This is a genomic window from Paraburkholderia sp. CNPSo 3272, from assembly GCF_024206495.1.
Classification (GTDB): domain Bacteria; phylum Pseudomonadota; class Gammaproteobacteria; order Burkholderiales; family Burkholderiaceae; genus Paraburkholderia.
The window spans coordinates 1-57671 of sequence record NZ_JAMBPQ010000041.1; the positions used below are offsets into that span (position 1 = coordinate 1).

A 57671-nucleotide genomic window follows, 5' to 3' on the forward strand; every position below is an offset into this window, starting at 1 on the left:
CCTTCACCGCACACCTGCCAGATCTACCTCCCCGGTCTTTGATGGTTGTGGACTTCGCGATCATTTGCTCGCTCGTCCGACCTGGTGGGCCTCATATCTGGTTTCTGTTCGTCAGGTCGCGGCTTTGCTACACGCTTCCTTCAGACCCCGCCTCGCGACGACGCCCTTGCGTTTCACTAGCCCTTCGCCCCATCTGGCTGGGCAGGGGACTCTCACCCCCAAGCTGTTGCGCATGCTCGGCGCACAAAAGGAGCCCGCCAAGGCGGGCCCAATCCAGGAACCAGCGGGGAGATGCCCTCCCCGCCGTTCATCGGTGTGACTCCCTTCCCCTTCCTGCGGCCAGGGCCTGCACACCTCCCAACATCAGCTATCCCGCCATCCGCGCCGGGCATCCGGCCGGAGCGCCAGACGAAGATCGTGACAAGCGCGCTGCCGCCTTATTCCTTACCTGCCGCTTTGGCGTTGCCGGCCGACTCGGCAAACTTCGAGAGCTTCATATCGGTAGCCTTTTCTTCCTCAAGCGTTTCCTTGAGCAGCTCCACCGCCTCGCTGTGACCGAGAAGCTTGCCCAGCGCACAGAGGCTGCCGTACGCCGCTATCTCATAGTGCTCCACCTTCTGTGCCGCCGCGATGAGGCCGGCGTCGAGTACAGGGCCCTTTTCGATTTCCTCGATCAGTTCGTCCGCTTCTTCAATCAGACCTTCCATCGCGACGCATTTCATGCGCTTCAGGCGTAGTCCTGTGGCTTCGACCGCCTTGTCGATCCGCTCGATCTGCCCCTGCGTTTCCTCCAGATGCGTCTTGAACGCTCCTGAAAGCTCGGGGTCGCTGACCGTACGCGAGAGCTTGCCGAGCGCGCGGGTCAGCTGTTTTTCTGCGCTGTAGATGTCCGACAGCATATGAACGAACAGGTCGTCTACCGTCTTTCTCTGGCTCATGATCACCTCCGTGGTTTGGGTGATGCGCCTCACGCAACGGCCGTTCCTGGGATGACCGTCCGCTCGTTCGATATCCTCAATAATGTGGAGCGCGCAATGGGCCCATGGAGCCGCACAACCGAAGGCCCTGCCATGAAAACGGATGTCGATGCGCTGGAGACGATTACGGTTGGCTGCGCTATGTCCACACGAAGGCTGTGCCTGTCCGCAAATACCGTTCCGCTCGCGTCGGTCCGCGGCGTACGGAATAAACGGGTTCCGGACATGCGGCGGCTCGGGGCGAACGTTTCCCACTGTAGACAGCGTTGTTCGTCATGAAACGGAAACACCCAACAGAGCCACTTGTGAACCGCAGCAAACGCTGCGCCCACGTCATGTGAAGTGACCGAAAACGGGTGACAAACCGGCGCCGGCGACGAGAGTGAGGGGGTGTCCTTCGAACCACGCGCTGGCGACGGCGGTTAGCGGAAGCGCCAGCAGAAAGGGTCTATATGCGTCATGACGTCAGTACCGGATGCTTTCCCGACAAGTTCGCGCTGCACAGCCGTCGAGATTTCATGCGCCTCGACCAGCGACAATGCGGCATCCACTTCGAGGAGAATCATGTCGCCCATCCTGCGCGTCCGAGCGTCGTGGAAGCGCGCGACGCCGGACATTGCAGCTAGCGTCTGCCGGCACGTCATTGGCTGCGCAACACGTTACTGAGGCAGTATTTCCCATAGACGAGGCAGTGGGACGTCTCACCATTCGGCGATCCGTTTCCGGAAAAAGCATCCGCAGTGGCCCGCGTCGCTTCTGTTAGGCCTAACGTACAGCCCTGTTCGACGGTCAGCAGAACGCCGACGAGCACGAGGGCTGAAACCAGCAATATCATGAGGATGCGCTTTTTCATCTGACTCCGCGCATGCTGCGAGCAACATGACGCCAGGCGGAACGCACGCCAACGCGGCACCTAAATGGCGCTAATAATCAGGGGGCACGGGAGGGATTACCACGACGCGCACCGCCTGCCCGACGGCAGGACGGTGGCCAAAAAATGGGCGCAGACGCCTTGCAGACTCAGGCAGGAAATCCGTTCAGAGATCGACAACTACTGGTGTCCAAGGCATCAGCCCCTTTTGTGAAGACTCCTATAGTCCAGATCCTGGATACAGGTCGTCAACGTGATTCGCTCAGCACGACGAACCTGTTTCCCGGAACTCTCCAGCAGCCCGGAGCCCGCGCTCGCGCAAAAACGCGCAGTACGCGTTGGCAAAATCGGGCAGGCACACGCCTGCCCGATCCGCCTTAGTGAATGGCCATCTGCACGACCTTCACGATGACGAGACCCACTGCGACGACGAGGTAGGTGCGCAGCACGCCCATCCACACGCGCGTCGACAGCGTCAGGTGCTGCGGCGCCGGCAGGTCTTCGAGCGGCGGCATGCGCCACGTGTTGCGCAACTCCCTGAGGGCTGGCCTGTTGAGCGGCAACGTACCATGGGTGCCATCCGCGCCGCGCGACTTGCGCGAGAATTCCACCGCGGCATACACGGCCACGGCAACTCCGCATCCGCCCACGAGAATCTTGACGATCGCCGCGCCGCTGATGTCCGGAAACACGGTGGCCGCCGTCAGGATGATCGACAGCACGACGAGCACGGCAATCACCGCACCCGTGAACACGTTCAGCTTCTTCGAATTCACCCACGGGCCAAGCACGGCCTTGTCATTGCACAACAGCAGCAGGAACACGGTTGCGCTCGGCAGCAGCACGCCCGCGAGCGTTTGAACAGCCTCCGTCAGCAGGCCAAGCGGGCTGCCCGGCATCAGCACGAGGCCAGCAGCGAGCGCAATAATGCCGAAGTAGACCAGATAGAAACCCTTCGCATCGAGCACGCTACGGTGCAGCGAGTGTTTGACCTTGAACACGTCGCCGATCGCGTAGGCGGTCGAGAGCGAAACAGCGGCGGCACCGATGATCGACGCGTCGAGGAGTGCAACGGCGAAGATCGTGGCCGACGTCTGGCCGACGTACTTGTGCAGACCCGCAATCACACCGCCCGCGTCGGTGAAGTTGCCGAATTCGGGCTTGCCGTCAAAGAGCGCGGCGGTGAAGGCCATCATCGCCACGGCGCCGACGATCACGAACGCGATGCCGATCCAGAGGTCCGCCTTTTCGTACTTCATGAAGCGCGGCGTGATGCGCTTGTCGATCACGTAGCTTTGCTGGAAGAACAACTGCCACGGCGCGACGGTCGTGCCGACAATGCCGATCACGAGCAACATCACGTCGGAGAGCCTGGAATTCGCCGGCCATGTCGGCACGAAGAAGTCGCGCGCGACAACGCCCATAGGCGGGTGAATCGAGACGAGCACGGGGATCAGCAGCAGACTCAACAGGCACAGCACGATCGCGAAGCGTTCGAAACGACGGAAATCGCCTGTACTGACCGCGGCCATCGTCAGGACTGCCGCGATGCATACGCCGAGCACCTTCGAGACGCCGAGAAAGTCGAGCGCAAACGTAATGCCGATGAACTCGGTGACGATCGTTAATGCATTGAGCAGGAAAAGATCGATGGCGCTGAAGGCGCCCCAGAACTTTCCGAAGCGTTCGAAGATAAGGCGTGCGTGACCGACACCGGTCACGGCGCCCAGGCGCAGGACCATTTCCTGGTTGACGTAAAGGACCGGGATCAGAAGGGCAAGCGTCCAAAGCAGCGACGTGCCGTAATTCTGGCCGGCCTGGGTGTACGTGCCGAACGCGCCGGCGTCATTATCGCCGACCATGACGATGAGGCCGGGGCCGAGGATGGCGAGCAGTGTGCGCAGACGCGCCATCCAGTTGCTGCGCGGAGCGGTGTCGTGGCGGGCGATCGTGCCGAAGGCGCCCTTGATATCGCCGACGTGCGCGTCGTCGAGCACGGCGCTCCGACGTTGCGTGAGGTTTGCGGGAGTGGTAGACATTTCTGGTTATTCCTTGGCAGTGCTGCTTGAAATCGATGATTGAGGCGTGCCACTGCCTGCCGCCTGCCGGTATTGATGCAGTGGGCAGACAGTCGGCCACGCCGGGCCGTGTCAGCGAGCGAGCTGTTTGAGCGCCGTCCAGATGGCAGCGACTACGCCGGTCGATGCGTGCGAACCGGCGTCGAGCGAGAGCATGTCGTTGTAGTGCGTGCGAGCTTCTTCGACGCGCGGGAGCTGCGAAACGAGGAGTGCGAAGTGCATGGTGATTCCTCCAATAGCTTGAAACGTGGCGCCATCGATCAGGGCTTGCCTTCGTTTCGCTTCACGCGGGGCGAAATGCCCGGGCGTGGGGGAGGAACGTGTGCGGCCAGATGTCAGGCGAAGCGGCCTGCGTTCTGCAAGAACGCAAGGCGAGTTGTGCAGGGTCCAGGCTCAGGGTCAGGCATCGTGAGTTCCTCTTTTCATTTAGGTCCGTTCATGTTCGACGGACGTGTTTAACCGCACGGTGGATCCGGCACGGCTTTGCGTACGCGAAAACAGCGTGAACAAGCGGCGTCACGAGCCAATGGCTCGGCGAGCCGAATCGTCTGGACGAACGTGCGTGACAACACACGCGTCAAAGACGGCGGCCAATCGAATAGATGCGCGGAAAGAAACTGCGGAAGCTACTGCGGCGCGCACCGTCTGCCTTCTGGCAGGACGGCGGCTAGGGAAGAATCCAGGCGGGCGTCGTGCCGGTCAGGCAGAAAAACTTTTCGAAGGTCGACTACTGCTACTGTCCAAGGCATATGCCCCTTTCGTGGAAACAGGCGAATTCTAGTGACGACGCGCGAGCCGAGTCAACGATTTTCTTGGACATTTTTCTTTCGATTGCGTTACCTGAAGTGGATGCGAATCGTTTTGCTCTCCTCTTCGTATTGCATCTGCGCAGCGATGACTACAGCGCTTGCGATGTGGCACGCGGGCAACGCAGAAAACACCCCCTGCAGTACGCACGAACGCTTTGGACGCGGCCTGGTCTGTGCGTCCGATGTCGCATTTTTGAAGCGATTAACCGCTGCGGGCCAATTTTTGCTTGTGCGTTTGCAAACGACGCGCATAGAATCCGCCCTGTCTTAGAAACAGGAGAGTCCTTCGTGGACGCAAGCCCTGGTAGTCGATCTTGTACGCCGGCCTTTGCCGGCACCCAGACTGCAATCGCGCGTTAGCGACGCCGGACGTTCCTTCCTGCCGCTGACTCCGATTGTCGGGTCAGCGCGCTTCTTCTGGACCGCCTGCGCGGTCTAACTGTAGCTCGCTCCCTTTTTTGCTTGCGAACATCGGCTGCGCTTGCTAGTGGCACTGGCCGCCGGCACAACCGATCCGGCTTACGCACAGTCGGAGTCTGCCGCGCCGGTTGCGGCAGACCACGACGCTGCCGCAGCCACGAACACCGACGCAAGCGCGGCACCGGCCAGGGCCGCCGCCGCGCCACCGCCGTCAGGCATGGCGACCACGTAGACTATCTGCACGATGGCCATTTGCATCATCCGCACGGCGACCACTGCGATGACCACGATGCGATGGAACTCGCCTGAGCGCTATTGAAGAAGCGCGACGGGACCCGGTTTCCTGTCCTGTCATCCGCCCGTTGGAGACGTATGTCCCAGCACGGCCGCGAACACGAGAACGGCCAGCATGACAAGCGCTTCAACAGTCAGCCAGGCGTCGAATCGGCCCAGCGCGGCCATGAAAACAGGGCCGTCCTGCTGAGCGTTGGCACACAAACCAGGCAGGATCATCCACCGGTTCCAGCCGCCCAATGCCACTGCGGCGGCGACGCACGCGAGCTTCGCAGAGAGGACCCGGCCCCAGGCCGTACCGAAGAACGGCACGCCCGCCTGCGCGGTGTCCTGCATCACGTTGTAGAGGCCGGTGATCAGCACGACGAGGAGCGCGGCAGTCGCCAGATGCGACAGCCCGAGGCGGAACGCCGCCCTTTGCCCAGCCGATGCGTCAGCGACAGGCGCCGCCCGGCGCGGCATCACTGACGCGACGATCACGCTGCCGGCCCATAGCGCTGTCGCACACAAATGCACGAGATGAATGGCCTCGCGCACCGAGAAGTCGCCGGCGTCCGCCGCGTGGCTGGCCGCGGCCTTGCCCGCCGCCCAAAGGACGAGGCCCGCGGCGAACAGCGGCAGGCCGCGACGATTGGCGATACGACTCAGCGTGGCCAACAGCGCGCCGATGAATCCGACTGACCACGCGATGCCATAGTGTGACTGCGTGAGCACGGCGGCGACCGCGTCGCCGGCGCCGGCAAGCCGCGAGCCACTCATGACGGCGGCCTGCAGCCAGAGGTAAGCGAGAGCCGTGAGCGCCAGCGCGATCACGAGGCCGGCCTGCCACCCGCGCAGCGTGGCCGGCGCGCCCATGCCGCTATGCCTGATCAGCACGGCGCACGCAAGCGAGCCGGCTGCCGTCGCGAACAGCACGTCCTGCACTGCGGCAAGGGCGATCTGCCCGGCGACGAGCGGCTCCATGATCACTTCACCGTGAACGTGTAGTGCCCCTGCGTGCGATGCCCGTCCGCCGCGACAGCGACCCACGCGACCGCGTAGACACCCGGCGTCTGCGGGTTCAGCGCGACCGACATGTGCTTGCTGTTCGACGGGTCGACAACGGCCTTCCCGCTCGTCACGACCTTGCCCTGTGCGTCCGTGACGGTGATCGAGCTGAATGCGGGCTCGAGGCCATCGTCGAAGTCGATTGCGACTTCCTTCTGCGAGGCGGGCACGATCGAACCAGCCCCCGGCACCTGATGGGTCGGGTAGGCGTGCGCTTGCGCGAGCTGACAGACGGCGATCAATAGTGCTGCAACGGCGCCGCGTGCGCTTGTAAGCGGTTTCACGAAGGTCTCCTCCTCGGTCAGAACAGCGGCTTGCCAATCGAGTTCGGGAAAATGTCGTCGAAATAGATATGGGCTTGTACCAGTATCCCTGTGTGCGTGCCGGTCGCGCGATTGACGGGAATCTGTGCTTCGATGCCGAACTGCCCGTAGCGATTGATCCAGATGACGCCGGGGTTGATTGTGCCCGTTGTCTGTCCTGAGCACGCGCCAGCCGTGCAGGTGCTCATGGGGAATTCGACGACGGGAATCAGGTTGCTGAACGGCTGGGGCAGCCCGAGATCCTTCACCTGCTGCTGCAGGTACGGAATGCTGTACTGCAGCGTCAGGCCCCAGCCGAGCGAGTTCGGCCCCTGGTCCGATGACGCGGTCGTCAGGTTCGGGCCGATCGTGCCGGTGATGGCGAGCGGCCGCAGGTAGCCGAGCGACGCGGGCAGGTCGCCGAAGCCCTTGCCGAAATAGACGGTCGGGGTGAAGGTCGAAAACGAGTTCGCGACCGATTTGGCGCCGGTGCCGCCGAGCGTGGCAAGCAGCCCGACCGACGCCATGAACTCGTGCTGCGGGTTCGCATAGACGAGATATTTGACGCCGAGCGTGAAATTGTCCCAGCCCTTCGCGTTGCCGTCCGGCGAGTTCAGGCTCGCGTAGTTGCTCGCGACGCTGAGCGCGAGATTCTTCGTGATCAGCTTGTCCCACTCGTACGACACCGTGTTGACGTTCATGTCGTTGCCGTTGCTGTCGGGCGTCTTGATGTGGCCGTACTCCAGGTTGAATTCATCGCCGACGCCGGGGTCGTCGACCGCCATCGTGGCCGGAAAGACACGGTCGCCGACCACCGCGTGGGCCGACGCATCGACTGAAACCAGGCACGGCGCAAGCGCGCACAGCGCTGCGGCACCCCGTTGGAGATTGGTTCGCATGTCCAGATCCTGATCGAATTGTGGTGAAGACGCCCTCGCGCCGTGGCAGGCTGGCGCAAAGCAGGCGCGCGCCAGCGCAGCGATGCCGTTCACCGGCATCGCCACATTGGCTGGAAACGTCTGCGAGGATCAGGACGAGGCGGGCGGAGCGCGCGGCTGAGCCGGCGTCATCACCGTGTACGGGCGGAACGCAGCTGTGACGAGGGGGACAGGAAAGAAGGGGCGCTGCGGCGCGACGCTCGATGTGACGGCCAAGCCAGGCAAGGCTGGCGAGTGAGCGAACAGTGCGCAATACGGGCACGCGTCGCACAGCGACGATGAATCGGAGCCATGGAGGTGCCCGGCATGGGCATCGCACGCAACCTCAACAGCCAGTTGAGGGTGATGGGCATGATGGGCGTGATGCTCGACGCCGCCATGCGCGCGGCGCAGCACCTGGGACACCGTAGGGGCGACCACGCTCAGCAGGATGGCAAGCATCCCGAGCCAGGCACCCATCTTCCGACGGTGGCGGTTGAGCATGGCGAATCGACGACGTAAAAATGTGCAGAGGAACGGCTGAACCGACGCTGCTCGTCAGCGGCGGCGAGTCATCGCGCGGCCAGTTTGCAGCAGGCAGCGCGATGACTAGGTGGCCGAGCGTACCAAATCTCTCGCCTGGCGGGAGATTCCCCATCGCATAGCGGCAATTTTGCGCTACCGGTCAGTTGAGGTATGGCGAGACGCCGCTCGCCGAACCTTGGCAAGTGCGGCATCTCCTCCGCCGTCACGGTCAAGTCACGTCCCCATGTTTCCATCTATTTCGGTTTCCTATCGGTCGCCTCGGAAACGATGGCGGCCCGACTCCAGGACCTGATCGAGCGATCCACGAAAGCGGGCGCAACGGTGGTCAATCAAAAGTGAGCACGCCCTTCCCTCCGCTCGGATGGCGCCACACGGGGATTGTCAATCCATTGTGTTACGTTATAACATTGCAGCGGTGGCGCGCCATTGCTCGATAGATCGACGGCGCGTCGTTGCCTGACAAAAGGCGCGTCCACACGAAATCACAACAAGACAATGAACCGCTCGCTGATATCGCAGGCCGGTATGATGCTGCTCGCCTGTACGTTTTGCACCCGCTCGATCGCTGCCAGTGGCGATGCCGCGCTTGCCGGCACGGTGGCCGACGCTCAGGGCCACGCGCCCGCCCATGTCCAGATCTCGCTCCAGGATGCCAGCGGCACAATAGTCGCCAAGACGACGGCTGACGCCAGCGGCCACTTCCGGCTCGCGGACATCGCGCCCGGCACCTACGCCGTCAACGTGGAGGCGACGGGCTACGGCACCGTCACACGCGTCGCGACGGTGACACAGGGACAGGCGCCCGAGCCGGTCGCTGTCGTGCTCCAGAAAGACTCCACACTCGACATCACCGTCAACGCGCAGCGCCTTGACCGCGCCCGCAACGGTCTCCTGCCCGAAGTGGGTGCGAGCGTCTACCGGATCACGCAGGCCGACATCGACTCGTCGCCGCAAGGCGCGAACACGCCGCTCAACCAGGTTCTGCTGCAGGCGCCCGGCGTCGCCAACGATTCCTACGGTCAACTCCACGTGCGCGGCGATCACGCGAACCTACAGTACCGCCTCAACGGCATCATCATTCCCGAGCCGATCAGCGGCTTCGGGCAATCGCTCGATACTCGGATCATCGACCAGGTGAATCTCGTGACGGGTGCGCTGCCGGCTCAGTACGGCTATCGCACGGCGGGCATCGTCGACATCCGCACCAAGTCCGGCGACAGCGGCAACGGCGGCACGATTGACGTGTACGGCGGCAGTCACCAGACAATCCAGACGAGCGCCGATGTGTTCGGCTCCAGCGGCCCGTTCAGCTATTACTTCGCCGGTTCGCTCGGCCAGAACAATCTCGGCATCGAGGCGCCCACCTCGGACGGCAGCCCCCTGCACGACCACACGCGCCAGGGCAACGGTTTCGGCTACATGTCGTACCTGCTCAACCCGCTCACGCGCGTGAGTGTGATGTTCGGCACCGCAAGCAACCAGTTCCAGATTCCGAATACGCCGGGGCTCGCCCCCGTCTACACGCTGAACGGCCAGTCCACGTTCGACTCGGCGAACCTCAACGAGACCCAGTCGGAGCTGAACAACTTCGCGGTGGTGGCGCTGCAGGGCACCAACGGAGGTGCGCTCGACTACCAGGTGGCGCTCTTTACGCGCTACACGCGCACCAAGTTCAATCCGGACCCAGTCGGCGACCTCATTTTCAATGGCGTCGCATCTGAGGACTTCCACAGCAACCAGGCGAATGGCGTTCAGGCCGATTTCACCTACCGGCTCAATGATCAGCACACGCTGCGCGCGGGTCTCATGTTCCAGCAGGAGCATGCCGTGTTCGACAACACCGTGTCCGTGTTTCCCGTCGACGCGAACGGCAATCAGACCTCCGACCAGCCACTCACGATTCAGGATGCCAACAGCAAAACAGGCTCTCTGTATAGCCTCTACGTGCAGGATGAGTGGAAGATCACGCCGAAGCTGACACTCAACTATGGTCTGCGTTACGACCGCATGGACGAGTATGTGCAGGCCGGACAACTGAGCCCGCGCGTCGGACTCGTGTATCAGCCGTCCAACGCGACGACCCTGCACGCCGGTTACGCGCGCTACTTCACGCCACCCGCGTTCGAACTCGTGTCCGACTCCACGGTCAGCAAGTTCAACGGCACGACGAACCAGAGCCCGACCTCGCAGAACGATCCCGTGAAGCCCGAGCGCGCCGATTACTTTGACATCGGCATTACGCAGCGCCTCACCTCTAGCCTGACCGTTGGACTCGACGCGTACTACAAGCGCGCCAGCGATCTGCTCGACGAGGGGCAATTCGGCACCGCGCTTATCTTCACGCCATTCAATTACCAGTACGGTCGCGTCTACGGCGTGGAGTTCACGTCGAGCTACCACCAGGACAATGTGACGGCCTATCTGAATGTCGCATTCAGCCGCGCGCAGGGCAAGAACATCGAATCGGCGCAGTTCAATTTTGGCGCCGACGAACTGGCTTACATTGCAAACCATTGGGTCTACCTCGATCACGATCAGCGCGTTACCGCCTCGTTCGGCGGCACCTACTCCCTGGGCCAGACGACTCTCACCACAGATGCGATCGTTGGCAGCGGCCTGCGCAGCGGTTTTGCGAATACCGGGCGTCTGCCCTGGTATGCGCAGGTCAACGTCGGTGTGATCCAGCATTTCAGCGAACCGCTGGTCGGCAGCTTCGACGCGCGGCTCGTGCTGCTCAATGCCTTCGGCCGCGTCTACCAACTGCGTGACGGATCCGGCATCGGCGTGGGTGCGCCGCAGTATGGCCCGCAGCGAGCGATCTACGCCGGCATTACCAAGCACTTCTGATCATTTCATGCGTAAAGGAGTCCTATCATGAACGAATGGAACGGTATTGTCGAAACGCTGCGGCTCGGCGGCTGGGTCATTTACCCGTTGAGCCTGCTGGCGATCTTCGCACTCGCCATCACGTTCGACCGGATGTACGTCTGGTGGCGCTACGCCCGAATGCCGCGTGATGGCGCCGTACGCGCACTGCCGGACGAACATGTGCTGCGGCGCGTGGACATGCTGTTCGACGACAGCAGCATGCCCATCTGGCGTATCGAGGGGCAGGTCGAAACGGCCGCTTCGCAGATCGAGCGCGAGATGGGCCGCGGTCTGTGGCTGCTCGAAACGATCGTGACCGCTGCGCCGCTGCTGGGATTGCTTGGCACGATCGTCGGCATGATGCATTCGTTCCGACTGATCGGCGGCGATGGCCTCGTCAGCCCTTCGGGCGTGTCGGGGGGTGTGGCCCAGGCCCTGGTTGCCACCGCCATCGGTCTCGTGATCGCACTGATCGCACTCTTTGCGTTCAACTATTTTTCGCGTCGCGTCGACCGGCTCATGGATGAAGTCGAGACTTTCGCGAACGGCCGCATCGGCGACCTGCGCCTCGCCCGCGAACGCTCCGGTGCGGCGTCATGAAGCTCAGACGTTCACGCACGTCGAGACGTGGCCGCATCGAGATCATCCCGATGATCGATGTGATGTTCTTTCTGCTCGCCACGTTCATGCTGACGACACTGGCGATGCAGCGGCTCGACGCGGTCCATATCGATCTGCCCCGAGGACAAGCGCAGCCGATGCAGATTGACCGGCCGCTCACCATCTCCGTGAATCGCGCCGACCAGATCTTCGTGAACCAGCAGCCCGTTCGCCTCGATGAAGTGCGCGCGGTGGTGACGAACCTGCTCCGAAAGGACGGGAGTATTGTCGTAGCCGCAGACGACGGCGCTTCGCATGGTGTGGTCGTGGGAGCAATACTCGAAGCGCGCAAGGCGGGCGCCGAACATTTTCTCGTTGCCGTGCATCGTGAGTAGCGAATCGCTGTTATGCCGCAACCACAACGTGCGTCGCTTTATCGTTGCCGCGTTGGTGGCAGCGATAGCGTGGTTGTTCTTCCTTGCGCATCTGCGCTTGCTCATGGGCTCCGGGCGGCCCGCAGCGCCCCCGCAGGCGATTGAACTGCAGGTCGTGGAACTCCCGTACGCGCCACGTGCAAGCGAAACGCCACCCCGCAACGTCCGGCTCGATGCGCCCACCGCGCCTCACGGCGCGCCCCGCGTGCAACGGCAGCCGCAGGTGGCGCGCAGCAGCGCGGCGCATCATGCCCGCGAGCTTCCGCCGCGACGCCCGGCGCCCGAGGCTCCGCAAGGCGCGACAGCCACGCAGCAAGATTCACCCGCAACGCCCGCGTCAAAATCCGCATCTGCCCAGGGCGCTGACACGCGGCAGTCCGGCACCCAATCGAACGCCGGCGGTCCAAGCGGGCCCGTCAGCCAGCAGGCCCGGCTGCTCTCGCAACCCTTGCCCGAAGTCCCCGACGATCTTCGAGACCAGGCCTTTCAGGCCGTCGCCGTTGTACGCTTCGCCGTCCATGCGGACGGTACGTTCGATATCGAACTGGTGAAGCCCACGCAAAATCCGCGGCTGAATCAGATTCTGCTTGCCACGCTGCGGCAGTGGCGCTTTTTCCCGGCAATTGAGAACGGTCGGCCCGTCGAGAGCCATCAGGACGTTCGCGTCCACTTCAACGTGAATTGATGCGCCGGAACGCGTCCGCACGATACCAGCCCAGCCGGCAACCCATTGCCAGACATTGCCCCCCATGTCGTAGAGAACGTCGAACAGATTCATGTCATAGAGACCCGCGTTGTAGCCACAGGTAGAGTCCGGCCGCGTCTGCGCACGCAGGAACGCCACGGACATGTTCAGACGGAATATATTTTTTGGATAACCCAACTTTCTGGACTCCAAATCGTTATCTAACGAATCACGCGAGGCCAGTTTGGTCAGTCAAACGTGCTTTTTATAGGATTGCTATTCTGTTTATCGCTTCTGAATATGCCGATTGGATTATTTTAAAGTGTCTACAGCGCAGGAGATTGGCGTCGCAAATCGCTCGCCGGTACTTTCAGGACGCGCATAAAGCGAACTGTTCGACCAAAAAATGCGTCGCGGGAAATTGCAGTGAAGCGTCTTCCCATTAGTAATGATTTGTAGTATTTGGTCTATAGCTTTCGCTGCAGTTGTTCGGCACCGAAGAATTGTGGTCGCCGGAACGTGGAGACAGGGTTTGAGGCCTGAAAATCCGCTTTTTTAGTGCTCCTCATTCATGCCCTTCCGCGCTACCGGTATTTGCCGCGGCGTCCTTTGGAGTGCGAGATGTATAAAAAGGGGCACTACAGCAACAAGCGGTGCAGGTATCGTTCCGGAATGCATCATGTTTCACGCCTTCACGAGAGGCGTCTGCGCGTCATCCCCGCGTCCGTCAGCGCATGGCTCGCGCTGTGCGCCGCGACGTCGGTCCACGCGCAAGACCAGATCATTATTGGCCCCGGCAACTACGGCTATTCCCAGAAGTTCAATAACATAAGTGGCCTGATCGTTGGCTCAACGACGATCGACCCTCGACCGCCGTATCCCGCGCAGTTGGGCGGCGCTGGCGTGACTGTCGAACCGAAGGGCTCTGCCGTCATCGACCCTGATGCCGGTTCGCAGCCCGGCAATGTCACGATCTATTCGCATTATGTGAGCGGTGCGCCGAACGATGGCCTGTACGTCTCGGGCGGCACGCTGACAATCAATGGCAGCAGCCACGGCTACGGCACCTACGTCTCGACCGACGGGCAACAGGTGCACGGCATATACGCGCCGTATTCCGGCTCCGCGACGATTCCGACCACGCTTGACGCCACCAATCTCTATATCACGACGGCGGGCAATTCAGCCGACGGCATTCGAGCCTACGGCACCACTTTTGGCGCACCAGTGATCACGCTGCGCGATTCCTCGATCACCACGTCAAGCGGTTTCACGAGTGCCTATGGCGTGCGGGCCTATCCGTATTCCGGCACTGTCGGCCCGACGATCAATCTCATCAACACCAAAGTAAGCGCGCTGGGTACGTCGACGTATGGCATCGCCTCTTCGGCGTCCACTATCAATCTCACCAACGGCTCGGTGTCGACCGTCGCGCCCAGCGCCTACACCACCTACATCTACAACGCCTCGACGCTCACCGCAAATGGCACGCTTTTCGCCTCAAGCGGCGCATCGGGTATCGGGCTCTACGAGAGCGGCGCCTCGACGGCAGCACTGATGAACGCGCAGTTCTCGACCACGGGCGACAATGCGCACGGCATCTATGACACGGCGTCCACGCTCGCCGCGCAGGGTGGCTCGATCAAGACCACGGGCTCGGGTGCGCTCGGAATCTGGCTAACAAACGGCGCAACGGCGACACTCAACGGCACGGGAATCTCAACGGGCGGTGCGACTGCTTACGGCATCTACCTGGGCAACAGCGCCAGTCTCGACATGCAGGGCGGCGGCGTGACGACCGCGGGCGGGACGGCGCACGGAGTCTGGGTCACGAGCGGCAGCACCGCCTCGATCGAAGGCGTGACGATCAGCACGAGCGGAACGACTGCGCGCGGGGTTTATGTCAACGGCGCGGGGTCGAGCGCGACGCTGACGAACGACCAGATCTCGACGACGGGCAGCCAGAGTTACGGCGTCCATGGCACGACGGACGCGATCGTGACGATCCAGGGCGGTAGTGTCTCGACGACCGGGCCGAGTGCGTATGCGACGTGGTTCGCCAATACCGTGCAGGCCACGCTGAATGGCACCGCAATCAGCAGCATGGGCAGCAACGCCTATGGCCTGCTCGTTGGCGGCCTCAGCGCGAGTGCCAGCGCCACCGGTGTCACGATCAAGACCACGGGCGCCGGTGCCGCGGGCTACTACGTCTGGACGACGGGTATCTTGCAGGCTTACGGCGGCAGTGTGTCGACGAGCGGAGCGAACGCGGCTGGCGTAGTCGTCGACGGGCTGTCAAGCGCGACACTTGCTCGCGACGCGAGCGGCGCGGGCACGAGCGTGACGACGAGCGGCAGCGGTTCGCACGCGGTGCGCGTCACCAACGGCGGCACGCTGAGCGCAACCGGCGCATCCCTGCACGCGACGGGCGACAACAGCAACGGCGTCTATCTTTCGGGTGCCGCAACGGCGTCCGTAGCGGCAAACTCCAATGCCGACACGCCACCCGCCACGCCGAGTGCAACGCTGGCCGCCGCGTTTCCCATTGTGCGCGCGGCGGCGCCCCTGGAATACGTTGCGCTCGCCAACACGACGGTGCAGGCGGACAAGGGCGCGGGCATCCTTGTCGCGGGCGGGGTGGCCAACGTGTCGCTCACGGGGTCCACAGTCACCGGCGCGAGCGCAGCGCTCGATGCCACGACGGCCTCGGTATCCTCGGCGCTCAGCGTCAACGCGGACAGCTCGACGCTCAACGGCGCCGTGCTGACCGACACGGGCAGCACGACCACACTAAATCTCGCGAATTCGAGCCGCTGGAACGTGACCGGCGACTCCACGGTCACGACGCTGGCGAACGCGAACAGCCTGATCGACTTCGAGCCGTCGCCGGCCCTTGGCTCGGCGCCGACTTCCGCGTCCTCGTATCGCGTGGTCAATGTGAGCGGCAACTACAGCGGTGCGCAGGGCACAGTCGCCGTGAATACGTGGCTCAATGCGGGCGGTTCGTTGAGCGCGCAATCTACGGATCGTCTGCTCATCGCGGGCAATGCATCGGGTGTCACTTATGTCGATGTAAAACCGGTCCCGGGCAGCCCAGGCGGCCTCACAGCGCCGACCGGCGTGATCGGCCCCAGCGAGGGCATCTCGGTCGTGCAGGTCGCGGGTAGTTCGACACAGGGTGCTTTCCGGCTCGCGGGCGGCTACGTCGTCGCTCCGGAAAGCCCTTACGAATATGCGCTCTATGCGTATGGCCCTCAGTCCTCGCACGGGGGCGCCGAAGACGCGCAGCAACTCGTCGGCAGCGGCGGCAGCCATTGGGATTATCGCCTGCAGAGCGTTTATGTAACACCGGATGGGCCCGTCGACCCCGTCGACCCCGGCCAAGGACCGTTGCCACCCTCGCCCGCTCCTGAAGAAGATGTGCAGATCCCATCCAATGCACGCCCGGCCGTGGCTCCGCAGGTGGCAGCGTATCTGGCCGCTCCGGCCGCATTCCTTTACTCAGGTCTGGTCGACATAGACTCGTTGCATCGCCGCCTTGGCGAGATCCGCGACGACGCCGATCTCGGCCGCGATGGCGGCCCCTCTGAGATGTTCTTCCGCGCGTATGGCGGCGACTTCAATTACTCGTCGAATATCGGCTTCCAGCAGTTCGGCTACAACATGTCCGGCGATTACAGCGCGATCCAGTTCGGCGCCAATGCGTTCAAGTTCCGCAACGACAACGGACTTTGGCGATTCGGACTGGCTGGCTCGGTGGGCTGGCTGCATTTCCAGCCCGAGGCTGTTGACGGCCCGAGCAGCAGCCGCTCGAACATTTACCGGTTGTCCGGTTATGGCACCTACCAGAGCCGGCAGGGATGGTATTTCGACGGCATTCTCTCGGTCGGCTGGCTTAACGGCGACGTCGACACGACAGCGCGAGGCCAGACCATGAAGCTGCAGGGAAACAGCTACGCGGCGTCGGTGGAAGCCGGCTACCCGTTCACGCTGCCGTACCGTATCAACATCGAGCCACAGATCCAGCTCGTCGGCCAGCATTTGAGCTTCCACAATTCGTTGGACGCGGATGATCTCGACATCAATATCGGCTCGCAGAACCAGCTGACAGGGCGCCTGGGCGTGCGCGTGACACGCCCCTTCGACGTGAACGCCGGGCGTGTCACGCCGTATGCGGAAATCGACGTCCTGCACTCGTTCGCGAAGGGCACCGCCGTGCAGGTCAGCGACGTGCAGTTCACGAGCGGCCAGATGGGAGACGCCTTGCAATATTCGCTGGGGATCAACGGCACCTACACGACAAACCTTTCGCTCTATGGCCGCGTGTCGTATCAGCAACAGATCGGTAATGGTGGCTTCCGCGGATGGCTCGTCAATGGCGGCGCGAGGTACGTGTTTTAACGCAAAGCCGCGACCCTGATCGCCCGCGCGTGCTGCCTCCACGGCCGCATTCAGCGCGCGGATGAAAGTCTCCCCGATGTCTGCTCTTTGTCGTGCTGGCGGAACCGGCCGTTACCGCGCCGGCGCGTTAGACAACCACTGCCGCGCTTCGGCTTTCATGCTCTTTTCATTTTCACTACCGCGGGTTGCGAAAACGCGGCCGACTGGAAAACCGCTCTTCTCGAGCAGATACGCAAGCGCCGCGTATTCTCTGGGGTACTTCGCAACCACCGCCTGCTCGATCTCGACGATACCGTTGGGAAACGTAAACGACCCCATGTCGTAAATGCTCTGACGCTTGACCAATTTCCAGACGCCATCGCGCCGTTCGACCTTGTCGAAGAAGCGATTGTGGACGGCGCAGCCCAGATTCAGTGCGGCGTTGTCGGCGACAATGACAGCGTTCGTTTCGACCACCGCCCGTTCGCCATGGAACGTCACGATCGGCGTGCCGATGAGATGCTTCGTTTTCAGCGCCGATCCGCCCATGCGCCTGGACCCCTCGATGAAATCGGCAGCCAGGCCTTCAAACCACGTCACTTCGATCTCGCCATCCGGATGGAACAGTTCGCGCAACTTGTCCCATTCGCCGAGGTCACGATGAATCCACCCTGTCATGAGGTCGGTAATCTGCCAACGATCTTCTGTGTACATCGTCATATTCGAATTCCATTTGTTGGGGGGCAGCCATGCGACGCCCCCGTCAATTGAAGTTATGCCGCCGGCTCCCCGCTCGACGGCGTCTCGCCGCCCAGGAACCGGCGCAGTACGGCATTAAAGGGCTCGCCGGTGCGCTGCGGTGCGTGCCCTGCGCCCGCGATCACGACGCGCTCGCCGCCAAGCTGCGAACCCAGCGCATCGGTAATGCCTTCGTAGGCGTCGCTATGGCCGCCGGAAATGTGAAGCTTCGAAAACGCAGCCGTTGCCAGTTCGTGCACGGGCACGACGGCTTCCGATGGCGACCGGAAATGCCGCAAGTGCCCCGCGAACGCGCTCAGGGGCGCAGGCAACGGGTCGGGCAGCGCCCGCGAGGGCTCCAGGATCCTGAAGAGCGTGCGCAGATACGTCTCGTCGTCAGCGGGCGGGTGCGCGGCAAGGCCAAGAGTCGCGTAGTGGAACGCGGTGACGCGGGCATCCTCCTTCGCAATGTCGCTGGTGCCCGATTCGATCAGTGTCAGGGACGCCACGCGGCTCACGTCTTTCGCCACTGCCAGCATGGCAACCGCGGCGCCATACGAATGCGCAACCACGTGATCGCCCGGTTCGAGAAGATCGGCTAAGTAACTCGCGTCGCGCTCGAAATCCTCGTCTCCTGGCCATGGGCTTGCGCCGTATCCCGGCCGTGCCGGCATGACGAGGCGCCAGGTGTCGCCAAGCGGCCATTGCTCCCGCCACGCCATCGCGCCGCCCAACCCGCCGCCATGAACGAAGACGACGCGCGGCCCGCTACCGCGTTCCTGAATGACCATTTGCCCCGGACCGCTGTATTGCTTCTCTTCCATTTTCATCACCCTGCTGTTGCAAGTTATCCGTCGAGTCGACCGCATTGCCAACCTGGCTGGCGCGTCAGAACCGCGTCGCGAGACCGACGCGCAGCGCCGTCTGCCGGTTAGAGCCGGAAGGCGAGAGACCGTTGATCCACGCATAGGCCGGACCATCTCCCCCCGCCTGCTGGAATACGCCCTCCAGATAGACCGTCGTGCGCTTCGAGAGCAGGTACTGCACGGCAGCGGTCACCTGACTGGCCTTGTTATGCGAGACCTTGGCATTGCCCTTCATGTACTGGTAGTTGGTCCCGATAAGCCAGGCGTCATTAAGCCAGCGCATGATCCCGGCCTGAACGACCCAAACCTCGGCCCCGGTCAGTGTGTTTTTCGTATCAGTGAAAAGCACGTTGTAACGGTTGCCGAGTCCGTCGTACCGCGCTCCGAAGCCGTAGTTGCGAATCCCCTCGCGGCCGTTGGCCAGTTCGGGATAGTGGGCGTCGACATACGCGCCGCCCACGGAAATCGCGCCCGCCGTATAGCTGGCCGAAAAGCCCACCGTGCGGTCGGCCTGCAACGAGCCCGCAACGCCGCCAAAGCCGTACATGGCGCCCGCCGAAAATCCGGCGAGATTGGGCGTCACGTACTTGACCGAGTTCTGCACGCGATGTGCGCCCCCCACGTTATCGAATTCGAACGCGCCCGTCGGATTCTCGGGTACGCCAAGCTTCCTAAAGGGACCCTGGCGCAGGTTATAGAGGCCGCCGTACGCATAGCTCGCATCGTAGCCGCCGTAGAACAGCGTATCGGTCATGAAGTCGTACTGGTTGCCAAACGTGACGGTGCCGTATCGATCATTGGTCAACCCGAGGTACGCGTTGCGTCCAAAGATCGAACCCGCTGGCATCGAGGCACCCGTGCCGAGGTTGAACTGCGAGACAAGGTTGAAGATCGCCTTTGTGCCCCCGCCCAGCTCCTCCGATCCCTTGATCCCGAAAAGACTGGGATACAGGATCGAGTTGTCGAGTTTGTAGTTGTGGCTTCCCTGTTCATTGGTCACGTACGTAAAGCCTTCATCGAGCAACCCATAGATGGTCGCACTGCCTTGTGCGTGGGCGCCTAGCGTCACACACACGAGAGATACTGCGGTCGCCGCCTTCTTCATTGACGTCTCCAGTTTATTTTTTATCGTTTTGCCGCGTGCGGGCTCGATCGCGCCCGCGGCGGCTTCAGTTCACTGCTTGGCCGCGATAGAGGCGTCCCGTCGCCGACATCGCCACGGCCGCGACCAGTGCGGGCAGCGCAAAAATGGGAAAGGCAATGCGCGGCGACTGCAGCAGCGCGAGCAGCACGCCCCCCGTCATCGAGCCGATGATCGATCCCACCCGGCCAACGCCTAGCGCCCAGCTCACGCCGGTAGCGCGGGCCCGCGTCTCATAGAAACCCGCCACGAGGACGTTCGCTCCGGTCTGCGCGCCGGAAAGGCCGAGACCGGAAAACCACACGGCGAGCGCGAGGAGCCCCGGGCTGCCCATCGCAGGGCCGATGCAGGCGATCGCAACAGCGGCGACCAGGTAAGAGGCGCTCAGCACAACGAACGGATTGATCCGCCGCATCAGCGCCGCATTGATCAGCGCGCCAACCGTCCCGCTCACCGGCAGCAGCGAACTCACCTGTGCTGCGTGCGCGGCGCTCATGCCCGAATCTGCCAGTACCGAAGGCAGCCAGCTGCTGATCTGGTAGTACACCCACAGCGTGCAGAAGAACGCGATCCAGAGCAGCACCGTGCCCTTCCGGTAGTGCGCATTGAAGAGTGTCGCCGCAGGCCGCGTCGAACCTTCCGCTCCAGGCCGCGCCGCTGTCGCGGGGTCGAGGGTGCCGGGAGCAACAGGGGCGTCGCCACCCAGCCGCCCAAGAAGGCGCCGGGCCTCGTCCGCATATCTGCGCTTGCCTGGCATGAAGCGCAGCGATTCTGGCAACAGCAACCAGAGCACCGGCGCAAGCGCGAGCGGCGCGATGCCCCCCGCCACGAAAACGCCGCGCCAGCCGTACGCGGGCATGATCAGCGCGGCCAGCTGGCCGCCGAACGCGAGACCGATCGTGAAGCCGCAGAACATCAGCGTGACTAGCATCGGACGGTGACGCTCCGGGCTGTACTCCGAGCTCAGCGTGATAGCAGTCGGCATGCCGCCGCCGAGCCCCACTCCGGTGAGAAATCGCAGCGTGATGAACCAGCCGGCTGCCGGCGCTGCCGACGTGAGCAGGCTACCGATGCCAAACAGGATCACGGAAATGACGATGGTCCGCTTGCGGCCGATGCGGTCCGCAAGCGGTCCGAATACAAAACTACCCACCGTCAGGCCGAGCAGTCCCGCGCCAAAAATCGCCCCGAGTTGCTGCGGCTCCAGCAGCCACTCGCGCTTGAGCAAAGGTGCGACATAGCCCGCCGACGCCACGTCGAATCCGTCCATGGCGACGACCAGGAAACAGAGAATCAGGACAATAATTTGTACTCCTGATACTTTTCTTGCGTTGATCAGATCTTCCACTGTGATTGCACTGCCCGACATGGGTTGTCTCCTGATGTTTTGCCGCGTTCACTTCGCGGTCGATTTGCCCGGATGCAAAGTTATACGCATGCACGTCATAAATCTATACAATGAATTTCATACATAGAATGAATTGGGTGCATAGGTGAGGCAGCCGGATCTGAATAGCCTGTATGTCATCGAAGCGCTTGCCGAGGAGCGCAGCGTTTCCCGCGCCGCAGAGCGGCTCGGCCTCACGCAGCCTGCCGTCAGCCACGCGCTGGCCCGGCAACGCTCCTTCTTCCAGGACGATTTGTTCGTGCGCGCTGGCGCCGTCATGGCGCCCACGCCCATCGGCGAAAAAGTCATCGAAGGCGTGCAGCGCGCGCTGGCCGTCGTCCGGCAGGACATCTGGCAAGCGAAGTCTTTCGACGCCGCGAGCACGACGCGCACGTTTTCCGTGTGCCTGAGCGACATGGGAGTGATCGTCCTGCTGCCCCGGCTACTCGCCGCACTCCATGCGCAGGCGCCAGGCGCAACCTTGCGCCCGATCCAGATGCCCTCTGTCGAACTGGCCGCCGCTTTGCAGGACGGCGCGCTGGACCTCGCAATCGGCTTTCTGGGGCGGCTTGGCGAGAACCTGCATCAACAGGCGCTCTTCACCCGTCCGCTGGTCGGCATCATTCGCGGAAGCGGCAAGCGCAAGACGGTGAAAATGTCGCTCGATCAGTTCATCGAGAGCCGCCACGTCGTGTCGGCCACGCTTGCCCTCACCAACCAGTTGCTCGAAAGAGAGTTGCGCCACCATGGCGTGAAGCTCAAGGTCGGCGTCGACGTCCCTTACCTGCTGGCCGTGCCCAGCCTCGTGGCGAATTCCGACTACATCGCCGTTGTGCCAGAAGAATTGGCGGACCTGTTTTCGCGGCTTGCCGCCGTCGATGTCTTTGCGCCTCCCATTGCGCTGGAGGATTTGACGGTGCGGCAGTTCTGGCACGCGCGATATCACAACGACGTGGGCCACCGCTGGTTCCGCGCACTCGTGGCGAGCACGCTTGGGCGGTGAAAGCCGAATCGCGGGCATTCACAACGCGTCGCCCGCTGCCGCACCGTTCGCCGCGCCCTGCCGCGCCGCGCGCAGGGGCGCAGTCTCTTTCAGGTTGAGCACCACGACGAAGCCGATGCCGAGCGCGATGAGCCCGAGCGTCATGATGTACTGAATGCCAAAATGCTTGGCGACGTACCCCGCAACCGCAGGCGCAACGCCGCCGCCAAAGACCTCGCCCACTCCGACAACGAGCCCGGATGCCGTCGACATCAGCTTCGCGGGAACGGACTCCGCGCTCAACGGCCCCACGGTCAAGGTGATCATGCTGAAGACGAAGAGCAGCGTGAGCATCAGGTAGAAAAACAGTGCCGTGGCGTTCGCGCCCGTGCGCGTGAGCAGTGTGAGGAAGATGGCGGCGCCGGCTACCGAGCAGATCATCACGGGTTTGCGGCCGAGGCGGTCCGAGAGCGCCGGCATCGTCACGGTGCCGAGCATGCCGCCGAAACCGATGGCCGACAGCACATAACCCATTTGTTGCACATCGAGATGCAGATAGTCCACGAGATAGCTGGGGAGCAGCGCTGTCAGCACGACGAGGCAGGTCAGCCAGCAGAACATGCCGACGATATTCAGCGGGATGTTGCGGTACCGGAACACGTCGCTCCACCGGTGACCAGCGGCGTCGCGGGTCGTGGTGTGAACGGCTGCGCCAGACGTCTTCGTGTCGCGCAGACTCTTCCATAGCAGCAGCGCGACGACGAGGCCCGGTATGGACACGATGGCGAATATAGAATGCCACGGCATGACCTTCAGCAACTGCGTCACCATGATCGGCGCGAGTCCCAAGCCGAAGAGCGGCAGTGCCATTTGCTGAATGCCGACATTGCGCCCGTGCCGACTGGGTTTCGATGCATCGATGGTCGCGACGATACTGGCGGGCGTGAACGCACCCTCGGCGAGTCCCATCACCGCGCGGATCAGGATCAGCGTGCCGAGCCCCGTGGCGAGCCCGCTGAGCCCCGCGAGCAACGAGAACACGACGATCGCGGGAATGATCACCTTGCGATGCCCCACGCGATCGGACAGGTTACCCATGAACATGGCGGAAAAACCCCACGCGACTGAGAGCGCCCCGGTGATATAGCCAAGATCCTGATAGTCGAGATGCAGGTCCTTCATCATGACCGGAAAGAGCGGCATGATCATGAACCGGTCGATACCCACCAGCCCGAACCCGAGCGAAAGAAGGAGAACTGCCTTCCATTCATACGCGGTGTCCCACCGCGATGTGCTTGTGCTATCCATGTCCACGTCTCCTGTTTGATGTGTGCTATCGGGCAACCTGCTAATTGCGAAAAAGCGGCCCAATTGGTTCGTTATCCTACGTTTTATGATGCATGTGCCCAACGCATCAATCGGCCGAGAACGGCCGCTATCGCGAGGGTGGAAGAAGCGCCGCCCCTTCCACCGGTCCACCTGCTTCACATCTGTACGCCTGCGAGGCATTCTTGCCCGATGCCGCGCCCGGCCTCGAGCGCCAGTCCTGCGCCAAGCATGCCAATGAGTTCTGGCAACGCCGTCAACGAGCCCACCGCGCCGAACACGTAGTAATCAGGGCGCACGATCAGCGCCTTGGCACCGTGTTCGTTGAAGAATGCCTCGTACTTCCCGCTTACATCGAAAAACACCCGGCCGGCGACGACCCGGCTTTCGTCGCGCGTAATGCCGATCGTCTGCCCGCCGATCAGCGCCAGCACCTTCTGCGCCTGTGCGTCCAGATAGAGGTCCGGGTCCGCATCCAGCGCGATCACATGAAAGCCGTTCGGCATGGCGTCGTCGTAGCGCATGACTTCGCCATCGTTTCGCACCTGGCCGTGCACGCATAGTTGACCGGCTATGCCACCCGTCGCCGAATTCTGGTCGGCACGGATGAGCCCGCCGGTCAGGCCCGGAAACGGCGGCAGCGCTGGCACCTGCCCCGACAGATAGGCCTCGTCGCGCTGAGCGGCCTTTTGCGGGTCCGAAATGCACACGACTTTGCCCATGGCGATCGACGCGTCGATGACGGCGCGAACCTGCGGGCGGCGCTCGGGCGTATACCCGTCGAGCAGGTCTGCGCCGGCAATGCCCTTGAGCACGAGGTCGAGGCGCCACGCAAGATTCCATGTGTCACGCAGGCCCGAGCACATGCCCTGCCCCATGAACGGCGGCATCTGGTGAGCCGCGTCGCCGGCAAGCAGCACACGCGACTTGCGCCACGTCTCGGCGATCAACGAGCGGAACGTGTACACCGCGTGGCGCACCAGCGTCGCACGATCCGGTCCGACCCACGGCGACAGCAGTTCCCAGACCTTCTCAGGCTTTTGCAGGTCTTCGAGTGTTTCGTGCGGCAGACGCATGAACTCCCAGCGGCGGTAGCCAGGCCCGCCGGGCACCATCGTGGTCGGACGCGCCGGATTGCACCACTGCCCGATATCGGGCACGTCGAGCTTCACGCCTTCGTTCGGCTTCAGGTCGATGACGAGCCAGTCTTCCTGGAATCCCAGGTCCTCGAAGGTCACCCCCAGCGACCGGCGCACGAAGCTGTTGGCGCCATCTGCCCCGACGACATAGCGCGCGCGGACCGTGCGCATCTCGCCGGTCGAAAGCCAGGTGCCGTTCATCATGCGTCCCTGCTTGAGGACCACCTCGCAGCAATCGGGCAACTGGCGCAGTTCGACGGCTTCCCAGCCCTGATTGACCGAGACGTTCGGCAACGATTTGGCCTTGCGGTCGAGCAGCGCCTCGAGCGAAGGCTGGTTGAACAGATAGCCCACGGGGCCGTCGCTGATCGATTCCGCGGACCAGTCGATTTCCACGAGCGTCTTCCAGTCGGCGTTGAACCACTGGTAAGTCGCGGACGGCTGGGATATCGATTCGATATCCTTACCAATTCCCATAGCATGAAATACGCGCCGGATTTCGTGATCGTGAAACACCGCACGTGGCAGCGGGTAAAGCGACGGCCAGCGATCGAAGACCGCGACATCGTAGCCGCGCTCGCCAAGCAGAATGGACAGCGATTGCCCAACAGGGCCGTAACCGATGATGACGACGTCGAGGAGATTCTGGTCAGCCATTTGAGTTCACCTGCAAAAAAGCGAGTCGTGCCCTGGCACCAGGTCGTCTGGCAGCCATCCAGTGCACATCCGTGAGAGAGAGAGTTCGTTCAGCCTTGCGGCTTCACGCCTTTGGCCCTATGCGGGGGCTTCGGTGTTGTGAATGAAGTTCCCGGGCACCGCCGGGCCCCAGAGGTACAGCGAGTCCTCCGGCGCAAAGTCGCCAGCGGGCCAGGCGTGCCCGGCTGAGACGAAATCGATGTCGGCCGAGTATTCGCAGAACGAGCCCCAAGGGTCTTCAACATAGTGAAAGTAGTTCGAACCGAGCACATGCCGGCCCGTGCCCCAGCCCTTCGTATAGCCGGCTGCCGCCATTTGCGATGCGCCCTCGCCGACGAGGTTGACGTTGTCCACGTCCCATGCCGCGTGGTGCCAGCCGCGCGCGCTGCTTTTCGCGAAGGCGACCAGATGGTGATCGCTGCCGTGCGGGGCGTGTGTAAAGGCGATGATGTCGCGCGAGCGGTCGGACAGGCGCAGGCCCAGCGTCTTGCCGTAAAAATCGAGCGCCCGAGGCACGTCCGGCGTAAAGAGCAGCACGTGCGAGAGACGACGAGGGCGCACGGGTTGAGATTCGGAGCGGGTGTGCGAACCGCGCTCATCCCCGGCGCTGCCGGCGAGCACGCACGGGTGCTTGGAAGACGGGCTGGTTTTCGGTCCGGCCTTCACCTGGATGAGATTGCCGTCGGGATCGAGGAACCAGAAGCCCTGCGGATCGGGAACCGGTTCGTTCAGCGCTACTCCGCCTGCCGCCTCCACCTGGGCGCGCAAGACGGGCAGATCGGCTTCGAAGCAGTTGAAGCTGAGCCACGCGAGAGACTTGGACGACGCAGGCAAAATGCGCGCCCAGCGATGGCCGTCGGCAGCCCGCAGCTCCAGCTGGCTTGCCTGCGGGCCAGCCGTCGAGACGTCGAGACCGAACGCCCGATAAAACCTCGCGGCATCGTCTATCGAGGGAACATTGAGCGCGAAGTGATCGATCGAGTGCACGCTCGCGCGCGCAGAAACGACTACCGGGTCGGACATGACCGTCTCCTTGGATGTAGCAATGCGCCGGCTCTGCGGCCGGCTCATGAAGAGTGCGCTGCTTAACGGGCGGCTTCGTCGGCAACCACGTTCCTGAGCGTGCCGATCTTCTCGACGCTCACCTCGCACACGTCGCCTGCCTTCATCAACAGCTTCGGGTTGCGCGCCCAACCGATGCCGGCGGGCGTGCCCGACACGATCACGTCTCCGGCTTCCAGCGTGATCGCTTCGCTGATGATGCTAATGAGGCTGGCAACGTCGAAAACCATGTCGTCCGTGCTCGCCGACTGCACCACCTCGCCGTTCAGACGCGTTTCGAGGCGAAGGCCCTTCACGCCGGGCGGCAGTTCGTCGGCGGTGACGAGATCGGGCCCGAACGCGCCGGTGCCGTCGAAGTTCTTGCCCACCGTCCATTGCGGCGTCTTGAACTGGTATTCACGCACAGAACCGTCGTTGAAGACGGAATAACCGGCTACGTGCGACAGGGCGTCTTCCTTGCAGATATGACGACCGCCCTTGCCCAGCACCACGGCAATTTCACCCTCAAAGTCGAGGCCTTCGGAATCGGTCACGCTCGGGCGGATCATTGGCTGCTCGTGCGCGATCAAGCTGGTCGCAACGCGGAAAAACAGCGTTGGGTAGTCGGGTTGCTTGTACTGGCTCTCTGAAGTGTGATCGGCGAAATTCAGTCCGACGCAAATGATCTTCGGCGGACGCCGGAGCGGCGGCAGCAGTTTCAGTCCGCTCGCCGCGATACGCTCCTGGTTTGTCCCACTGCCTACGTAATCGACGAGATCCACGCCGCGGGCGAGCACCGATTCCAGCGTTTCCTCTCCCAGCACGCGCACCACGTCGCCCTCGCGCACGCCCAGCGCCGCCTTGCCGTTTCGTTCAAAACTGACCAATCGCATTCCCATCTCCTGTTGCTCACCGTGGTGTTGCTGAGCACCCGGCGATGAATTGACATATTTGTCAATTCGCAATTCTAGTTGATTTGATAGAATCGTCAACCAGAATCCGGATAAGGAAAACCCGGATAGGGGCGGGTCACGAAGCGTCGAATGAACTGGAGAAAAAATGAAGGCTCCGACTGAGAACTACCAGAGCCGCGTAGGCGCCTTACGCCGGGAAAAGACGCGCAACAAGCTGATCGAGAGCGCACTCGCCGTTTTCGCCGAAAAAGGCCCCGACGCCCCAATGATCGATGACTTCATCGCCGCCGCCGGCGTGGCGCGGGGCACGTTCTACAACTACTTCAGGACGACTAGCGAATTGCTCGCGGCCGTCGCCGGAGAGACCAGCGACGAGGTGCTGAGCGTGATCGACCCGCTGGTGCTGGAAGTGAGCGATCCCGCGCAGCGCGTGGTGACGGGCTCGCGGCTTTACATGCTGATGGCAGCGCGTTATCCGCAGTGGGGCGCATTCATTACGCGCGTCGGCACACGGCGCGGCTCGCGCGGCCGCCTGCTCGATGAGTACCTCACACGAGATCTGCAGATGGCGATCGACGCGGGCCGGCTGCACGTCGGCCATGTAACGGTCGCACGCGATATCGCACTTGGCTCGATCATGTACGGCATCGAAACGCTGCTCTCGGGCGAAGCGCCGGAGGACTATACCGAGCAGTCGATGTTTGCGCTGCTGCAGGCCTTCGGTGTCGGTGTAGAGGAAGCACGCAGGATGGCGTGGGCGCCGCTTGGCGATTGCCCGGAGCCGCGCGGCGCCATCTTCGAGCGCGTGCGTCGCGTGGACGCGACCGCGCAAAAAGCGAAGCCAGCAAACTGACAGTCGACCTGGCACTTGGGCGAGTGATACTCGGCGTAGGTTTTCAGCGCAACGCCGTAAAAACCTACGCCGACCGGCAGGTATAGGCGCATGCAAACGAACGTCGAAGCACCAGCCGAGACGCGACGAAACCCAGTATTTTGTTTTTAATTCAAAAACTTGCGGCGCCTATTGGATCGCTTACGACTTCCCCGGAAAACGCCGCATCTTCTTTTATTCGTTTTCTTCGAAGTAATGCCCGAACTTGACCTGCTTGGTGCGGATATAACGCTCGTTTTCCTCGCGCATCGGGATCGCGAGCGCCACCCGTTCGATCACCGGAAGGCCGTGCTGCCTGAGCGTGTCGAACTTCTTCGGATTGTTGCTCATGAGGCGCACCGACGACACTTTCAGCAGCCGCAGGATCGCCGCCGCCGAATCGTATTCGCGGGCGTCGTCGGGCAGACCGAGATCGAGGTTCGCCTCGACGGTGTCGCGGCCCTGCTGCTGCAGCCGGTACGCGCGGATCTTGTTCGACAGGCCGATGCCCCGGCCTTCGTGGCCACGAAGATAGAGCAGCACGCCACGGCCTTCGGCCGCGATGTAGCGCAGCGCGAGGTCGAGCTGCTCGCCGCAGTCGCAGCGGTACGAACCGAAAACGTCGCCGGTCAGGCACTCGGAGTGTAGCCGCGTCAGCGTGGGCTCGCCGTTGCCCACGTCGCCCATGACGAGCGCGAGATGCTCGGCGCCGCCGTCCTTGACCCGGTAGACGTAGGACTCGAACGTGCCGTAGCGGCTCGGCAGCGTGGCGGTCGCGTCAAGCACGACGCATTCATTGGCGTTGTCGCTGTCCGCACAGGACGACTCAGGAAGGGTAGGCATGATTCTCGAGCAAAAACTGGCAAAACCGGCCAAGGGCCGGGTTGAGGTTCGGAACCGGAGTTTACCGCCATTTGCTGCGCCCCGCCGCCCAGCCCCGTAAGGGGCGGCTCGGCGCGCGCCGCATGCCCCCGGCATAAATGGTGCGACCCCGCGCTTACCCCGACAACGCGGGGCACACGAGCCGCCTATACTGGTATGGCTTTCCCATGGCTTGACGGGCAATACGCCCAGCTTGCCGCGCCGCGCAATGACTGGACAACCAGAAGGACGAAGAGGGGTCGCCCTATGACAAGCGTTGCACAGGTACTCAAATCGAAGCCGGAACAGGTGGTCTACACGATCGAAGCCTCTGACTCCGTCTACAACGCAATCCGCCTGATGGCCGATAAGCAGATAGGCGCGCTGCTCGTGACCGACGGTCCAACGATCGCCGGCATCGTCACGGAGCGTGACTACGCGCGCAAGATCGTGCTGATGGACCGATCTTCGAAAACGACCGCCGTGCGCGACATCATGAGCACGCACGTGCGCTTCGTCGAGCCGGAGCAGACCACCTACGACTGCATGGCGCTCATGACCGAGCGGCGCATGCGCCACCTGCCCGTGATGGACGGCGGCAAGCTCGTGGGGATGGTGTCGATCGGCGACCTCGTGAAGGAAATCATCGCCGAGCAGAAGTTCACGATCGAGCAGCTAGAGCACTACATCACCGGCGGCCCTGGCGCCTGACGTAACCCTCCCGCACTTCCCGACGCCAGACGTGAAAAAACGCCCAATCCCGAGGGGGTTGGGCGAAGCCACCTTTCGGCGGCGGAGGTTCCACGCATGAAAAAACGCGCGATGGTTTGCGCGGGCGGCGTGTGACAAAGGCGGAACGCTGTCCGCCTTCGCCGGTACGGGTTTGGAGCTTTGCTGGGTGGGGGCGCTGCCGGGTCAACTTACGCGTGCGTCCGTGCCTGCTCGCAACGCCCTGGCACGGGTTTGCGCTGGAACGGCCAGCCTTGGCCGATCGATGTCGCCCGGTCGCCCGCTTAGTTGCCGAAGTACACCGACTGCGACGGCCGCACCGTTGCAGGCTGGCCCGACTGCGCCGAACCCGAGGTCGACGGGCCATAGCCGCTCGTTTCGGCTGCCGGCGCTTGCTGCGCCAGGCCTTGCTGCTGGGTCACGCGGGCCTCGGCGGCCTGGATGTCGCTCGGGTACGTCGCGTCGTTGGCGGTAGCCGGGTTGTAGCCGGCCTTCTCGAGCTGGACCAATTCGGACTTCACTTCGGCGCGCGTGACCGGACCGTTGCCTTGCACCTGGGCAAACGAAAGGGCCGGAGCAGCCACGAGGGCGCCGACGAATGCAGCTTGAATCAGGGTACGGGACTTCATGTTCAATACCTCCATCACTTGTTTTGTGGCGGCGGCGGTGATCTCTTGCATCGCCGAACCAGTGAGTTTATTGAGACAGAAGCCTGGGGGAAACCCTAATTTTGGGAAAATACACTTTCGTTCGCGGCAACAATGCCGCGCGCATGCGATGTCCCGCGAGCGCCTTGCCGCGCGGCGCTTCGCGCGGATTGCGCTGCAGCGCCCGACCCGGTCACAGCGGGGCCACGCTGCCGTCCAGCAGCTTGCGCGGGCCGCTCACGAACCGGCTGTCCAGTTCGTAGAAACGCAGCGGCCGGTCCATCTCGCGCGAGAGCCCAATGCGCGTCGTCACGCCCACGGGCCGCTCGGGTTCGTCCACGCGGCCGATCCAGAGTCCGTGCCCGCGGCAGAGGTCGACGCCGTCGAAGGCCGCCGCAATGCCGAATGCCTGCGAGAGCCGCCCCGGCCCGCGCGCGAGATCGCGCAGCGGGACGCCGGGGCGCAGCGCCTCCATCGCGCCGATGCCTTCGAGCGGCTCCAGCGCACGAAACAAGATGCCTGCGCCCACGTCCACGGCTTCGCTCGACATGTTGAACATCCAGGCGCTGCCGTAGGTCAGCCGCACGTGGGCATGACCGCGCTCGAGGAACATCGCGGCGTTATAGGGCCGGCGTCCGATGTAGGCGTAGCTCGTGGAGTCGCCCACGGGATACGCCTCCACTTCGACGAGCCGCCCCACCATGCGCCCGCGCGCCAGGTCGCGCACGAGATATTTGCCGACCATGAAGCGCGCCAGCTCGGCAGTGTCGAGCGGCAGGTCGGCGCGGTGCAGTGGCAGGATCGTCATCGAAGCGTTCTCGGGGTGATCGGCGCGGGCATCGCGGTTTCGCGGACCGGCAGAGTGTAGCGCTGCCACGCTCATCCACGGCTCCTCTACCGCTCATCCACCGCTCATCCACCGCTTGGCCGCGTTCGGCCGGGCATTGCGCTACCATCGTCCGCATATGCGCGAACGGTTCGCGCTACCTCATGATCCGGCGCGCGTCGCTCGACAATGCGTCACGACCCGACGAGCGCCACCGAAGGAGCCGCACGATGAACGAACAAAGCGCGATTCAATTCCTCACGACGGTGCGCAAGCCCCTGCTCACGCTGCACAAGGCGATTCTCGACCACGAGCGCAAGGAGTACGAACGCGAGTTCGGACCGGTCACGCCGGCGGCCTTCCTGCAGGTGCTCATCAACGGTTCGGGCTTTCGCTGGCTGATGCCGCTCTCGACGGTGATCGCCAACGTCGACGAAACGCTCGACGCCAAGGACGCGAGCCCAGACGATCGCGTCGGCGCGGCGCAAGGCGTGGCCGCGCTCTTTTCCGGCGAGGAATCGGCGGAGTTCTACGAGCGCTATCAGGCGCTGCTGCAGGCGAGCCCCGAGATCCTGCACTTGCACGGGACGGTAGTGCCGCTCCTTAACGCCCTGAAGAACTGAGCGCGTTTCAGGCGCGCGGCGCCTTGCGACGCGCCGTGGCCGCCGTTGCCTCGGCTGCCGCGCTGCCGCGCTTGCCCTTCGCCGCGGAAAGGCGCCGCCAGAGCGTCGTCTTGCTGATGCCGAGCATCTCGCACGCGCGGTCGCGATCGCCGTTGCAGGCGTCGAGCGCGGCGCGAATTTCATCGGCTTCGGTGTTGAGGCTGCGCTCGCGCAATGTGAGCGCGCCCTCGCCTGCCGCCGCCGCGGCGCCACTTACAGCGCGCCGCGACTCGACCACCTCCGGCGCGATGGAGCGCAGCACGTCGGGCGTCAGCACGTCTTCTTCCGAATCGGCCAGCTCCACTACCATCCGCTCGACCACGTTCTGCAGTTCGCGCACGTTGCCGGGCCACGCGTGCCGCGCGAGCGCGCCGCTCACCAGCGCGAGCGTGCGCGCCGCGTCTTCGGGCGTGCGGATGCGCACGGCCACGCGCGGCTCGCGGCGCGAGGCCTGAAACAGCAGTTCTGCCGCCAGCAGTGCGATATCGGCGCCGCGCTCCCGCAACGGCGGAATGGCGAGATTGAGAATGTTCAGCCGATAGAAGAGATCCGCGCGAAACTCGCCCGCTTCGATCTGCTCGGTGAGCGCGCGGTGCGTGGCGGCAACCACGCGCACGTCCACGCGCGTGGGCTCCGTGGCGCCGAGGCGCACTACTTCGCGCTCCTGCAGCACGCGCAGCAGGCGGCTCTGCAACGGCAACGGCATTTCGCCGATTTCATCGAGAAAGAGCGTGCCGCGATGCGCCGCCTCGATGAGCCCCACCTTGCCGCCGCGCCGCGCGCCCGTAAACGCGCCCTCCTCGTAGCCGAACAGCTCGCTCTCGAGCAACGCCTCGGGAAACGCGCCGCAATTCATCGCGACGAACGGAAAGTCGCGCCGCGGGCTCTCGCGATGAATGCCCTGCGCGATCATCTCCTTGCCGGTGCCGCTTTCGCCTCGGATCAGCACCGTGGCGTCCGACTTCGCATAGCGCCGCGCGAGCTGGCGCACGCGCTCGATGCCAGGCGTTGCGCCGCTCAGGTCGTCCAGCCGGTAGCGCGCGACGAACTGCTGCGTGCGCTGACGCGAACGCAGCGTGCGGTCGAGCCGCTCCACCGCGCGCGACTCCTGGAACGTGAGCACGGCGCCCGTCGTCACGCCGTTGTCGACGAGCGGCCCGCGATGCACGACGTAACTCACGCCGCGCACCGTCTCGAGCGATTCGCCGTCGGCTTCGGGCAGCGCGAAGGCGATGTCGGGCGCGAGCGCGGCTAGCGACTGGCCCGCGGCCGCAGCCGGCTCGATGCCGAGCACGGCGGCGAGGCGCTGGTTGATCGCCTCCACGCGGCCGCGCGCGTCGAGCGCGACCACGCCATCGCGCAGATGTTGCAGCACGCTGTCGAGGCGCTGGCGACGCTGCGTTTCGCGCCAGGTGGCTTGCACGAGATCGAGCGCGTTGTCGAAAGCCGCGCGCACCGAGGGTCGCGAGTAGACGAAAAACGGCACGAGCCCCAGCCGCGCCGCGAGATCGTTGACGAGGCCCGGCCCCACGACCGCGCCCACGCCGCGGTCGCGCAGATCGAGCACGCAGGCCTCGGCGTCCTGGACCGTGCGGTACTGGCCGAACACCACGTCGATGCCGTACGCGCTGGCAAAGCGCTGCACCTCCACGGGTGTCTCGCCGTAGGTGACGAGCGCGACGAGATCGGCCTCGCGCCGCGCGCGGGCGAGCGCCTGCATCACGTCGAAGCCGGTGGGCTGCACGAGCACCACGGGCAGGTCGATACGCGCCTTCAGGTAGGTGCCGTTCGAGCCCGCCGCCACCACCACATCGGGCCGCTGGTTCGGCCCCGCCGCGGCGATTTCGGCCACCGCTTCCTCGAAGCCGCGCGGCACTACGCGCAGGTCCGCGAGTTCGTCGTATTCGCGGGCGATGTCGCGAAACAGGTCGCGCAGGCGGCTGATGCCCATGGCCCAGACACGCGGGCGAATGGCGGAGGAAGCGGGAGCGGGAAAGCGGTTCATGATGTCCAACGGTACGGTCGTGGCGTCGAGGGCCGAGGTAGCCGAAAACCGGCCGTCAGCCAGATTTCGCATTATCGCGCGCCGATTTCATTTTTGAAATTGCGATTTCATCATGGAAATCGGGGCGCGTTGCCGGCAATCAGGATTCCGCCGCAAAATCAACGCGTTAGCCTCCTTGCGCGGAGCTGGCACGCTACCTGCAGTATCAGGCGGCGATTCAATTGGAGACATCCCGCATGAACAACAAATCCCCCGTAAGCGCCGGCGCGAAATTCCGCGCAGCGGTGGCCGCCGAACAACCGCTGCAGGTCGTCGGCGCCATTACCGCGTATGCGGCCAAGCTCGCGCAGGCGACCGGCTTCAAGGCCGTCTATCTCTCGGGCGGCGGCGTGGCCGCCAACTCCCTCGGCGTGCCGGACCTCGGCATCAGCAGCATGGACGACGTGCTGATCGACGCCCGCCGCATCACCGACGCCGTCGATATTCCGCTGATGGTCGACATCGACACCGGCTGGGGCGGCGCTTTCAACATCGCGCGCACGATCAAGTCGTTTATCAAGGCGGGCGTGGCCGCCGTGCATCTGGAAGACCAGGTGGGTCAGAAGCGCTGCGGCCATCGCCCGAACAAGGAAGTCGTGGCAACCGGCGAAATGGTGGACCGCGTGAAAGCCGCCGTGGACGCGCGCACCGACGACGGCTTCGTCATCATGGCCCGCACCGACGCGGCCGCCGTGGAAGGCATCGACGCCGCGATCGAGCGCGCGGTGGCGTACGTGGAAGCGGGCGCGGACATGATCTTCCCCGAAGCGATGAAGACGCTTGACGACTACCGCCGTTTCCGCGCCGCCGTGAAGGTGCCGATTCTCGCCAACCTCACGGAATTCGGCTCGACGCCGTTCTTCACGACCGAAGAACTGAAGAGCGCGAACGTGGATATCGCGCTCTACTGCTGCGGCGCATATCGTGCGATGAACGCCGCCGCGCTGAACTTCTACGAGACCGTCAAGCGCGACGGCACGCAGAAGGCCGCCGTCTCGACGATGCAGTCGCGCGAGGACCTCTACCGCTACCTCGGCTATCACGCCTACGAAGACAAGCTCGACGCGCTCTTTGCCGCGAAGAAGTAAATCCGCCCACCATATAGTTCACAGATACCTGGAGAGAGGAAGACACCATGAGCGAAGCAGAAAACACCACGCAAGCCGCTGGCGGTTTCAAGCCGAAGAAGTCCGTTGCGCTGTCTGGCGTGGCGGCGGGCAACACGGCGCTGTGCACTGTGGGCCGCACCGGCAACGACCTGCACTACCGCGGCTATGACATTCTCGACCTCGCCACCGCGTGCGAATTCGAAGAAGTCGCGTACCTGCTCGTGCACGGCAAGCTGCCGAACACGGCCGAACTGGCCGGCTACAAGGCGAAGCTCAAGGCGCTGCGCGGCCTGCCCGCCAACGTGAAGACGGCCCTCGAAGCCGTGCCCGCCTCCGCGCATCCGATGGACGTGATGCGCACGGGCGTCTCGATTCTGGGCACGGTGCTGCCCGAGAAAGACGACCACAACCTGCCGGGCGCGCGCGATATCGCCGACCGCCTGATGGCTTCGCTCGGCTCGATGCTGCTGTACTGGTATCACTTTTCGCACAACGGCAAGCGCATCGAAGTCGAAACGGACGACGACTCGATCGGCGGCCACTTCCTGCACCTGCTGCACGGCCGCGCGCCGTCGAAGTCGTGGGTCGACGCGATGCACGTGTCGCTCAACCTGTACGCCGAGCACGAGTTCAACGCCTCGACGTTCACGGGCCGCGTGATCGCGGGTACGGGCTCGGACATCTACTCGGCCATCACGGGCGCGATCGGCGCGCTGCGCGGTCCGAAGCACGGCGGCGCGAACGAAGTCGCTTTCGAGATCCAGTCGCGCTACGAAAGCCCCGACGACGCAGAAGCCGATATCCGCGCGCGCGTGGAGAAGAAGGAAGTCGTGATCGGCTTCGGCCACCCGGTGTACACGATCTCGGACCCGCGCAACAAGGTCATCAAGGAAATCGCGAAGAAGCTCTCGAAGGAGCAGTCGAACATGAAGCTGTTCGACATCGCCGAGCGCCTCGAATCGACGATGTGGGAAGTCAAGAAGATGTTCCCGAACCTCGACTGGTTCAGCGCCGTGTCGTATCACATGATGGGCGTGCCGACCGCCATGTTCACGCCGATCTTCGTGATCGCGCGCACGGCCGGCTGGAGCGCGCACATCATCGAGCAGCGCATCGACAACAAGATCATCCGCCCGAGCGCGAATTACACGGGTCCGGAGAATCTGAAGTTCACGCCGATCAGCAAGCGCTGAATGAGGCTCACCAGTCGTCCGGGTGGACTATGACGTTCGGACGACTGGGAGACGGCGGCGCGCGCGTATAGAGTGAGGACATTCGCTCACGACGCGCGCAGCTGCCGCCAACCCACTACATCTTTGGTCCCCAAGCCGTGAATACCGCCTACCGCAAGTCCCTCCCGGGCACCCGGCTCGATTACTTCGACGCGCGCGAAGCCGTCGAGGCCATCCAGCCCGGCGCCTACGACACGCTGCCGTACACCTCGCGCGTGCTCGCCGAAAACCTCGTGCGCCGCTGCGACCCGGCCACGCTCACCGCCTCGCTTACGCAGCTCATCGAACGCAAGCGCGACCTCGACTTTCCGTGGTTCCCGGCGCGCGTGGTCTGCCACGACATCCTCGGGCAAACGGCGCTCGTCGACCTCGCCGGCCTGCGCGACGCGATCGCCGACCAGGGCGGCGACCCCGCCAAGGTGAATCCGGTCGTACCGGTGCAGCTGATCGTCGATCACTCGCTCGCCGTGGAATGCGGCGGCTTCGACCCGGACGCGTTCAACAAGAACCGTGCGATCGAAGACCGACGTAACGAAGACCGTTTCGACTTCATCAACTGGACGAAGAAGGCGTTCAAGAACGTCGACGTGATCCCTCCGGGCAACGGCATCATGCACCAGATCAATCTGGAGAAGATGTCGCCCGTGATCCAGGCGCGTGAAGGCGTGGCGTTCCCCGACACCTGTGTCGGCACCGACAGCCACACGCCGCACGTCGATGCGCTCGGTGTGATCGCCATCGGCGTGGGCGGCCTCGAAGCCGAGAACGTCATGCTCGGCCGCGCCTCGTGGATGCGCCTGCCCGATATCGTCGGCGTCGAGCTGACCGGCAAGCGCCAGCCCGGCATCACTGCCACCGACATCGTGCTCGCCCTTACCGAGTTCCTGCGCAAGGAGAAGGTCGTGGGCGCGTATCTGGAATTCCGTGGAGCAGGCGCGTCGAGCCTCACGCTCGGCGACCGCGCCACGATCTCCAATATGGCGCCCGAATATGGCGCGACGGCCGCGATGTTCTTCATCGACGATCAGACGCTCGAGTATCTGCGCCTCACGGGCCGCGAAGAAGAGCAGGTCAAGCTCGTCGAAACCTACGCGAAGACCGCAGGCCTGTGGGCCGACACGCTCGCCAACGCGCAGTACGAGCGCACGCTGACGTTCGATCTTTCGAGCGTGGTGCGCAACATGGCCGGCCCGTCGAATCCGCACAAGCGTCTGCCCACATCCGCTCTCGCCGAGCGCGGCATTGCGGGCAAGTGGGAAGAAACGCCGGGCCAGATGCCCGACGGCGCAGTCATCATCGCCGCCATCACGAGCTGCACCAACACGAGCAACCCGCGCAACGTGATCGCCGCCGCGCTGCTCGCGCGCAACGCGAACGCGCGCGGCCTTACGCGCAAGCCGTGGGTAAAGAGTTCGCTCGCGCCGGGATCGAAGGCCGTCGAGCTTTACCTCGAAGAAGCCAACCTGCTGCCCGATCTGGAAAAGCTCGGCTTCGGCATCGTCGCGTTTGCATGCACCACGTGTAACGGCATGTCGGGCGCGCTCGACCCGAAGATCCAGCAGGAGATCATCGACCGCGACCTGTACGCGACCGCTGTGCTCTCGGGCAACCGCAACTTCGACGGCCGCATTCACCCGTATGCGAAGCAGGCGTTCCTCGCCTCGCCGCCGCTCGTCGTCGCGTACGCGATTGCGGGCACGATCCGCTTCGACATCGAACGCGATTCGCTCGGCACGGACAAGGACGGCAAGGCCGTGTACCTCAAGGACCTCTGGCCGAGCGACGAAGAGATCGACGCCATCGTCGCGAAGAGCGTGAAGCCCGAGCAGTTCCGCAAGGTGTACGAACCGATGTTCGCGGCCACCGCGGCAAGCGGCGAAACGACCGACCCGCTCTACGACTGGCGCGCGCAAAGCACCTACATCCGTCGTCCGCCGTACTGGGAAGGCGCGCTCGCTGGCGAGCGCACGCTCAAGGGCCTGCGCCCGCTCGCGGTGCTCGGCGACAACATCACGACCGACCACCTCTCGCCCTCCAACGCAATCCTGCTGGACAGCGCAGCGGGCGAATACCTCGCGAAAATGGGCCTGCCCGAAGAGGACTTCAACTCGTACGCGACGCACCGCGGCGACCACCTCACGGCGCAGCGCGCAACCTTCGCGAACCCCACGCTCGTCAACGAGATGGCCGTAGTGGACGGCGCCGTGAAGAAAGGGTCACTCGCGCGCGTCGAGCCGGAAGGCAAGGTCACGCGCATGTGGGAAGCCATCGAAACGTACATGGAACGCAAGCAGCCGCTCATCATCGTCGCGGGTGCGGATTACGGCCAGGGCAGCTCACGCGACTGGGCGGCCAAGGGCGTGCGTCTCGCGGGCGTGGAAGTGATCGTGGCGGAAGGCTTCGAGCGCATTCACCGCACGAACCTGATCGGCATGGGCGTGCTGCCGCTGGAGTTCAAGGCGGGCACGAGCCGCACGACGCTCGGCATCGACGGCACGGAAACCTACGATGTGATCGGCAAGCGCACGCCGCGCGCCGACCTCACGCTCGTGATCGAGCGCCGCAACGGCGAGCGCGTGGAAGTGCCGGTCACCTGCCGGCTCGATACGGCCGAAGAAGTGTCGATCTACGAAGCCGGCGGCGTGCTGCAGCGTTTCGCGCAGGACTTCCTCGAATCGTCGCAGGCAGCGGCATAAACGGGAAACGGGCGGCGCAGCGGTCACACGCGCGCCGCCCTTCGTTTCAGGACAACACATGGCACACCTACCTCAGATCAAGATCCCCGCCACCTACATCCGCGGCGGCACCAGCAAAGGCGTGTTCTTCCGCCTCCCGGATCTGCCCGCCTCGGCGCAGCAGCCGGGCGTCGCGCGCGACAAGCTGCTCATGCGCGTGATCGGCAGCCCCGACCCGTACGGCAAGCAGATCGACGGCATGGGCGGCGCGACGTCGAGCACGAGCAAGACCGTGATTCTGGCCAAAAGCAGCAAGCCCGAGCACGACGTCGACTACCTGTTCGGCCAGGTCGCCATCGACAAGGCTTTTGTGGACTGGAGCGGCAACTGCGGCAATCTCTCCGCCGCCGTGGGCCCGTTCGCGATCAGCGGCGGCCTCGTCGACCCGAGCCGCGTGCCCGACAACGGCGTGGCGACCGTACGCATCTGGCAGGCCAACATCGGCAAGACCATCATCGCGCACGTGCCGATGACGAACGGCCACGTGCAGGAGACGGGCGACTTCGAACTGGACGGCGTGACCTTCCCCGCCGCCGAAGTGCAGCTCGAATTCCTCGATCCGGCCGCCGAGGAAGAAGGCGCAGGCGGTTCGATGTTCCCCACCGGCAATCTCGTGGACGACCTCGAAGTGCCTGGTGTGGGCACGCTCAAGGCCACGATGATCAATGCGGGCATCCCGACGATCTTCGTGAACGCCGAGGCCATCGGCTACACGGGCACGGAATTGCAGGACGCGATCAACAGCGACGCGCAGGCGCTCGAAAAATTCGAGACGATCCGCGCGCACGGCGCGCTGCGCATGGGGCTCATCAAGCAACTCGACGAGATCGCCACGCGCCAGCACACGCCGAAAATCGCCTTCGTCGCGAAGCCCACGGGCTATACGGCGTCGAGCGGCAAGCGCGTGGAAGCCGGCGATGTGGACCTGCTGGTGCGCGCCATGTCGATGGGCAAGCTCCATCACGCCATGATGGGCACGGCGGCCGTGGCGATCGGCACCGCGGCGGCCATTCCCGGCACGCTCGTGAATCTCGCGGCGGGCGGCGGCGAACGCAGCGCGGTGCGCTTCGGGCATCCGTCGGGCACGCTGCGCGTGGGTGCCGAGGCGCGCCAGGAAAACGGCGAATGGACGGTCACGAAGGCCATCATGAGCCGTAGCGCCCGCGTGATGATGGAAGGCTGGGTGCGCGTGCCGGGCGACGCGTTTTAAGGAGCGGTTTCGGGAGTGCGCGGTTCGCGCTGATGAAAAAACCGCCCTGACGCTGCGATGCGTCAGGGCGGTTTTTCGTTCTCGTCGCGGATCGAACTAGTACAAGCGCGCCGCGCTCAGCTCTGCGGTGAAGAAGGCAAATACGGCATCGGATCCACCGGCTTGCCATCGCGGCGCACCTCGAACAGCACCGCCACGCGGTCATTACTCTCGTTGCCCATCTCGGCGATCTGCTGGCCCTGATGCACCGTGTCGCCGGTCTTCACGAGCAGACGGCGGTTGTGCGAGTATGCCGTGAGGAAGTCCTTGTTGTGCTGGACGATGATCAGGCTGCCGTATTCGTTCAGCCCCGTACCCGCGTACATGACTTTTCCGTCGGCGGCGGCGATCACGGGGTCGCCGGCCTTGCCGGCGATCTCGATTCCGCGCGTCGTGCCCGGCGCGAACGGTTCGACCACGCGGCCATGCGCCGGCCACACGAGTGCGACGCTGTTCGCATGCCGTGCCACTTCGGCGGCAACCTGGCGGTTTCCAGCTGCGTTCGGGTTGGCATTCGCCGTCGCTCCGCCTGCTTGCGGCGCGGCCACCTGGACAGTGATCGTCTGCTTCGAAACCAGCTTGATCGACTGGCCTGCGCGCAGGTGACCGTTGGGCTTCAGGTGATTCCAGGCGGCCAGATCCTTGACCGAAACACTGTGCTTTTGCGCGATGCGCTGCAGCGTGTCGCCGCGGCGCACACGCACGTACGTCGTTTTCGTGACGACGCGCGTGACGGGCGCACTCGCCGCCTGTTGTGTGCCGCTGGCGTCAGCACTCGCTGCGTCGGAGGCCGGGGCCGGAGCCCCCGCGGTGTCGGGCTGCGGTTGTTGTTGCGGTTGCGGCTGGTTCATGTTGGCGCAGCCGCCCAGCAGGGCCGCCAGCCCCAACGCGGCCCAGAACCCCTTGAGACCACGCCGGCCAATACGATCGTCTTCGAACATTGCTTTCTCCTGCGGTGCTTGCGGCCGTGCGTTGCTGCGAGCGGAGGCCGGGACGGTCTGCTGCGGATGCCGCGCTCCCGCCCTCATGGCGTTCCGGCTCGCCTGCGCCGGGCTGCTTCTGTCTGCATCTAAAACGACTGCATCTCGAACCATACACATTCAACGCACGCCATCGCCCCATTAACGAACGAGCGTGCCATCTCATATTCGATGCGGCATTGTAAAGCGCCGCTACACGAAATCAGCCCAGGGAGAACACTTTGAAACAAATGTTAATTAAACGAATTCTTGCCCGATAAAGGCATCGACAAAGGGCCAGCAGTCACCGTCCAAACCCGCCCCGAGCGGCATTTGCCGCGACAGCATGATCGTGCCCCTTCCCTTGCCTTATCGGCACACCCCCCGGAAACTTGAACGGCGCACTGGTCACGTCCACTGAAAGCCATTTGAAATTACGCTAACATCGCGGCATCAACGTAAACCCGCAATCTGGCGGGAACCCTCGCGTGTTCTTCAGGTCTTTTCCTGCGTTTGTCGTGCGCCGGGCCTGGTGACCCCTTCGCGGTCCCTGGCGCCAGACGCGCCGGGAACGTCGCCCGAATTCCTGATTTCCCGATTTTTTCCAGCCAGGTACTTCCAGCATCTGCCCGCCCGGCCCGTTTTGCATCACCGGCTGCTTCATGCGCCCCATACCGGCCAGGCCTGCTGCTCCAACATGCCAAAGTCATCCAACCGTCTAGTCGAACTCGATTTCTTCCGCGGGCTCGTCCTGCTCATCATCGTCGTCGATCACATTGGCGGCAGCATCGTCTCGCGCGTCACGCTGCACGCCTACGCGTTGTGCGACGCGGCGGAGGTCTTCGTCTTCCTCGGCGGTTTCGCCACGGCCACCGCATGGGCCACGCTGTGCGCACGCCGCACCGAGGCCGCGGCGCGGCAGCGCTTCATCAAGCGCGCGTTCGAGATCTACCGCGCGTTCGTCGTGACGGCGCTCCTGATGCTGCTCGTCACGGCGATTCTCGTTGCGTGCAACGTGGATGCGCCCAACCTCGCCACCACCGATCTCGACGATCTCACGCTCGCGCCTGCCGCCGCGTTGCGCGACATCGTGCTGATGCGCCGCCAGCCGTATCTGGCCGGCGTACTGCCGATGTACGCCTGCTTCGCCCTCGCCGCCCCCCTCACGTTGCCGCTCGCGCGCACGCGGCCGTGGCTGCTGCTGGCCGTTAGCCTCGCGCTCTGGGGCGTCGCGCCGCACCTGGCGCCGTGGTTGCCGCATGTCGAAGACGTGCAATGGGACTTCAACCCGTTCGGCTGGCAACTGATGTTCGTGCTCGGCGTGATCGCGCAGGCGCAACCCGTGTTCCAGCGGGTGAACGCGCACCGTTTCGGCACGCTCGTGACCCTCGCCGCGCTCGCTGTCGTGGCGGCCGCCGCGATCTATCGCCTGCAGCTCGGCAACGTCGCGCTCGACGGCGACTTCAAGCGCAACCTCGCATGGTTTCGCATGCTCAACTTTCTTGGCATCGCGTGGCTCACGGCGCATGTCATACGCCTCGGCTGGGCGAAACGCGTGGCGCATGCGCTGCCCTGGGTGGGCCTCGTCGGCCGCAAGGGGATGCTCTCGTTCGTGGCGGGGGCCGTGATTTCGCTCACGGTCGACTCGGTGCTCTACTGGTACACCGACGGCTATCTGAACGTGCCGCTCGGCCTGTGCGCCGACGCCGTCGCGATCACCGCGCTGCTGCTCGTTGCGCGAGCGTCCGACCCGCTCAAGCGGCTGCTGCCTTCGCGCGCCAAAGCTTCGGTGTGAAACGACGCGGCTCGCAGGCCATGCCCGGCGCGCCGGCTAGCCGATCACGGCTTCCGGCGCGCACGGGCGGCTGCTAGCATGATGACCCCGCGCCGCCGGCGCGCCACCGCCCTCGATGTCCCTGCCATGCGCAGACTTCTTCGCACCGCGCTGCTCTCCCTCGCTCTCTCCTGCGCGGCACTCGTCACGCCAGCGGCGCCGGCCGCGGCGAGCACAATCGTGGTCCGCTCGTTCCACGCGGACGCCCTCAGCCGCGACTGGCCCTACGTGGTGTACCTGCCGAACGGCTATCGCGCTGATCAGGGCCGCTACCCGGTGCTCTATCTCCTGCATGGCAACAACGGCGAGCCCATGGACTGGGTCACGCAAGGCCAGCTCCAGACCACGGCCGACACGCTGATCGCCCGTCACGAGATCCCGCCCGTGGTGATCGTGATGCCGCAGGGCGGCACCGACTGGTACGTCGACCGCAAGGAGAGGATGGAGACGGCGTTCTTCCAGGATCTGCTGCCCGAAATCGAGTCGCGCTTCGCAGTGGACGACGCGCGCGACGGCCGCGCGATCGGCGGTGTCTCGATGGGCGGGTTCGGCGCGCTGCGCTACACGCTGGAGCACCCCGACATGTTCTGCGGCGCGCTGCTGCTATCCCCTGCGGTCTATGCGGGCGACCCGCCGCCCAGCTCGGCGGCGCGTCACGTGGGTGTGTTCGGCGACCATCAGTTCGATGCGCAGATCTGGCGCACGCTCAACTATCCGGCGCTCTGGAAGCCGTATTTCGCGCAGCCCCGGCGCGTGCCGTTCTTTATCGCCGCCGGCGACGACGACCTCGTGATCCAGGCCGAGTCGTCGCTGCTCTACACGCGGTTGCGCGAGGCGGGCAATACGGCGGCGCTGCGCATCGTGGACGGCGGCCACGTGTGGCCCGTGTGGCGCGAGCTGCTGCCCGCCGCGCTCAAGTACACGCTCGCCTGCTTCCGTTGAGCGACGCGCGCGATGCGCCGCGCCGCGCCGCGAACTGAGCGTAACTGGGCGTCATTCCGCCCAGTTCACCCAGAGCACCATCAGCACGGTCATGAGCGCTGGGCCGATGAAGATGCCGATCAGCCCGAAGGTCGTCGCCCCGCCCAGAATGCCGAACAGCACAAGCAGAAACGGTAGACGCGTGGAACTGCCGATCAGGACGGGCCGCACGAAATGCTCGGCGACGAACACCACCACGAATCCCCATATCGCGAGCGCCGCCGCCGCGATCAGCGAACCCTGGATGACGAGCCATAGCGCCGCGCCGCCGAACACGATCGGTGCGCAAAACGGCAGCATCGCCGCGATGGCGGTGACGGCGCCGAGCAGCGCTGCATGCGGCACGCCGGTCGCGATATAGGCGGCGGCCAGCAGCACGCCCTCGCCCAGCCCCACGACCACGAGCCCCGTGACCGTGGCGCGCACCGCGGCGGCCATGCGCTGCAGGAGTTGCGCGCCGTCGGCGCCGAAGGCGCGGCGCGCGCCGCGCATCACCGTTGCCGAAAGACGCGGGCCCGCCCGGAAGATCACGAACAGCGTGATGAGCATGAAGGCGAAAGTCATCGTGGCGTGGGCGGCGCGCGCCCCGAAGTGGCGGCCGAACGAAGTGATGGTGTCGCCGTGCAGGTTCTTCATTGCCGGCGAAGCTTTGAGCGGCTGGGCGAGATTGGCCTGCCACCAGTCGCTCACCTGGCGGCTGCCGACCGGCAGATGCGCAACGAAGTCTGGCACCGGCACGCCGTTCTCCTGGGCGTCGCGCAGCCAGAGATAGAGTTCGTGGGCCTCGCCGCCCGCCTGAATGGCCGTGATGGCTATCGGCAGCAGCACGAGCACGCCGATCGCGGCAGTGAGCAGCGTGGCGATCAGCGTCTTGCGGCCCTTGAACGGGGCGCGGCGCTCGATTGCCTGATAGGCGGGCCACAGGACGATGGCAAAAACGCTCGCCCACGCCACGGCGGGCAGGAACTCGCGCACGATCCACAGCGCCAGCAACACGAGCGTGGCGTACAGCACCGCGGAGGCGGCGCGCTGGATTTTTTGCTCGTTTGCGGAGTTCGGAGCAGGCGGACGATGAATCATGTAACCTCTAGAAAATTCAAAAAACAAGCACCCGGTTTCATCGCTGCGCAGGTGCGGTGCCACCAGCCAGCGTGGTGCAGCAAATTAATTCAGCCCGCCCGTCTTTCCTCAGAGCCCGATCCGGCCAAACCGTTCCGTCCCTAGGCTGGAAGCGCTCCAGACGCCGGGTTTCGGGCCGCTCGATGTCGCGCCTCGTACAACAGTGCGTTGCACAAATTCGAGATAACGACCCCAAATCCCCCGCAAACCCCCATTCCTTCGTGAATCGCAACGTGTCGCAGGGCGATTGTTGCTGATAGTGGAATTGTGTTTCAACGGCGACAGAATGGCACTTGTCAGCGCGCAGGACTACATTCGCGGCACCACACTTACGGAGCCGACAATGAAGAAAAAAGCGTGCCTCTCGCTTGACGGAGCCAACGGTGAGCGTATCGAAATACTCGAGCAGACGGATACGGCGCTGGTGATCCGCTGGGTCGAACCCGGTCGCTGCCATTATGGCGAACAGCGCTGGCGCCGCCGCTCGGCGCATTCTTCGGGCACCTGCGCCGTGTCGCGCCGCAAGATCCGCCGCGGCGACGCCGTGTTCAAGCCGGCCGAGCGTCCCGCGCCGCTCAACGCCTCCGTCATGATCGCCGCCGAAGTGTTCGGCGACCTCATCGGCGCGGAACTGGCGAAGTAAGCGCAGCGACGTCGCCCGGGCGGCCTTAACGAGGCGCGAGCGAAATGGCCCGCGCGGCATGGCGCGGCGCGAAGCCCGCCGATGCGGCGCACAACGCCGCCACGCGCGCGAACACATCGGCGTCGAAGGCCGCGGCGCGCGGGCCCGAGCGGTCCACGTGCAAGAGCAACTGCTCGCTCGCCGATACGGGCGCGGCACGCGCATCGTCAAGATCGCCCGCGAACATCTCCAGATACAGCCGCACACGTTTCGCGTCGTGCTCGATCACCCGGACCTCGACGCGCACGTGCGCGCCCTCCTTGATCTCGTGGAGATAGTTCAGGTGCGCCTCCAGCGTGTACAGCGACCGCCCGCGCGCCTCGCGCGCGGCCGCGTCGAGCCCGATGGCGTCGAGCAGCGCGTCGGTCGCGTAGCTGTAAATGAGCATGTAGAACGCGTCGCGCAGGTGGCCGTTGTAGTCGACCCACTCTGAGCGCACCGTGTCCCGGTAGATCACGGGCGCCGTTTCGTTCGTCATCCAGTCCTCTCCCGTCTCCCCATTCGGTGCCCGCGTGCAGGCGGGAGCAGTGTAACCGCAGACCCGCCTCGTCCGCCGCGACACCGGCAGGCTCCGGCGCCGCCGCATGCGCGGCTGCGCCGCCGTGCAAGCCGCCCGCCGCTGGGGTAAGGTTGAACGGTCGCGGCACAGCCGCCACCCTGTAACCCCCGTTCCAACGCCCTTCAACCGCCGCCTCCCGCGCGGCGCTTCGCGAGGCCCGGCCATGGCAGAAAACACGCCCCCGCTTCCGTTTCCCCCGCAGCAGTTCTCGCTCGACGTGATGCTCGAGAAGTACGCCAAAGGCGACGAGCAGAGCGCCGACGACATCTACCGCCGCGTCGCGCGCGGCGTCGCGCAGGTCGAGCCGCCCGCGCTGCGCGCCGAGGTCGAGGCGCGTTTCGTCGACAATCTGCGCAACGGCGCGCTGGGCGCGGGGCGGATCATGAGCGCGGCGGGCGCCGGCATCGAAGCCACGCTGATCAACTGCTTCGTGCAGCCGGTCGGCGACAGCATCCAGGGCGTGGACGCCGAGGGCCGCCCCGGCATCTACGTCGCGCTGCTGCAGGCCGCCGAAACCATGCGGCGCGGCGGCGGCGTGGGCTACAACTTTTCGGCGATCCGGCCGCGCGGCGCGCACGTGAAGTCGACGGGATCGAGCGCATCGGGCCCGTGCAGCTACATCGACGTGTTCGACGCCTCTTGCCGCACCGTGGAAAGCGCGGGCGCACGCCGCGGCGCGCAGATGGCCGTGCTCGACTGCGATCACCCGGACCTGCCCGAATTCATCGAGGCCAAGCATTCGAAGGGGCGCTGGAACAACTTCAACGTCTCAGTCGCGGTGACCGACGAATTCATGCGCGCCGTGGAAAACGACGCGCCCTGGCAGCTCGTGCATCGCGCCGAGCCATCGCCCGCGCTGCGCGCCTCGGGCGACCTGCAGCGCCGCGACGACGGCCTGTGGGTCTACGCCGAAACGCGCGCCCGCGCGCTGTGGGATGCGATCATGCGCTCGACTTACGACGTGGCCGAGCCGGGCGTAGTGTTCATCTCGCGCATGAACGAGGACAACAACCTGCGCGCGCTCGAATCCATCCGCGCGACCAACCCGTGCGGCGAGCAGCCGCTGCCCGCGTACGGTTGCTGCAATCTCGGACCGCTCGACCTAACCCGTTTCGTGATCGACCCGTTCGCCCAAATGCGCGGCGGCAAGGCAGATTTCGACTGGAATCAACTCGCCGCTCGCACGGGCACCCAGGTCCGCTTTCTCGACGACGTGCTCGACGCCACGCTCTGGCCCCTGCCCGAGCAGCAGGCGGAGGCGGCGGCCAAGCGGCGTATCGGCGTCGGCTTCACGGGACTCGGCGACGCGCTCGTGATGCTCGGCATTCGCTACAACTCGCCCGAGGGCTGCGAATTCGGCGCGCGCGTGGGGCGCACGATGCGCGACGCCGCCTATCGCGCCTCCGTCGAGCTTGCGCGCGAGCGCGGCGCGTTTGCGCTCTTCGACGCGCGGACCTACCTCGAAGAAGGCACCTTCGCCTCGCGCCTGCCTGACGACCTCAAGGCCGAGATACGCGCGCACGGCATCCGCAACAGCCATCTGCTTTCCATCGCGCCCACGGGCACGGTGAGCCTCGCGTTCGCCGACAATGTCTCGAACGGCATCGAGCCCGCGTTCTCGTGGACCTACCAGCGCACGCGCCGCATGGCCGACGGCAGCCGCGAAACGTTCAACGTCGAAGATCACGCGTGGCGCGTGTTCCGCGAACTGGGCGGCGACGTGGGCGCACTGCCCGCATACTTCGTGAGCGCGCTGGAAATGAGCGCGCAGGAACACGTGGCGATGATGGCGGCCGTGCAGCCGTACGTCGACACGTCGATCTCGAAGACCGTCAACGTGCCCGCCGACTATCCGTTCGAAGACTTCGAAAACCTCTATCTCGACGCATGGCGGCGCGGCCTCAAGGGACTCGCGACCTACCGCCCGAACGAGACGCTCGGCGCGGTGCTGCAAACGCTGCCTCCCGAAGCGGCAGCAACGGCCGACGACGCGCTCGGCGACGCCCTGCTCGACCCGCTGCGCGTGGCAATCGACCATCGGCCCAAGGGCGAGTTGCCTGCCGTGATCGAGAAGATCGAATACATCACGCAGACGGGCAAGGTGTCGCTCTACGTCGCGGTGTCGTTTCTCGAAGTGACGGGCCAGGTGGGCGGCGAAGCCGTGACGATCGAGCGGCCTATCGAATTCTTCATCCCCGTAGGCCAGCGCGACGAGCAGCAGCAATGGATCACGGCGACCATGCGTTCGCTCTCGCTCGCGGCGCGAGGCGGCTTCGTTGCGCGCAATCTGCAGGATTTGCGCAAGGTGTCGTGGGATCGCGGCCAGGTGCGCTATGGCGAGACGCAGCGTCTGGACGGCCGGCGCATCCCGCTGTGGCACGACTCCGAGGTCGCAGCCATCGCCTACGCGATCCAGCAGATCCTGCATCGGCGCGGCTTTCTCGACGCCGAGGGTCGGCAAGTGCCATCGCGGCTGCTCGCGCAGCGGCGCGACGGTGCGTGGGCCGCGCAGTTCACCGGCAACGCGCGGGCCGCTGCGGAACAACCCGGCGACCAGGTGCTGGACGGCGACAACGCGCTGCCCGCCGACACCAAGCACGCGTTTGCTCACGCGATGCTCGGCCGCAAGTGCGGGTCGTGCGGGGCGAATGCGGTGATCCGCAAAGACGGGTGCGACTTCTGCACGGCGTGCGGGGAGATCGGGACGTGCGGCTGAGCAAGCGCTTGTGGAAGCCCTATGACTGCAAGCTTTCGGCGATCTGGCCGCTTGCAGTCACCTTATCCAGCGTGGCAACCAACTCGTGGACAGAATCGATATTATGGATACCTGAGCAGGGAGACGGCCCTGTGATCGATGCCGGCCTGCCGCATACCAGCATGAGGATCGGCACCAGCGGCGCGACGCTGGCCACTTCCTCGACGAACAACGGGGCGCGCCACGCCATCGGCTCCGGGTAAATGACAACCGCGGCGGGCTGCTGATTCTCTACGGCGTGCGCCAGCTCCTGGAGCGTGCTCACGGCGCTTGCGTGATAGCCTTCCGCGCGAAGCAATACAGTCAGCGATTTCCTGAACAGATCAGAGTTGCTGAAAACCACGACGGTGACAAGACGGCGGCGCATCAATTGCCGTGCAATCCCCTGGCTTCGCAGCCGAAGTTCACACGAAAGCAGGACCACCCTTGCGAGATCGTAGGCTTTGCGCGCCTCGCTGGCTTGGGGCGAGTCGGCCGAATAGCGGCGTATGACGCGTTCGAGTACGGCGGATCTTGCCTCGAGCAATTCCAGAGCGAGATCGAATTCCCTCTCGAGCGCGCCACCTTTGAGCTGGGAACCTGCCATGTCATCTCCCGCGATCTACACCACGGACGGCAATTCCCATTCTAGTAAAAATTATGGTCGACATTCGCGGCGAGCCGCGCACGCCCTCTAGCGCTTTGCCGCCTGCTGTTCCTGTGCAAGCGCACGCCTGGCGTTCTTCGACGCCGCATCGACCACCACGTTGAAGTTGCTTTGCGCGACTTCGACGGCCTGCTGCCCCGTGTTCCCGAGCGTCTGATAGAGCGTATTGGCCGCGGTGATCGCGGAATTGAATGCCGCCACCGCCGCCTCGGAGCCAGCCGGCGCGTTTCGGGTCGCTTCCTCGAAGAACGTCTGGGCCCGTTGCATGCATTCCTGCCCTTCCACCTGGGCGGCTCTGAGCGCTTCGGCCTGCCCCGCCGACATGATGCCGAGAACCTCGCGGTTATACGACTGAACCCTCTCGGCCAGCGGGCCGACGAGCGCGCCCTGAAGGGCCACCCAGTCCTGCGGGTTCTCCACCGTGCTCTGCGCCAGCTTCAACGCTTCCTTGAGCGTCGCTCGCGTGAATTGCGCGTTGAGTTCGACAAGCTTGCCGATGCCCTCGACCATCGTGGTGGCCAGACCGCACTGATGTCTCCTGGTATTTTGATGAGGACTGGCCGAGAAATGCTTGGATGAGGCGTGTATGAGCATATGCCCCGCATGACCGAAAAGTACACTACGGCCACATGTTCGTAAATCTGTCTTTACGGACGCGCGCTGCTAGTCTGGGCTAGCAGGAGTCGCGCAGTCGATGTCCTCTGAGGAGAGCGCCAGCGGCATGAGATTTGCCAGGTAAGGTCGTTGCCCGGCTTACGGTTTTGTCAGGGGCAAAACTTTCTTATCGTCCCCGAGGTAGCCCGCAAACCCCCGCGCCAGCGCATTGGCTTCACTACTTCGCAGGAGCCTCAGCACCTGCGATTCATAAGGATTGCTGGCCAATGGGCGGAATACCACGCGCCCGCCACCCGCAGCCCCGAGCGCGGCGGGTACGAGCGCGACGCCCATGCCGAACTCCACCATCGTCACGACGGTTTGCCAGAGCCGCGCTTCGTGGCGAATTTGCGGGCTGAATCCGGCCTCCACGCAGGTCGCGATGATCTGGTCGTGATAATGCGGCGACACCGAGCGCGGGAACAGGATGAACGACTCGCGCGCTAGCGTGCCAAGTTCGATGCGGCGCCGGCGCGCGAGCTTGTGCCCTTCCGGCAGACAGCACAGAAACGGCTCGGCAAACAGCACCTCCGTTTGCACCTCGGCAGGAAAACGCCCCCAATGCGCGAAGCCGAGATCAATCTGCAGGCGCTGCAGCGCCTGCACCTGCTCGGCCGTGTTCATCTCGCGCAGCACCACTTCCACGGCGGGATGATCGGCCTCGAAACGCCGCACCGCCGCAGGCAGCCCGCGATAAAGCATCGAATTGACGAAGCCGATGCGTAGCCGCCCCGCCAGTCCGTGCGCGGAGCGCGCCGCGATGCGCCGCACTTCGTCGGCCTGCTCCAGCAGCCGCCGCGCCTCTTCGAGCAGCACGTTGCCCGCGTTGGTCAGCGCGACGGCCTTGTTGCTGCGTTCGAGCAGTTGCACGCCTAGCTGCTCCTCGAACTTGCGGATGTCGAAGCTCAACGCCGGCTGCGAAATGAAGAGCCGGCGCGCCGCGCGCCCGAAGTGCAGCTCTTCGGCTACCGCCACGAAATAGCGCAGCTGCTTGAGTTCCATGGTGGAGTCCTTAGGCGTCTTATCGATAGATGGCACTTATCGTACATGACATCGGTTGTATTGGACCCTTATCGAAGCGGCCCCTAAGCTACGCCGAAACGCAGAGCAAAACAGCATGGAGACAGCACACGATGAGCGATCGCCCCGCCTTCGCCGCACAGGCCGCGCCGGCAAGCAGTTCGGCCAGCATTCCCGATAGCCGCGGCATCAACTTCTTCACGAGCGACCCCGGCTTCGCGCCCCTTTTGCGCAGCTATCTCGGCGATGCTGCATTCGGCGCGATCGAAGCGCGCCTCGTCGCGCTCGGTCAGCGCGCCTCCGACGAACTCGACGCGTTCGCGCTAGTCGCCGACAAGCATCCGCCCACGCTCGAGGCGCGCACGCGCAGCGGCGAAGCGATCCAGCGCATCGACAAGCATCCCGACTACGTCGCGCTCGAACGCGTCGCCTACGCGGAGCTTGGCCTCGCGGCCATGAGCCATCGCGAGAACGCGCCCGCGCCGCTCGTCAAATACGCGCTCACCTATTTGTTCGTGCAGGCCGAGTTCGGCCTGTGCTGCCCGGTGAGCATGACCGACTCGCTCACGCGCACGCTTCGCCGCTTCGGCTCGCCCGAACTCGTTGCGCGCTATTTGCCGATGCTCGCGTCGCAGGACTTCGACACGCTCTACCAGGGCGCGATGTTCATGACCGAGCAGGCAGCCGGCTCGGACGTGGCGCGTATCGCCACCCGCGCCACGCGAGAGCGCGACGCAAATGGCGAGGACGTATGGCGTCTTCACGGCGACAAGTGGTTCTGCTCAAACGCCGACGCCGATCTCGCGATGGTGCTGGCGCGCCCCGACGACGCGCCGCCCGGCATCAAGGGCCTCGCGCTCTTCCTGCTGCCGAAGACGCTACCCGACGGCACGCGCAATACCTACCGCATCGTGCGCCTGAAGGACAAGCTCGGCAGCCGCTCTATGGCGAGCGGCGAGATCGTGCTGGAAGGCGCGCAGGCGTACCTGATCGGCGAGGTGGGGCGCGGCTTTCATCAGATGGCGGACATGATCAACATGTCGCGGCTGTCGAACGGCGTGCGCGCGGCGGGCCTCATGCGCCGCGCCGTGACCGAGGCGCTGCACGTCGCGCGCAACCGCGAGGCGTTCGGCCGCAAGCTCTTCGAAATGCCGCTGATGCAGCGTCAATTGCTCAAGATGATGCTGGCCGCCGAACAGGCGCGCTCGATGTTCATGCGCATCGCCACGCTGCTCACGCGCGCCGATGCCGGCGACGCCCCGGCGGCGAAGTGCGTGCGCATTCTCACGCCGCTCATCAAGTTCCGCGCCTGCCGCGACGCGCGCCGCGTCACCGGCGACGCCATGGAAGTGCGCGGCGGCGTGGGCTATATCGAGGAGTGGAGCGATCCGCGTCTCGTGCGCGACGCGCATCTCGGCTCGATCTGGGAAGGCACGAGCAATATCGTCGCGCTCGATGTCGCGCGTGCGGCGAAGCGCGAAGGGGCGCTCGAAGCGCTGACGCAGCACGTGCATGCGGAGCTTGCGAAAAGCGGCCTGCCTGAAACCAGTGCAGCGCTCCTGCGCGACGTGTTCGACCGCGCGGGCGCGGCGCTCGTCAGCGTGGCCGAATGCGGCCGCGACGAGTCGGTGCGCCAGGCCGCAAGCGCGCTCTATCACGCCACGACGGCGGCCCTCATGGCCTGCGAAGCCGCGCAGATTTCGCACGACGCCCCCGATTACCGGCGCCTCGCATTCGCGCATCTGCTGGTGCGCCACAAGCTCCTGCCGCGCGACCCGCTCGCGCTCGATGAACGCGACGAAAACGCCGCAACGCTGCGCGCGCTCGTGGACGAACGCGCGCTGACGCTCGAGCAAGCCATGCAACTGATTCCGGCACATCGAGGCTCGCGATGAACCCAACAAAGGAATCCGAAGCAACCGCGGTGAACGGCGCTTTGCACGGCCTGCGCGTGATCGATCTGAGCCGCGTGCTGGGCGGTCCGTACTGCACCCAGGCGCTCGCCGACCACGGCGCCGAAGTCATCAAGCTCGAACCGCCCGACGGCGACGAAACGCGCGGCTGGGGCCCACCCTTCGTCGGCGATACGGCGTCGTACTACGTTGGCGTGAACCGCAACAAGCAGGGCATCGCCGTCGATCTCTCGCGCGAAGCGGGTCGCGCGATTCTGTGGCAGCTGCTCGAAGGCGCGGACGTGCTGGTCGAAAACTTCAAGCCTGGCACGCTCGCGCGCTGGGGCATGGACTACGAGCGCGACCTTCACCCACGTTTTCCTCGCCTGATTCACTGCGCGATTTCGGGCTTCGGTCCGGACGGCCCGCTCGGCGGCCTGCCCGGCTACGACGCCGCGATTCAGGCGATGGCGGGCCTGATGAGCGTGAACGGCGAGCACGACGGCCCCGCGCTGCGCATCGGCCTGCCGATCGTGGACATGGTCACGGGTCTGAACGCGCTCGCCGGCGTTCTGCTCGCGCTGGCCGAGCGACAAATGAGCGGCCTCGGGCAGTCGGTGGATATTGCGCTTTACGATTGCGGCGTGTCGCTCCTGCATCCGCATCTGCCGAACTATTTCGGCAGTGGCCGCACGCCGCAGCGCAGCGGCAACGCGCACCCGAACATCGCGCCGTACGACAGCTTCGCGACGCTCAGCGCGCCCATCTTCCTCGCGGTGGGCAACGACCGCCAGTTCGCGAAGCTCTGTGCGCACCTGGGCGTGCCCGATCTCGCCGATGACCCGCGTTTCGCCGATAACCGCAACCGCTGCGCGCATCGGCCGGAACTCAAGGCGGCGCTCGAAGCGCAGCTTGCCGCGTACGACTGCGAGCCGCTCGCGCGCGACCTCATCCGGGCCGGCGTGCCGTGCGGCCCCGTGCAGACCGTCGACGCCGTGGCCGCGCATCCGCACACGCAGCACCGCCGCATGATCGTCGAAATGGATGGCTATCGCGGCACGGGCGCGCCCGTGAAGCTCTCGCGCACGCCGCCGACGTACCGCACGCGCCCGCCCGCGCTCGGCGCCGACACGCGCGCCGTGATGGACGCGCTCGGCATCGACGCCGATACGCAGCAACGGCTTTTCGAAGCCGGCATTGTCAAGGAACCCGAAACGACGCCAGGCGACTAGCGTTCCATCCCACCCCAACGAATACAGACCGGCCGAAGCCGGCTCACCCGATCAAGGAGACATGCATGACCCGCCCCGGCACCACCCCTGCGCGCCAGCCCGCCCGCGCTTCGCTCGCCGCCTTCGTCGGCACCACCATCGAGTGGTACGACTTTTATATCTACGCCACCGCTTCGGCGCTCATCTTCGGCAAGCTATTCTTCCCCTCCCACGAGCCGTTCTACAGCACGCTCGCCTCGTTTGGCACCTTCGCCGTGGGCTTTTTCGCGCGCCCCTTCGGCGGGCTCGTGTTCGGGCATCTGGGCGACCGCATCGGCCGCAAGAAGGCGCTCGTCGCGACGCTGTCGATCATGGGCGTCGGCACCGTGGGCATCGGCTTTCTGCCGACCTACGCGAGCGCCGGCGCGCTCGCCCCGGCGCTCCTCGTGCTGCTGCGCGTGGCGCAGGGCATTGCGATTGGCGGCGAATGGGGCGGCGCGGTGCTCATGGCCGGCGAGCACGCGCCCAGGGAAAAGCGCACGTTTCTCGCCTCGTTTGCGCAACTCGGCAGTCCGGCCGGCCTGATTCTCGCGCTGCTGGCGTTTCGCAGCGTCGCGCATCTCGACAAGGATGCGCTCTTTGCCTGGGGCTGGCGCTTGCCGTTCATCGCGAGCGCCGTGCTGCTCGTGGTGGGCCTGCTGATCCGCTCGGGTGTGGGCGAGTCGCCGGAATTCGAGGCGATCCGGACGCAGCGCCGCACCGCCGCAATGCCGATCGTCGAAGTGCTGCGCGACTCGTGGCGCGCCGTGCTGCTGTGCCTCGGTGCTAATGTGATCGGCGTGGCGGGAGCGTGGTTCGTCAACACCTTCATGCTCAACTACACGACGCAAACGCTCGGACTCGACCGCGGGCTGATTCTCGACTGCCTGTTCGTCGTCGCGTTCATCCAGCTCTTTACGCAGCTGTTTTCCCGCTGGTTTGCCCAGCGCGTGGGCGCCGGGCGCTTCCTCGTGCTGGCCGCCGCGCTCGCCATGATTTCGCCTTATCCGATGTTCGTGCTCGTCTCCACTGGCCGGCCGGTCGCCATCGTGGTTGGCATTGCAATTGCCGTGATGTGCATGTGCAGTTCGTACGCGGTCATGGCGGGTTTCATGACGAACGCGTTCCCGGTGCGCGTGCGCTACTCGGCTATTTCGATCTCCTACCAATGTTGCGCGGCGCTCGCGGGGGGCCTGACGCCGCTCGTCGGCACGCTGCTCGCGCATGACTATCCGGGCCAGTGGTGGCCGCTGGCGCTGTTCTACAGCGCGCTTGCGGCCATTTCGCTCGTGTGTATCGCGGTGCTGCAGCGCAGGCAGTCGTCGGCCACGCAAAGCGATGTGGGGCTCGCGCTGCAGGACTAACGCGCGCCCCTACCCGGCAGCCGCAATGGCCTCGATCAGCCGGTTCAGCGCAGCGCGCCACGCTTCGCTGTTCGGGCCTTCGGTCAGCAGCGCGCCGACCACCTCCCGATGCAGCGCATCGCGTCGCGCGCCCGCGGGCAGAATGTCGCCGAAGCCCGCCAGCGACTGCGCGAGCGGCGCGCTGCCGCCCTCGCTCTCATCGCGCGTCAAGGCGCGCAAGAGGTCTTGCGCCGCGTCGGGCACGGCCGCGATCATGAGCATGCGCTCTTCCCAGATCACGAAGCGTGCGAGCCGCGCCAGCAGGCTTTCCGTTCCGGCGCCGCCTTCGACGTTCGCGGTCGCGGCGAAGGCCGGCGTCGTGTCGAGCCACTCGATCAAGCGTGCGCCCTCCATCGGCCTCGCGATGCCATAGCCTTGCGCGCCGTCCACGCCGAGAATGGCGAGTGCGCGAAGGAGGTCGAGCGTATCGACGCCTTCGGCGAGCACGAACCTGCCCAGCGAATGACCGAGGCGCGTCAGCTGATAGATGACGCGCAGCGTATTGAGCGCGTCGCCGCCGCTCACCCTCACCATCTCGCGGTCGAGCTTGACCCAGTCGAACGGCAATTCCCGCAGGCGCGTGAGGCCGCTATGCCCCGCACCCAGATCGTCCTGCGCGAGGAGCACGCCGAGCTCGCGGAACTTCGCGAGAATCGCGCGCTGCCCCTGGCTCAGCGACAGTGATTCGTTCTCCAGAACTTCCAGTGTGAGCCGCGCAGCCGGGCAACGGTGCGCGGCCAGCGCGGTGCGGGCGGCCTCGAAATAGCGGATGTCGTTGAGCGCCGCCGGCGGCAGATTGATCGAGACATCGAGGTCGCGCCCCTGGGCGAACCAGCGTTCGCGGTCGGCGAGCGCCTGGTCGATGCCGCGTGCGAAGAGCGCGAGCAGATCGTCGGAGGAGAGCGCCGGGAGAAACATGTCCGGCATGAGCAGGCGCTCGCCGTCGCGCAGACGCGCCAGCGCTTCGACCTTGGTCGCCTTGCCCGTTGCGAGGCTGAGCAGCGGCTGATAGTGCATCTCGAGCGCGCCGGTGCGCACTAGCGCCGCCCAATGCTGGCGCACGCTCACCGGTACCGCGGCGCTCAGGCCGTCATGGGCGGAGATGCGCATCGCGGCGCAGCCGAGCAGCGTTTGCAGCAAATCGACGAAGGCCACCTGATGGGGCCCGACGAAGCCGCCCGGAAACGCGCTATACAGACTCAGCACGGCGAGCGGCGGCTGCCCGGGCGCGGCCAGCGGAATCGCCACCGAAGAGCGCACGCCTTGGCGCGCCGCGAGATCGCGCCACGGCGCGACAAGCGGATCGGTCTGATAGTTGACCACGCGCTCCGGCTTGCCGCTGCGCCACGCGCGCCCAATGGACCCCTGCCCTTGCGGATGATCGGCGCGCACGCTAATTTCGTGATCGTGGCCGGCGAGCATGTTGAGCATGCCGCCTTCCGTCCTGCCGCCCGCGCCGGCCTCGAAGTGAAAAATACCCGCTTCGTCGGGACG

At 64.7% G+C, this 57671-nt stretch carries 50 protein-coding genes (1 of these 50 running past the window's edge); 21 read left to right on the forward strand and 29 right to left on the reverse strand.

Annotated elements, in window-relative coordinates:
- Positions 1-437: 437 nt before the first annotated feature.
- From M3I53_RS31300 to M3I53_RS38715, 10 genes are all read right to left on the reverse strand, one after another.
- Entirely contained in the window at positions 438-938 is a 501-nt protein-coding gene (locus M3I53_RS31300) for a ferritin-like domain-containing protein (RefSeq protein ID WP_254319741.1), read from the reverse strand.
- Positions 939-1399: 461 nt separating this feature from the next.
- Positions 1400-1621: a cation transporter dimerization domain-containing protein gene (locus M3I53_RS31305; RefSeq protein ID WP_302057912.1), complete on the reverse strand. Its 222-nt coding sequence runs from the start codon at positions 1619-1621 to the stop codon at positions 1400-1402.
- Positions 1618-1830, reverse strand: coding sequence for a hypothetical protein (locus M3I53_RS31310; protein WP_254319694.1), 213 nt, complete (start codon positions 1828-1830; stop codon positions 1618-1620). The genes M3I53_RS31305 and M3I53_RS31310 overlap by 4 nt, the downstream gene beginning before the upstream one ends.
- A gap of 395 nt (positions 1831-2225) precedes the next feature.
- Entirely contained in the window at positions 2226-3887 is a 1662-nt protein-coding gene (locus M3I53_RS31315) for an Nramp family divalent metal transporter (RefSeq protein WP_254319695.1), read from the reverse strand.
- 111 nt (positions 3888-3998) lie between these two features.
- The gene (locus M3I53_RS31320) at positions 3999-4148 is read right to left on the reverse strand and encodes a hypothetical protein (protein WP_254319696.1); all 150 of its coding nucleotides are present in this window, start codon (positions 4146-4148) and stop codon (positions 3999-4001) included.
- Positions 4149-5254: 1106 nt separating this feature from the next.
- Positions 5255-5443, reverse strand: a complete 189-nt coding sequence (locus tag M3I53_RS31325; protein WP_254319697.1) for a hypothetical protein — start codon at positions 5441-5443, stop codon at positions 5255-5257.
- A gap of 63 nt (positions 5444-5506) precedes the next feature.
- Positions 5507-6412, reverse strand: a complete 906-nt coding sequence (locus M3I53_RS31330; RefSeq protein WP_254319698.1) for a CopD family protein — start codon at positions 6410-6412, stop codon at positions 5507-5509.
- Between the two features lie 2 nt (positions 6413-6414).
- Positions 6415-6780 carry a copper resistance protein CopC gene (locus M3I53_RS31335; protein ID WP_254319699.1) on the reverse strand — a complete coding sequence of 122 codons (366 nt, stop codon included), beginning with the start codon at positions 6778-6780 and terminating at the stop codon, positions 6415-6417.
- 17 nt (positions 6781-6797) lie between these two features.
- Positions 6798-7697 (reverse strand): hypothetical protein, encoded by a 900-nt coding sequence (locus M3I53_RS31340; protein WP_254319700.1) that lies wholly within the window; start codon positions 7695-7697, stop codon positions 6798-6800.
- 129 nt (positions 7698-7826) lie between these two features.
- Positions 7827-8132 (reverse strand): DUF2946 family protein, encoded by a 306-nt coding sequence (locus tag M3I53_RS38715; RefSeq protein WP_375542609.1) that lies wholly within the window; start codon positions 8130-8132, stop codon positions 7827-7829.
- Between M3I53_RS38715 and M3I53_RS31345 the strand changes: the two genes are divergently transcribed.
- The 6 genes from M3I53_RS31345 to M3I53_RS31370 all read left to right on the forward strand — a co-directional run bounded on the left by M3I53_RS31345 (position 8043) and on the right by M3I53_RS31370 (position 17249).
- Positions 8043-8237, forward strand: coding sequence for a hypothetical protein (locus tag M3I53_RS31345; protein ID WP_254319701.1), 195 nt, complete (start codon positions 8043-8045; stop codon positions 8235-8237). The genes M3I53_RS38715 and M3I53_RS31345 overlap by 90 nt on opposite strands.
- Positions 8238-8756: 519 nt before the next feature.
- Entirely contained in the window at positions 8757-11108 is a 2352-nt protein-coding gene (locus M3I53_RS31350; RefSeq protein ID WP_254319702.1) for a TonB-dependent receptor, read from the forward strand.
- 27 nt (positions 11109-11135) lie between these two features.
- A complete protein-coding gene (locus M3I53_RS31355; protein ID WP_254319703.1) occupies positions 11136-11729 on the forward strand; it encodes a MotA/TolQ/ExbB proton channel family protein in 594 nt (197 codons plus the stop codon).
- Positions 11726-12124 (forward strand): biopolymer transporter ExbD, encoded by a 399-nt coding sequence (locus M3I53_RS31360; RefSeq protein WP_254319704.1) that lies wholly within the window; start codon positions 11726-11728, stop codon positions 12122-12124. Before M3I53_RS31355 ends, M3I53_RS31360 begins: the two co-directional genes overlap by 4 nt.
- A 103-nt stretch (positions 12125-12227) precedes the next feature.
- On the forward strand, positions 12228-12848 hold the full coding sequence (locus M3I53_RS31365; protein WP_254319742.1) for an energy transducer TonB: 621 nt from the start codon (positions 12228-12230) through the stop codon (positions 12846-12848).
- Positions 12849-13520: 672 nt separating this feature from the next.
- Positions 13521-17249 carry an autotransporter outer membrane beta-barrel domain-containing protein gene (locus M3I53_RS31370; protein WP_254319705.1) on the forward strand — a complete coding sequence of 1243 codons (3729 nt, stop codon included), beginning with the start codon at positions 13521-13523 and terminating at the stop codon, positions 17247-17249.
- Between the two features lie 111 nt (positions 17250-17360).
- Here the strand turns inward: M3I53_RS31370 and M3I53_RS31375 are convergent, their stop codons facing one another.
- The 4 genes from M3I53_RS31375 to M3I53_RS31390 all read right to left on the reverse strand — a co-directional run bounded on the left by M3I53_RS31375 (position 17361) and on the right by M3I53_RS31390 (position 21342).
- The gene (locus M3I53_RS31375) at positions 17361-17948 is read right to left on the reverse strand and encodes a nuclear transport factor 2 family protein (RefSeq protein WP_254319706.1); all 588 of its coding nucleotides are present in this window, start codon (positions 17946-17948) and stop codon (positions 17361-17363) included.
- Between the two features lie 53 nt (positions 17949-18001).
- Positions 18002-18790 carry an alpha/beta fold hydrolase gene (locus tag M3I53_RS31380; protein ID WP_254319707.1) on the reverse strand — a complete coding sequence of 263 codons (789 nt, stop codon included), beginning with the start codon at positions 18788-18790 and terminating at the stop codon, positions 18002-18004.
- A gap of 64 nt (positions 18791-18854) precedes the next feature.
- Positions 18855-19937, reverse strand: a complete 1083-nt coding sequence (locus M3I53_RS31385; protein ID WP_254319708.1) for a porin — start codon at positions 19935-19937, stop codon at positions 18855-18857.
- Positions 19938-20001: 64 nt separating this feature from the next.
- Positions 20002-21342, reverse strand: a complete 1341-nt coding sequence (locus tag M3I53_RS31390; RefSeq protein WP_302057913.1) for an MFS transporter — start codon at positions 21340-21342, stop codon at positions 20002-20004.
- Between the two features lie 124 nt (positions 21343-21466).
- On the opposite strand from M3I53_RS31390, the gene M3I53_RS31395 reads away from it, so the two are divergent.
- Positions 21467-22363 (forward strand): LysR family transcriptional regulator, encoded by an 897-nt coding sequence (locus tag M3I53_RS31395; RefSeq protein ID WP_254319710.1) that lies wholly within the window; start codon positions 21467-21469, stop codon positions 22361-22363.
- Positions 22364-22381: 18 nt separating this feature from the next.
- On the opposite strand, the gene M3I53_RS31400 is transcribed toward M3I53_RS31395, so the two are convergent.
- The 4 genes from M3I53_RS31400 to M3I53_RS31415 form a co-directional block, all read right to left on the reverse strand.
- Positions 22382-23650, reverse strand: a complete 1269-nt coding sequence (locus M3I53_RS31400) for an MFS transporter (protein WP_254319711.1) — start codon at positions 23648-23650, stop codon at positions 22382-22384.
- A gap of 176 nt (positions 23651-23826) precedes the next feature.
- Positions 23827-25464, reverse strand: coding sequence for a bifunctional 3-(3-hydroxy-phenyl)propionate/3-hydroxycinnamic acid hydroxylase (locus M3I53_RS31405; protein WP_254319712.1), 1638 nt, complete (start codon positions 25462-25464; stop codon positions 23827-23829).
- Positions 25465-25581: 117 nt separating this feature from the next.
- Positions 25582-26526 carry a VOC family protein gene (locus tag M3I53_RS31410; RefSeq protein WP_254319713.1) on the reverse strand — a complete coding sequence of 315 codons (945 nt, stop codon included), beginning with the start codon at positions 26524-26526 and terminating at the stop codon, positions 25582-25584.
- Positions 26527-26588: 62 nt separating this feature from the next.
- Complete coding sequence (locus tag M3I53_RS31415) at positions 26589-27437, reverse strand: fumarylacetoacetate hydrolase family protein (protein ID WP_254319714.1); 849 nt, start codon at positions 27435-27437, stop codon at positions 26589-26591.
- 166 nt (positions 27438-27603) lie between these two features.
- Here M3I53_RS31415 and M3I53_RS31420 point away from each other — a divergent pair, with 166 nt between their 5' ends.
- On the forward strand, positions 27604-28311 hold the full coding sequence (locus tag M3I53_RS31420; RefSeq protein WP_254319715.1) for a TetR/AcrR family transcriptional regulator: 708 nt from the start codon (positions 27604-27606) through the stop codon (positions 28309-28311).
- Positions 28312-28524: 213 nt separating this feature from the next.
- Here the strand turns inward: M3I53_RS31420 and ribA are convergent, their stop codons facing one another.
- Positions 28525-29172: a GTP cyclohydrolase II gene (gene ribA, locus M3I53_RS31425; protein WP_254319716.1), complete on the reverse strand. Its 648-nt coding sequence runs from the start codon at positions 29170-29172 to the stop codon at positions 28525-28527.
- 285 nt (positions 29173-29457) lie between these two features.
- On the opposite strand from ribA, the gene M3I53_RS31430 reads away from it, so the two are divergent.
- Positions 29458-29901, forward strand: coding sequence for a CBS domain-containing protein (locus M3I53_RS31430; RefSeq protein WP_028205575.1), 444 nt, complete (start codon positions 29458-29460; stop codon positions 29899-29901).
- Between the two features lie 302 nt (positions 29902-30203).
- Here M3I53_RS31430 and M3I53_RS31435 read toward each other — a convergent pair whose 3' ends face one another.
- The gene (locus M3I53_RS31435; RefSeq protein WP_254319717.1) at positions 30204-30548 is read right to left on the reverse strand and encodes a DUF4148 domain-containing protein; all 345 of its coding nucleotides are present in this window, start codon (positions 30546-30548) and stop codon (positions 30204-30206) included.
- Between the two features lie 211 nt (positions 30549-30759).
- On the reverse strand, positions 30760-31374 hold the full coding sequence (locus tag M3I53_RS31440) for a DNA-3-methyladenine glycosylase (RefSeq protein WP_254319718.1): 615 nt from the start codon (positions 31372-31374) through the stop codon (positions 30760-30762).
- A gap of 248 nt (positions 31375-31622) precedes the next feature.
- Between M3I53_RS31440 and M3I53_RS31445 the strand changes: the two genes are divergently transcribed.
- Positions 31623-32015: a hypothetical protein gene (locus tag M3I53_RS31445; RefSeq protein ID WP_254319719.1), complete on the forward strand. Its 393-nt coding sequence runs from the start codon at positions 31623-31625 to the stop codon at positions 32013-32015.
- 7 nt (positions 32016-32022) lie between these two features.
- On the opposite strand, the gene prpR is transcribed toward M3I53_RS31445, so the two are convergent.
- Complete coding sequence (prpR, locus tag M3I53_RS31450) at positions 32023-34059, reverse strand: propionate catabolism operon regulatory protein PrpR (protein WP_254319743.1); 2037 nt, start codon at positions 34057-34059, stop codon at positions 32023-32025.
- Between the two features lie 236 nt (positions 34060-34295).
- Here prpR and prpB point away from each other — a divergent pair, with 236 nt between their 5' ends.
- From prpB to prpF, 4 genes are all read left to right on the forward strand, one after another.
- Positions 34296-35186, forward strand: a complete 891-nt coding sequence (gene prpB / locus M3I53_RS31455) for a methylisocitrate lyase (protein WP_254319720.1) — start codon at positions 34296-34298, stop codon at positions 35184-35186.
- Positions 35187-35233: 47 nt separating this feature from the next.
- Entirely contained in the window at positions 35234-36400 is a 1167-nt protein-coding gene (gene prpC / locus M3I53_RS31460) for a 2-methylcitrate synthase (protein WP_254319721.1), read from the forward strand.
- 137 nt (positions 36401-36537) lie between these two features.
- Positions 36538-39135 carry a Fe/S-dependent 2-methylisocitrate dehydratase AcnD gene (acnD, locus tag M3I53_RS31465; RefSeq protein ID WP_254319722.1) on the forward strand — a complete coding sequence of 866 codons (2598 nt, stop codon included), beginning with the start codon at positions 36538-36540 and terminating at the stop codon, positions 39133-39135.
- 58 nt (positions 39136-39193) lie between these two features.
- On the forward strand, positions 39194-40384 hold the full coding sequence (gene prpF / locus M3I53_RS31470; protein ID WP_254319723.1) for a 2-methylaconitate cis-trans isomerase PrpF: 1191 nt from the start codon (positions 39194-39196) through the stop codon (positions 40382-40384).
- A gap of 116 nt (positions 40385-40500) precedes the next feature.
- Here prpF and M3I53_RS31475 read toward each other — a convergent pair whose 3' ends face one another.
- Positions 40501-41364, reverse strand: a complete 864-nt coding sequence (locus M3I53_RS31475; RefSeq protein WP_254319724.1) for a peptidoglycan DD-metalloendopeptidase family protein — start codon at positions 41362-41364, stop codon at positions 40501-40503.
- A gap of 715 nt (positions 41365-42079) precedes the next feature.
- Here M3I53_RS31475 and M3I53_RS31480 point away from each other — a divergent pair.
- Together M3I53_RS31480 and M3I53_RS31485 are read left to right on the forward strand one after the other, a co-directional pair.
- On the forward strand, positions 42080-43177 hold the full coding sequence (locus tag M3I53_RS31480) for an OpgC domain-containing protein (protein ID WP_254319725.1): 1098 nt from the start codon (positions 42080-42082) through the stop codon (positions 43175-43177).
- A gap of 126 nt (positions 43178-43303) precedes the next feature.
- Positions 43304-44158 (forward strand): esterase family protein, encoded by an 855-nt coding sequence (locus M3I53_RS31485; protein ID WP_254319726.1) that lies wholly within the window; start codon positions 43304-43306, stop codon positions 44156-44158.
- Positions 44159-44209: 51 nt separating this feature from the next.
- Here the strand turns inward: M3I53_RS31485 and M3I53_RS31490 are convergent, their stop codons facing one another.
- Positions 44210-45277 carry an AI-2E family transporter gene (locus M3I53_RS31490; RefSeq protein WP_254319727.1) on the reverse strand — a complete coding sequence of 356 codons (1068 nt, stop codon included), beginning with the start codon at positions 45275-45277 and terminating at the stop codon, positions 44210-44212.
- Positions 45278-45659: 382 nt separating this feature from the next.
- On the opposite strand from M3I53_RS31490, the gene M3I53_RS31495 reads away from it, so the two are divergent.
- A complete protein-coding gene (locus M3I53_RS31495; protein WP_028205587.1) occupies positions 45660-45959 on the forward strand; it encodes a DUF3331 domain-containing protein in 300 nt (99 codons plus the stop codon).
- A gap of 25 nt (positions 45960-45984) precedes the next feature.
- Here the strand turns inward: M3I53_RS31495 and M3I53_RS31500 are convergent, their stop codons facing one another.
- Positions 45985-46476: a thioesterase family protein gene (locus M3I53_RS31500; protein WP_254319728.1), complete on the reverse strand. Its 492-nt coding sequence runs from the start codon at positions 46474-46476 to the stop codon at positions 45985-45987.
- Positions 46477-46720: 244 nt separating this feature from the next.
- Here M3I53_RS31500 and M3I53_RS31505 point away from each other — a divergent pair, with 244 nt between their 5' ends.
- Positions 46721-49273 (forward strand): adenosylcobalamin-dependent ribonucleoside-diphosphate reductase, encoded by a 2553-nt coding sequence (locus M3I53_RS31505; RefSeq protein ID WP_254319729.1) that lies wholly within the window; start codon positions 46721-46723, stop codon positions 49271-49273.
- A gap of 19 nt (positions 49274-49292) precedes the next feature.
- On the opposite strand, the gene M3I53_RS31510 is transcribed toward M3I53_RS31505, so the two are convergent.
- From M3I53_RS31510 to M3I53_RS31520, 3 genes are all read right to left on the reverse strand, one after another.
- Positions 49293-49898, reverse strand: a complete 606-nt coding sequence (locus tag M3I53_RS31510) for a hypothetical protein (RefSeq protein WP_254319730.1) — start codon at positions 49896-49898, stop codon at positions 49293-49295.
- An 87-nt stretch (positions 49899-49985) separates the two neighbouring features.
- Positions 49986-50480: a TIGR01841 family phasin gene (gene phaP, locus M3I53_RS31515; protein ID WP_302057917.1), complete on the reverse strand. Its 495-nt coding sequence runs from the start codon at positions 50478-50480 to the stop codon at positions 49986-49988.
- A 231-nt stretch (positions 50481-50711) separates the two neighbouring features.
- The gene (locus M3I53_RS31520; RefSeq protein WP_254319732.1) at positions 50712-51614 is read right to left on the reverse strand and encodes a LysR family transcriptional regulator; all 903 of its coding nucleotides are present in this window, start codon (positions 51612-51614) and stop codon (positions 50712-50714) included.
- A 131-nt stretch (positions 51615-51745) separates the two neighbouring features.
- On the opposite strand from M3I53_RS31520, the gene M3I53_RS31525 reads away from it, so the two are divergent.
- The 3 genes from M3I53_RS31525 (at position 51746) to M3I53_RS31535 (ending at position 56138) form a co-directional block, all read left to right on the forward strand.
- A complete protein-coding gene (locus tag M3I53_RS31525; protein ID WP_254319733.1) occupies positions 51746-53527 on the forward strand; it encodes an acyl-CoA dehydrogenase family protein in 1782 nt (593 codons plus the stop codon).
- Complete coding sequence (locus tag M3I53_RS31530; RefSeq protein ID WP_254319734.1) at positions 53524-54756, forward strand: CaiB/BaiF CoA-transferase family protein; 1233 nt, start codon at positions 53524-53526, stop codon at positions 54754-54756. Before M3I53_RS31525 ends, M3I53_RS31530 begins: the two co-directional genes overlap by 4 nt.
- A gap of 65 nt (positions 54757-54821) precedes the next feature.
- On the forward strand, positions 54822-56138 hold the full coding sequence (locus tag M3I53_RS31535) for an MFS transporter (RefSeq protein WP_254319735.1): 1317 nt from the start codon (positions 54822-54824) through the stop codon (positions 56136-56138).
- 9 nt (positions 56139-56147) lie between these two features.
- On the opposite strand, the gene M3I53_RS31540 is transcribed toward M3I53_RS31535, so the two are convergent.
- Positions 56148-57671 carry the 3' portion of an EAL domain-containing protein gene (locus tag M3I53_RS31540; RefSeq protein ID WP_254319736.1) on the reverse strand. The gene runs 525 nt beyond the window's last position, so the window shows 1524 of its 2049 coding nt (coding positions 526-2049); the start codon falls outside the window, past its right edge; its stop codon occupies positions 56148-56150.

Excerpts from the sequence above, each read along its gene's own strand:
- M3I53_RS31300 (WP_254319741.1), bottom strand. The coding sequence starts at position 938 with ATGAGCCAGAGAAAGACGGTAGACGACCTGTTCGTTCATATGCTGTCG.
- M3I53_RS31305 (WP_302057912.1), bottom strand. The coding sequence starts at position 1,621 with ATGACGTGCCGGCAGACGCTAGCTGCAATGTCCGGCGTCGCGCGCTTC.
- M3I53_RS31310 (WP_254319694.1), bottom strand. The coding sequence starts at position 1,830 with ATGAAAAAGCGCATCCTCATGATATTGCTGGTTTCAGCCCTCGTGCTC.
- M3I53_RS31315 (WP_254319695.1), bottom strand. The coding sequence starts at position 3,887 with ATGTCTACCACTCCCGCAAACCTCACGCAACGTCGGAGCGCCGTGCTC.
- M3I53_RS31320 (WP_254319696.1), bottom strand. The coding sequence starts at position 4,148 with ATGCACTTCGCACTCCTCGTTTCGCAGCTCCCGCGCGTCGAAGAAGCT.
- M3I53_RS31330 (WP_254319698.1), bottom strand. The coding sequence starts at position 6,412 with ATGGAGCCGCTCGTCGCCGGGCAGATCGCCCTTGCCGCAGTGCAGGAC.
- M3I53_RS31340 (WP_254319700.1), bottom strand. The coding sequence starts at position 7,697 with ATGCGAACCAATCTCCAACGGGGTGCCGCAGCGCTGTGCGCGCTTGCG.
- M3I53_RS31345 (WP_254319701.1), top strand. The coding sequence starts at position 8,043 with ATGGGCATCGCACGCAACCTCAACAGCCAGTTGAGGGTGATGGGCATG.
- M3I53_RS31350 (WP_254319702.1), top strand. The coding sequence starts at position 8,757 with ATGAACCGCTCGCTGATATCGCAGGCCGGTATGATGCTGCTCGCCTGT.
- M3I53_RS31355 (WP_254319703.1), top strand. The coding sequence starts at position 11,136 with ATGAACGAATGGAACGGTATTGTCGAAACGCTGCGGCTCGGCGGCTGG.
- M3I53_RS31360 (WP_254319704.1), top strand. The coding sequence starts at position 11,726 with ATGAAGCTCAGACGTTCACGCACGTCGAGACGTGGCCGCATCGAGATC.
- M3I53_RS31365 (WP_254319742.1), top strand. The coding sequence starts at position 12,228 with ATGGGCTCCGGGCGGCCCGCAGCGCCCCCGCAGGCGATTGAACTGCAG.
- M3I53_RS31370 (WP_254319705.1), top strand. The coding sequence starts at position 13,521 with ATGCATCATGTTTCACGCCTTCACGAGAGGCGTCTGCGCGTCATCCCC.
- M3I53_RS31375 (WP_254319706.1), bottom strand. The coding sequence starts at position 17,948 with ATGACGATGTACACAGAAGATCGTTGGCAGATTACCGACCTCATGACA.
- M3I53_RS31380 (WP_254319707.1), bottom strand. The coding sequence starts at position 18,790 with ATGGAAGAGAAGCAATACAGCGGTCCGGGGCAAATGGTCATTCAGGAA.
- M3I53_RS31385 (WP_254319708.1), bottom strand. The coding sequence starts at position 19,937 with ATGAAGAAGGCGGCGACCGCAGTATCTCTCGTGTGTGTGACGCTAGGC.
- M3I53_RS31390 (WP_302057913.1), bottom strand. The coding sequence starts at position 21,342 with ATGTCGGGCAGTGCAATCACAGTGGAAGATCTGATCAACGCAAGAAAA.
- M3I53_RS31400 (WP_254319711.1), bottom strand. The coding sequence starts at position 23,650 with ATGGATAGCACAAGCACATCGCGGTGGGACACCGCGTATGAATGGAAG.
- M3I53_RS31405 (WP_254319712.1), bottom strand. The coding sequence starts at position 25,464 with ATGGCTGACCAGAATCTCCTCGACGTCGTCATCATCGGTTACGGCCCT.
- M3I53_RS31410 (WP_254319713.1), bottom strand. The coding sequence starts at position 26,526 with ATGTCCGACCCGGTAGTCGTTTCTGCGCGCGCGAGCGTGCACTCGATC.
- M3I53_RS31415 (WP_254319714.1), bottom strand. The coding sequence starts at position 27,437 with ATGCGATTGGTCAGTTTTGAACGAAACGGCAAGGCGGCGCTGGGCGTG.
- M3I53_RS31420 (WP_254319715.1), top strand. The coding sequence starts at position 27,604 with ATGAAGGCTCCGACTGAGAACTACCAGAGCCGCGTAGGCGCCTTACGC.
- ribA (WP_254319716.1), bottom strand. The coding sequence starts at position 29,172 with ATGCCTACCCTTCCTGAGTCGTCCTGTGCGGACAGCGACAACGCCAAT.
- M3I53_RS31430 (WP_028205575.1), top strand. The coding sequence starts at position 29,458 with ATGACAAGCGTTGCACAGGTACTCAAATCGAAGCCGGAACAGGTGGTC.
- M3I53_RS31435 (WP_254319717.1), bottom strand. The coding sequence starts at position 30,548 with ATGAAGTCCCGTACCCTGATTCAAGCTGCATTCGTCGGCGCCCTCGTG.
- M3I53_RS31440 (WP_254319718.1), bottom strand. The coding sequence starts at position 31,374 with ATGACGATCCTGCCACTGCACCGCGCCGACCTGCCGCTCGACACTGCC.
- M3I53_RS31445 (WP_254319719.1), top strand. The coding sequence starts at position 31,623 with ATGAACGAACAAAGCGCGATTCAATTCCTCACGACGGTGCGCAAGCCC.
- prpR (WP_254319743.1), bottom strand. The coding sequence starts at position 34,059 with ATGAACCGCTTTCCCGCTCCCGCTTCCTCCGCCATTCGCCCGCGTGTC.
- prpB (WP_254319720.1), top strand. The coding sequence starts at position 34,296 with ATGAACAACAAATCCCCCGTAAGCGCCGGCGCGAAATTCCGCGCAGCG.
- prpC (WP_254319721.1), top strand. The coding sequence starts at position 35,234 with ATGAGCGAAGCAGAAAACACCACGCAAGCCGCTGGCGGTTTCAAGCCG.
- prpF (WP_254319723.1), top strand. The coding sequence starts at position 39,194 with ATGGCACACCTACCTCAGATCAAGATCCCCGCCACCTACATCCGCGGC.
- M3I53_RS31475 (WP_254319724.1), bottom strand. The coding sequence starts at position 41,364 with ATGTTCGAAGACGATCGTATTGGCCGGCGTGGTCTCAAGGGGTTCTGG.
- M3I53_RS31480 (WP_254319725.1), top strand. The coding sequence starts at position 42,080 with ATGCCAAAGTCATCCAACCGTCTAGTCGAACTCGATTTCTTCCGCGGG.
- M3I53_RS31485 (WP_254319726.1), top strand. The coding sequence starts at position 43,304 with ATGCGCAGACTTCTTCGCACCGCGCTGCTCTCCCTCGCTCTCTCCTGC.
- M3I53_RS31490 (WP_254319727.1), bottom strand. The coding sequence starts at position 45,277 with ATGATTCATCGTCCGCCTGCTCCGAACTCCGCAAACGAGCAAAAAATC.
- M3I53_RS31495 (WP_028205587.1), top strand. The coding sequence starts at position 45,660 with ATGAAGAAAAAAGCGTGCCTCTCGCTTGACGGAGCCAACGGTGAGCGT.
- M3I53_RS31500 (WP_254319728.1), bottom strand. The coding sequence starts at position 46,476 with ATGACGAACGAAACGGCGCCCGTGATCTACCGGGACACGGTGCGCTCA.
- M3I53_RS31505 (WP_254319729.1), top strand. The coding sequence starts at position 46,721 with ATGGCAGAAAACACGCCCCCGCTTCCGTTTCCCCCGCAGCAGTTCTCG.
- M3I53_RS31510 (WP_254319730.1), bottom strand. The coding sequence starts at position 49,898 with ATGGCAGGTTCCCAGCTCAAAGGTGGCGCGCTCGAGAGGGAATTCGAT.
- M3I53_RS31520 (WP_254319732.1), bottom strand. The coding sequence starts at position 51,614 with ATGGAACTCAAGCAGCTGCGCTATTTCGTGGCGGTAGCCGAAGAGCTG.
- M3I53_RS31525 (WP_254319733.1), top strand. The coding sequence starts at position 51,746 with ATGAGCGATCGCCCCGCCTTCGCCGCACAGGCCGCGCCGGCAAGCAGT.
- M3I53_RS31530 (WP_254319734.1), top strand. The coding sequence starts at position 53,524 with ATGAACCCAACAAAGGAATCCGAAGCAACCGCGGTGAACGGCGCTTTG.
- M3I53_RS31535 (WP_254319735.1), top strand. The coding sequence starts at position 54,822 with ATGACCCGCCCCGGCACCACCCCTGCGCGCCAGCCCGCCCGCGCTTCG.